A 57,671-nucleotide genomic window follows, 5' to 3' on the forward strand; every position below is an offset into this window, starting at 1 on the left:
CGTCGTGGGCCGGGAAGACGAGACGGGTGCGTATCGCGTAGCCGGGGTCGTCGACGGCCAGGACGGGTGAGCGGGTGGTGGTGGAGTAGCGGACCTCGGCATCGGTTCCCAGCGCGGCTTCCAGGGCGGTGCCCAGGCGCAGCGGGGCGTACATCAGCTCCTCGAAGCCGAGCACGAGGATCCGGCGAGGGCGGGGGCCGGCGTGGTCGCCCAGCGTGGCCGCGATCCGGGCCGCCATGCCCGGGAGCGCCGCTTCCAGCGCCGTCCGGTGGGCGGGGGTGAAGCCGTGCCGTCCTCCGTCGGGCACGGCGGCCGGCCAGTCGAGGTCGACCCGGGTGACGGGGGCGGTGTCCGCACCTCCGGCGGCCCCTGCGGGGCCCTCCGCCCGCCCGGCCCGTGCTGCCGGATCCGCCTGTTCCGCCTCTGCCGCCTGGGCCGCGACCAGGGCCTGTGCCGCCTGTTCCGCTTCCTGGGCCGCGACCAGGGCCCGGCCGCGTTCCAGCACGCCGTCCGGCAGGGCGACCGTTCCGGTGTTGCGCGTCACGAGGTCGACGCGGGCGCCGATCTCGGCGGCGAAGCCGGTCAGCCGGTCGCGGTCGCCGGCCGATCGCATGTCGACCAGGGCGACGATGACGTACCGCTCGCGCGGGTGCAGGGCGTGCAGCGCGCGGATGGTGTTCAGGACCGTGTTGCCGGTGGAGAACTCGTCGTCGACCAGGACCAGCACGGAGGCGCCGGCCCCTCCCCCGCCGCTCGCCAGCAGGTCGCGGTCCTCCGGCAGCAGCAGGTGCGAGGTGGCGTGCGAGTGGGACTCCTCGAAGCCGCCCGCCGGCTCGACGCCCGCCACCGGCCGGCGGGTGGAGTGCAGGTACGAAGCGTCCCGCAGGCCGTCCGCGACGGCGTGGCCGAGGCCGGTGGCCGTCTCCGCGTACCCGAGGACGACCGCGCGGCGGGCCTCCTCGGCGCCGAGGAGCGCCCGTACCCGTTCACCCAGCTCGAACCCGGCCCCGTGGACGACGGACGGCCGCTGGGGCACGTGCTTGCCCAGCACGTTGGACACCAGCAGATGCGCCCGCTTGGGGTTGCGGCGCAGGGCCAGGCCCAGCAGTTCCCGGAGCTCTCCGTCGCCTTCGAGGGCGACTCCCAGCCGCTCCGCCACCCAGCTGCCCGACCACACCACGTCCACGGTCTCTTCTCTCGTCGCGCGCTCGCTCATCGACGCGCGCTCAGTTCGTCAGGCCGGCGGCCAACAGGTCCACGAAGCCGACGTCTTCCTTCGCCACCCCGAAGGCCTCGGCCCGCTGGAGTGTGCGCTCGGCCCAGGCCCGGTGGGGCTTCACTTCGTTCATCTTGTTCGTGTACGCCGAGCGCAGCACCCCGCCGCCCTCGCGCTCCGGGCTCAGGATGTCCTGGGCGTCGGTGTACTCCTCGTGGCTGACCACGGACAGTGCGTGGACCGGCGCCACGTGCGAGGGGTGGATACAGGTCTTGCCGAGCAGGCCGTTGGCACGGTCGAGCTCGATCTCCCGGAGCAGTCCGTCGAGGTCGTGCTCGATGAGGGCCGTGCGCAGTTCCTCGGCCCGGCCCTCCAGGAAGGGGCTGCGGCGCAGCTGGGGCTTGAACATGCGCTCCTGGCGGCGGAAGTACTCCCAGACCGGTCCGGTGATCGTGAAGCCGGTGCCGTCGGACCGGCCGAGCACGTTGACCACGTCGGCGATCACGGAGGCGACGATATGGACGTCGTACGCCGTCATGTCGGGCGCGCGGCGCAGTCCGTAGGCCGAGCAGAAGTCGGTGACGCCGAGCCGCAGGGCGAGCACCCGGTCCCGGTACTTCTCGACGCTGCGGGCGATGCCCTGGAGAATTTCGCCGCGGGTCTCCAGATGGAGCAACTCGGGGGATTCGAGGACCGGCATCGCGAAGAGCCGTCGTCCGCACTCCGACTCGGCCTCGCCGAGTGCCTCCAGGAACTGCCTGCCCCGCTCTTCGGTGAATTTGGGAAGTACGAAACCGGACAACATACGGACCGAGTCGCCGAGGCGCCGCACCAGGTCGGTGATCTGAGCCGGTTCCCGTACCCGGATGAAGAGCAGCGGTACATCGGCGGTCGCGGTCTCGCGCGGGTCCCGCGGGGCCGTCGCCGAAGCCGCGGCCTGGGTCCCCGCTGCCGCGTCGCCGGCGGCCAGCTCGGCGAACTGCCTGATCAGATTGGCTTCGGCGCCGGTGACCTCGGCATCGTCGATGGAGTCCTCCAGGCACAGCACCATGGAGACGACGCCGCGCGCGGCCTGCTTGAGCACGTCGTCGGCGAGGGACAGCCGGGTCGCCGGGGAGTAGAGCGTGGCTCCCAGGGCGACGGAGAGCATCCGTGCCGGGGAGTCCGCGGTGAACGTGCGGGGCTCCCTGAAGAACAGACCCTCGCGGGCAGTGGGCGATATGTGCCCGAAGTGACGCATGATTTTCCCCCGAACTGCCTGACCGGCCGAACAACGCATGGCCGGTAATAGTACGTACGGACGGGTGTCAACAGTTCCCCATGTACATGAATTTCCGGTTACCCACCCCTTGTCCGGCCCCCTGTCGCAGTATCTTCACGCCTTGTCCACACCTCCGCCGGGCACGGTCGTGCCGCCCCCCGCGTTGTCCGCACGGGCCCCCAGCAGGCAGGATGACCGTCATGACGCACACGATGCTGAAGGGCTCGAACGTCCCCGTCGATGCCGCGGCCGTCCGGGCCGTGCTGCGCTGGACCCCGGGCCCCGGGGTTCCCGACGTGGACGCCTCCGCCCTGCTCCTCGGTGCGTCCGGCCGGGTGCGGTCCGACGAGGACTTCGTCTTCTACAACCAGCCCCGGCACCCCTCCGGCCTGGTCCGGCGGCTGCCGAAGCGCAGTGTCCCGGAAGGGCTGACGGACACGGTCGAGGCGGACCTCGGCGCGCTCGACGCGTCGGTGGACCAGGTGGTCATCGCGGCCTCCTCCGACGGGGTCGCCTTCGAGCAGGCCCTGGACCTGCGGATACTCCTCTTCGACGCCGCGCTCGCCGAGGGCGAACCGCTGGCGGTGTTCGATGTCCGGCCGGAGACCGGGGAAGAGACGGCGATCATCTGCGGCGAGCTCTACCGCCGCGGCGAGGGGTGGAAGTTCCGCGCGGTCGGCCAGGGGTATCCCACCGGCCTGATCGGCCTGGCCACCGCCTTCGGCATCTCGGTGGACGAATCGGAGGCCGTGAACGGGGCGCAGGCCGTGAACGGGGCGCAGGACCCGGCCGCGCCGGTGGCAGCGGGGCCCCTCCCGGCCGCCGTGCCCCCGCCGCCGGCCGTCCCGCCCGGGCCCGGGCCGGACTCCCAGGCCACGGTCCAGCACCAGCAGCCCTCCTACGGCTATCCGCCGCCGGTCGCACACCCCGCCGCCGCCGTGGCCCACCAGCCGGCGTACGGCTATCCGCAGCCTGCCGCCGAGCCGCCCGCGTACGGCTATCCGCAGCCCGCGGCAGCCGCCGCGCACGCGCCCGACCCCCATTTCGTGCTGCCTCCACAAGGTCCGCAGTTCGTCCGGTCCTGAGCCGCGCCCCGGTCCGGTCCGGTCCCGCGCGTAGGCCCCGGTTCCCGCGTACTTCCTGATGCCCGCGTACGTCCCCGGTTCCCGCGTACGCCCTCGGGTCCGCGCGTACGTCCTCGGGGCCTCACGGCTGCCGGGGCTCAGGTCCGGGTCTTGTAGCCGCGCCCCCATTGCATGCCGTAGCCGTACAGCCGGTCCAGCTCCGACTGGAAGCCGTACACGAACTTCACTTCGCGCCGCACGATCAGCTCGTCCTTGATGTTCTCCACGGTGAACACCGCGCACGAGCGGGCCTCCGGTGCGCGCTCGTCCAGCTCGATCTCGATGCGCGGGCCGTTGCCCGGGTAGAGCGTGACCTTGGCGTGCGTCCGGTCGAACGCGGGCGTCCGGTCGTAGATGTAGACGAAGAACAGCAGCCGCTTGATCTGGTCGCGCTGGTCGAGGTTGACGTAGACCGTCTCCCCCGAGGGTGCGCCGAACCGGTCGTCGCCGCTGAGCCGGACGTAGGGCGGGCCGTTGAGGTCGCCGAGCAGGCTGCCCAGCGGCTGCACGACGCCCTTGGTGCCGTCCATCAGCTCGTACATGCAGCCGAGGTCCAGGTCGACGTTGACGACGCCCTGGGTGTGCGCCTGGACCACCTCGGGCTTGAAGAGCTGGAGGGGGCGCCGCAGCATGCCGCTCTGGCGCGACCGGCCCTCGATGTCCGAGGTCCGCATCCGCCAGGAGAGGTTGACCCGGAGGTTGCCCGACAGGGCGCCCTGTTTGCTGAGCGAGATCGTGGCGTTCCGTTTGGTCAGCACGATCGCGCTCGACGTCGAGTTGCCCGAGTCGAACTGCGCCGCGCGCCCCGGCCACAGGCCGTCGAAGAATCCCATACCAACCCCCACCTGTTCGCGCGCCCGGACATCGCTGCGGGGCGGCCACCGGGCCGGGTCCGGGAGATCCCGGAGAGCCGTCGCCGTGTGGGCCGCCCCGCAGAGAGCGTTCCTCAATCCTTACCGGGTCACACCCCGGAGGACACTTCGGACTTGCCTCCCGAGCCGCCGCCGCCACCGGATTCCGCGGCGAGGGCGCGGTTGCGCCTGACCGAGGACCAGAAGGAGAGGGCGATCAGGATCACGCCGACCGAGCCGGTGATGAACTCGTTGATCTCGTACTGAATGGTGATCAGCAGGATGATCGAGAGCGCGCCGATCGCGTAGTGCGCGCCGTGCTCCAGGTAGACGTAGTCGTCGAGCGTGCCCTCGCGCACCAGGTAGACGGTGAGCGAACGGACGTACATGGCGCCGATGCCGAGGCCGAGGGCCATCAGCACGATCTCGTTGGTGATCGCGAAGGCGCCGATGACGCCGTCGAAGGAGAACGAGGCGTCCAGGACTTCCAGGTAGAGGAAGAGGAAGAACGCGGCCTTCCCGGCGAGGGCGACCCCGGTGACGGGCTTGCCCTTCTCCTTGGCCTCTTCCTCGGCCTCGTGCTCGCGCTCCTCCTCCTCTTCCAGCTTGCCCTCGAAGAATCCGGAGAGCCCGCCGACGACGAGGTAGGTGATCAGACCGGCGATGCCGGAGAGCATGACCGTCGCCGCCTTGTCCACGTGCCCGCCACCGTGCTGGTGGGCCTGGGTCGCGAAGGTCATGGCGGTGATGAGCAGGATGATCAGCGCGACGCAGACCGACAGCATGTCGACCTTGCCGAGCTTGGCGAGCGGGCGCTCGATCCAGCGCAGCCAGTGGATGTCACGGTCCTCGTCGAAGATGAAGTCGAGGAAGATCATCAACAGGAACATGCCACCGAAGGCGGCGATCGACGGATGGGCGTCCGTGACCAGTTCCTTGTACCTGTCCGGGTCGTTGAAGGACAGGTCGATGGCCTCGATCGGCCCGAGCTGGGCGCTCACGGCCACGATCACGACGGGGAACACCAGCCGCATTCCGAAGACGGCGATGAGGATGCCGATGGTGAGGAAGATCTTCTGCCAGAAGGCATTCATCTTCTTCAGGATTCCGGCGTTGATCACCGCGTTGTCGAAGGACAGCGAAATCTCCAGGACGGACAGGATCGCGACGATGCCGAATGCCTGCCACCCCCCGTAGAAGATCGCTGCGACCAGGCCGAGCGCGGTGACCGCGAACGACCAGCCGAAGGTTTTCAGAACCACTGGCTACCTCATCGTGTTGGTAAAAGGTCTCCCCCGGTGCGTCGGGGCTCCCCGGCTCCGGGGCCTTTCGTCTGGAGCATGCCGGGCTCGCGGGGTCCGGCATGCTCCAGACGAAAGGCCCCGGGAGCGCGGGGTTATGAAACGTTGACGCCGAAGTCTAGAGCGATGCCGCGCAGGCCCGACGCGTACCCCTGGCCGACGGCACGGAATTTCCACTCGCCGTTGTACCGGTAGAGCTCGCCGAAGATCATCGCGGTCTCCGTCGAGGCATCCTCGCTCAGGTCGTAGCGGGCCAGTTCCTGGCCGTCGGCCTGGTTGACCACGCGGATGAAAGCGTTGCTGACCTGGCCGAACGCCTGACCCCGGTTGTCCGCGTCATGGATCGAGACCGGGAATATGATCTTGTCGCAGTGGGCGGGAACCTGGTCGAGACGGACGATGACGGACTCGTCGTCGCCGTCGCCCTCACCGGTGAGGTTGTCCCCGGTGTGCTCGACGGAGCCGTCGGGGCTCGTGAGGTTGTTGTAGAAGATGAACCACTCGTCACCGAGTACGCGGCCCGACTGGCACAGCAGTGCGCTGGCGTCCAGGTCGAAAGCGGCTCCTGTGGTGGAGCGTGCGTCCCAGCCGAGCCCGACCAGCACCTGGGTGAGGTTGGGTGCGACCTTGGAGAGGGAGACATTGCCTCCCTTGGCGAGCGTGACGCCCATGTGTGTCCTCCCCGAGTCGTGTAAAACGCTGCCGGGCGCTTTCGACGCCCGGGGCCGGGCGTCGAGAGCGCCCGGTCAGGGGCGTCCGGCGGATCGGGCCGGCCACCCCCGGGTCCCGTCGTCGAACTCCCGCCTGCCCTGCGGGCGACGACGGGAGTTCGACGACAGGACCTGGGCCCAGCGACGTCAGACGTTGACGCCGAAGTCCTGGGCGATGCCGCGCAGGCCGGAGGCGTACCCCTGGCCGATGGCGCGGAACTTCCACTCCGCGCCGTTGCGGTAGAGCTCGCCGAAGACCATGGCGGTCTCCGTCGAGGCGTCCTCGCTCAGGTCGTAGCGGGCGAGCTCGGTGTTGTCGGCCTGGTTGACCACGCGGATGTACGCGTTGCGGACCTGGCCGAAGCTCTGCTGGCGGCTCTCGGCCTCGTAGATCGAGACCGGGAAGACGATCTTGTCGACGTCGGCCGGCACACCGGCCAGGTTCACCTTGATGACCTCGTCGTCGCCCTCGCCCTCACCGGTGAGGTTGTCACCGGTGTGTTCGACGGAGCCGTCGGGGCTCTTCAGGTTGTTGAAGAAGACGAAATTGCCGTCGGCGGCGACCTTGCCCTCGGCGTTCGCCAGCAGCGCGCTGGCGTCGAGGTCGAAGTCACCACCGGTGGTGGTGCGGGCGTCCCAGCCCAGACCGACGATGACCGCGGTCAGGTTGGGCGCGGCCTTGGTCAGCGAGACGTTGCCGCCCTTGCTGAGGCTGACTCCCACGAGTCCTCCAGTAGTTTTCTCAGGGGCCGGCGGACGCCGTCTTCCCCGTCGTTCATTGGCATCGGATCAACGAGTGGATCCTAGTGACCGGTTCCCGGCCAAAACAGGCTTTTGACCGGGCGTCGCCAGGAGATCGTCTCAGAGCGCTTCGAGCGCCTTGACGTAGTCGTTCAGGTCGCGGGCGTCCGGGAGCCCGTTCACGACGCTCCAGCGGACGACGCCCGCCTTGTCGATGACGAAGGTGCCGCGCACCGCGCAGCCCTTGTCCTCGTCGAAGACGCCGTACGCCCGCGAGGTCTCCCCGTGCGGCCAGAAGTCGGACAGCAGCGGGTACTCCAGGCCCTCCTGCTCGGCGAAGACGCGCAGGGTGTGGATGGAGTCGTTGGAGACCGCGAGGAGCTGGGTGTCCTCGTTCTCGAAGCGGGGCAGCTCGTCGCGGAGCGCGCACAGCTCGCCGGTGCAGACGCCGGTGAAGGCGAACGGGTAGAACACCAGCACCACGTTCTTCTCGCCGCGGAACTCCGACAGCCGCACGGTCCGGCCGTGGTTGTCCTTGAGCTGGAAGTCCGGGGCCTGACTGCCGACCTCGATCGTCATGGAACACGTATCCCTTCGCCGCTTCTCCGCATCCCGGGCGGCCGGGTCCGTCCGGGTGACACCCACCCTACGCAGAGGCCCCGGGCCGGTCCCGGAGGGGCCGCGGACGCGCGAAGGCCCCCACGGGCACGGCGTGCGCCCGTGGGGGCCCCGGATGGTGCGGAACGTGGTTCAGCGCTTGGCCTTGGCCCCCTTGGGGGTGACCAGACGGCTGCCCGTCCAGTCCTTGCCCGCGCTGAGGCTCTTGGTCTGGGCGAGACCGGCTGTCTGGGCAGCCTCATTGATGTCGCTCGGTTCGACGTATCCGTCACGGCCGGTCTTCGGCGTCATCAGCCAGACCGTACCGCCGTCCTCGATCAGACCAATGGCATCCACCAGCGCGTCCGTAAGGTCGCCGTCCTCGTCACGGAACCAGAGCAGAACGACGTCTGCGACGTCGTCGTACTCCTCGTCGACGAGTTCCTGGCCGATAGTGGCCTCAATGCCCTCACGGAGCTCCAGCTCGACGTCTTCGTCGTAGCCGATCTCCTGGACCACTTGTCCGGGCTCGAACCCCAGGCGTGCTGCCGGGTTGGTTCGCTCCTCCGCGTGGTCCGCGGTCGCGCTCACGGGTTGCCTCCTGATCATGTCTTCGGAAAATGCTGCAGCCACGCGCGTGCGCGGGGCGTTGGCCGTAGTCCACACGGGCTCGGCGAATCGCGCAAGTACCCAGCGTGCGAGACCGCCTATACGGTGACGTTCCCTGCCACGTCGCCGCAAGTTCAGGCATGTCTCTCCGGCGGCTTCCCGGGGTCTCCTCCGGGTCACTCCATCCGTTTACGTCCTTCCTCAGCTTATGCGGTTTCGATCCGCCAATCGGAGTCGAACAGCCTTTGGGAACACTTGGACGCCTTGGGCGTAAGGTTGCGGTTTGCCCGTACCCAGCCGCGTACTGCCCACACTCGTGCCCCGTGGACGCGTTTCGGAACCTCAGGGTTACCCCACGGTAGAGATGACGTTCGGGCCCTCGCGGTAGCACGATGGAGTCGGCGCACCCAGAGTTGTCCCCGGGGGCGTGTTCCCCGGAACAGGCCCCGTAGAGCACCACCGAACAGCGAAGGAACAGTGTGGCTTCCGGATCCGATCGCAACCCGATCATCATTGGCGGCCTTCCGAGCCAGGTCCCGGATTTTGATCCTGAGGAGACCCGGGAATGGCTCGACTCCCTCGACGCCGCCGTCGACGAGCGCGGCCGTGAGCGGGCCCGCTATCTGATGCTCCGGCTCATCGAGCGCGCGCGGGAGAAGCGCGTCGCCGTGCCGGAGATGCGCAGCACGGACTACGTGAATACGATCGCCACGAAGGACGAGCCGTTCTTCCCCGGCGACGAGGAGATCGAACGCAAGATCCTCAACGCGACCCGCTGGAACGCGGCGGTGATGGTCTCTCGGGCCCAGCGTCCCGGGATCGGCGTCGGCGGCCACATCGCCACGTTCGCCTCCTCCGCCTCGCTGTACGACGTGGGCTTCAACCACTTCTTCCGGGGCAAGGACGAGGGTGACGGCGGCGACCAGATCTTCTTCCAGGGACACGCCTCCCCCGGGATCTACGCCCGCGCGTTCCTGCTGGACCGGCTGAGCGAGGCGCAGCTCGACGCGTTCCGCCAGGAGAAGTCGAAGGCCCCGAACGGGCTGTCCAGCTATCCGCACCCGCGGCTGATGCCGGACTTCTGGGAGTTCCCGACCGTCTCGATGGGCCTCGGCCCGCTCGGCGCGATCTACCAGGCGCGGATGAACCGCTACATGGAGGCGCGCGGCATCGCCGACACCTCCAAGTCGCACGTGTGGGCCTACCTGGGCGACGGCGAGATGGACGAGCCGGAGTCCCTGGGCCAGCTGTCCATCGCGGCCCGTGAGGGCCTGGACAACCTGACCTTCGTGGTCAACTGCAACCTCCAGCGGCTGGATGGCCCGGTACGCGGCAACGGGAAGATCATCCAGGAGCTGGAGTCGCAGTTCCGGGGCGCCGGCTGGAACGTCATCAAACTGGTCTGGGACCGTTCCTGGGACCCGCTGTTGGCGCAGGACCGCACGGGCATCCTGGTCAACAGGCTGAACACCACGCCGGACGGCCAGTTCCAGACGTACGCCACCGAGACCGGTGAGTACATCCGCGAGCACTTCTTCGGCGACGACCCGCGGCTGCGGGACATGGTCAAGGACATGACCGACCAGCAGATCCTGCACCTGGGCCGCGGCGGCCACGACCACCGCAAGGTCTACGCGGCCTACGCGGCGGCCAAGGCGCACAAGGGCCAGCCGACGGTGATCCTGGCGCAGACGGTCAAGGGCTGGACGCTGGGGCCGAACTTCGAGGGCCGCAACGCGACCCACCAGATGAAGAAGCTCACGGTCGAGGACCTCAAGCGCTTCCGGGACCGGCTGCACATCCCGATCACGGACAAGCAGCTGGACGAGGGCTACCCGCCCTACTACCACCCGGGTCGCGACTCGGAGGAGATCCAGTACATGCACGACCGCCGCCAGGGTCTGGGCGGTTACGTCCCGACCCGTGTGGTGCGTGCGAAGCCTCTTCCGCAGCCCGAGGACAAGACGTACGCGGCTGCGAAGAAGGGTTCGGGTACGCAGTCGATCGCCACCACCATGGCGTTTGTCCGCGTCCTGAAGGACCTCATGCGGGACAAGGAGATCGGCAAGCGTTTCGTGCTGATCGCCCCCGATGAGTACCGCACCTTCGGCATGGACGCTTTCTTCCCGAGTGCGAAGATCTACAACCCGCTCGGCCAGCAGTACGAGGCGGTCGACCGCGATCTGCTGCTCGCCTACAAGGAGTCCCCGACGGGGCAGATGCTGCACGACGGCATCTCCGAGGCGGGCTGCACGGCCTCGCTGATCGCGGCCGGCTCGGCGTACGCCACGCACGGCGAGCCGCTGATCCCGGTGTACGTCTTCTACTCGATGTTCGGGTTCCAGCGCACCGGCGACCAGTTCTGGCAGATGGCCGACCAGCTCGCGCGCGGCTTCGTGCTCGGCGCGACCGCCGGCCGCACGACGCTGACCGGTGAGGGCCTCCAGCACGCGGACGGCCACTCGCAGCTGCTCGCCTCGACGAACCCGGGCTGTGTCGCGTACGACCCGGCGTACGGGTTCGAGATCGCGCACATCATGAAGGACGGGCTGCGCCGGATGTACGGCGAGGCGAACGAGGACGTCTTCTACTACCTCACCGTCTACAACGAGCCGATCCAGCACCCGGCCGAGCCGAGGGACGTGGACGTCGAGGGCATCCTCAAGGGCATCCACCGCTTCAGCACCGGTGAGAAGGGCGAGATCCCGGCCCAGATCATGGCGTCCGGTGTGGCGGTCCCCTGGGCTCTGGAGGCGCAGAAGATCCTCGCGGACGAGTGGAACGTCAGGGCGGACGTCTGGTCGGCGACCTCCTGGAACGAGCTGCGCCGCGAGGCGGTGGACGTCGAGCGCTACAACCTCCTGCACCCGGAGGAGGAGCAGCGCGTCCCGTACGTGACGAGGAAGCTCGAAGCGGCCCAGGGCCCGTTCGTGGCGGTCTCGGACTGGATGCGTTCGGTTCCGGACCAGATCGCGCGCTGGGTGCCGGGCGCCTACCAGTCGCTGGGCGCGGACGGCTTCGGCTTCGCGGACACCCGGGGTGCGGCCCGCCGGTTCTTCCACATCGACGCGCAGTCGATCGTGCTGGCGGTCCTCACCGAGCTGGCCAAGGAGGGCAGGATCGACCGGTCGGCCCTGAAGACGGCGGTGGACCGCTACGAGCTCCTGGACGTGGCCGCGGCCGATCCGGGCGCGGCGGGCGGCGACGCGTAGCGGCGGTCGCGGTACGGAAGGTCCTCAGGGGCGGTGGCGCGGGAGCGTCGCCGCCCCTGAGGCGTGCCGGGGCTCAGTTCTCCCAGATCTTGAAGGCTCGTACCTGGTACGGGGAACGGGGCGTCCAGGTGCCGCCGCCGGGGTACGTCTCGAACTCCCCCGTCTCGGCGCACTCGGCGGACTGGTAGGTCGTGACGGGCCGCCCGGTGCGGTTGGCGAGGGACTGGGCGTCGCCGCCCTTCGGCAGCGGGACGCAGCTCTCGATGTCCACGCCGGAGAGCTCGAAGGTGTGGCGGGCCCCGGTGAAGTCGGGCTTCTTCCAGAGGCAGAGCCTGCCCGCCTCACAGGCCCCGAGGGCGATGCCCGGGGACCGCTCGGGGGCCGCCGCCGCCCGGTCGTGGGCCAGGGCCTGGGGAAGGAGTGCGGTGACGGCCAGGGCGGCCGCCGCGAGGACGGTCGTACGCATGATGGATCAACCCCCGTGGTTGGTCGGTGTTCGCTTCCGCCGCTCACTCTGCGTCACCGGACGGCGTGAGCGGAAGGGCGGCCGGGGGGCGCCACCCTGATAGGCGAGAGCCCCGCCGAAAGGATTCGGCGGGGCTCCGGCCTGCGCTGTGTTGACGATCCGCGCCGCTTCGGGCGTCAGATGTGACCGACTCCGGCCCCCGCCTCGGCGTTCTCGCCGCGCTTGGTGAGGGTGGCGACGAAGGCGGCGATCACGGCGACGATGCCCGCGACCGTGAAGGCCAGGCCCATGCCGGACATGAACGTGTCGTGGATGACCCCGCCGATGGTGTCGATGACGTCCGGCGTCATGCCGGGAGCCTTGGCGAGCTCCTCGGCCGGGACGATGCCGAACTCGGCGGCCTCCTCCAGCTTCGGGTCGGCGGCGCCGGGCAGGCCCGCGCCCGCCCAGTTGTCCGCGAACTCGGAGCTGACCTTGGAGGACATGACGGCGCCGAGGACGGCGGTGCCGAGCGCGCCGCCGACCTGCATGGCGGCCTGCTGGAGTCCGCCGGCCACGCCGGACAGCTCCATAGGCGCGTTGCCGACGATGACCTCGGTGGCGCCGACCATGACCGGGGCGAGCCCGCAGCCGAGGAGGGCGAACCAGAGGGACATCGCGAAGGTGCCGGTGGAGTCGCTGAGCGTGGTCATGCCGAACATCGCGGTGGCCGTGCAGACCATGCCGCCGACCAGCGGGACGCGCGGGCCGAACTTGGTGATCAGCAGGCCGGCGACCGGCGAGGAGACGATCATCATGGCGGTCAGCGGCAGCAGGTGCAGACCGCTGTCGACCGGGCTGAGGCCGTGGACGCCCTGGAGGAAGAACGTCACGAAGAAGAGGCCGCCCATGAAGGCGAAGGCCATCAGCATCATGAGCACGACACCGGCCGTCAACGGGACGGAGCGGAACATCCCCAGCGGGACGAGCGGTTCCTTGACCTTGGTCTCCCAGAGGCCGAAGGCGACGAAGAGCAGGATCGCGAGGCCGAGCCACGCCCAGGTGCGGCCGTCGCCCCAGCCCCAGGACTCACCGGCCTTGATGATGCCCCAGATGAGGGAGAACATCGCGCCGGAGAGCAGCACGATGCCGAGGATGTCGAAGGAGCGCGGCGCGTTGGCGGCGCGGTGGTCCTTGAGGATCACCAGGCCGAAGATGAGCGCGATGATGCCGACCGGCACGTTGATGAAGAAGACCGACTGCCAGCTGACGTGCTCGACGAGCAGACCGCCGACGATCGGGCCGCCCGCGGTGGACGCGCCGATGACCATGCCCCAGATGCCGATCGCCATGTTCAGCTTCTCGGCGGGGAAGGTGGCGCGCAGCAGGCCGAGTGCGGCCGGCATCAGCAGGGCGCCGAAGAGCCCCTGGAGCACGCGGAAGAGAACGACCAGGACGATCTCCTGGGAGAAACCGATCGCCGCGGAGGAGATCGCGAATCCCGCGATACCGATCAGGAAGGTCTGACGGTGGCCGAAGCGGTCGCCCAGCTTGCCCGCGGTGATCAGGGCGACGGCGAGCGCCAGGAGATAGCCGTTGGTGATCCACTGGACGTCGGCGAGCGAGGCTCCGAGGTCCTTCTGGATCGCGGGGTTCGCGATGGCGACGATGGTGCCGTCGAGGGCGACCATCATCACGCCGAGGGCGACGGCGAAGAGGGTCAGCCAGGGGTGGCCGCGAAGCCCCTTGACCGGGGCGGGTACTGCGTTGTCTTCCGGCTCCCGCGGCGCCTTCTCGACGGTGGTCTGACTAGTCATACGGCGAGACTAGTGACAGCTACTGACAGTTGACAAACCAATTCACAAGACAGTAACTGTCACGTAGCTCACACGTAGCTCACAGGTATGCTGAGCTGGACAAACACGGGAAAAGAGGAACCGGTACGTGACCGACGGGCAGACAGTCGAGCCCCGAGCCGGACTGCGTGAACGCAAGAAGCAGCGCACTCGGGGCGCCCTGGTACGCGCCTCCCTCGAACTGTTCACCACCCAGGGGTACGAACGCACCACCGTCGACGAGATCGTCGACGCCGTGGAGGTCTCCCAGCGCACCTTCTTCCGCTACTTCGCGAGCAAGGAGGACGCCACCTTCGCCGTGCAGGAGATGGTCGAGTCCCGCTTCATCGAGGAGCTGCGCCGCCGCCCCGCGGACGAAGCCCCCTTCGAGGCCATGCGCCGGGCGGTGCTGTGCGCGTGGAACAGCATCGGCGAGGCGATCGAGGAGGTGGTCACCGTCGATCTCCATATGCGGACCTACCAGATGATCGAGTCGACCCCCACTCTGCTCGCCGCCCACATGCGGCGCGGGGTCGCCCTGGAGAACCAGATCGCCCTGCTGATCGCGGAGCGCGAGGGGCTCGACGTGGAACGGGACCCCCGGCCGCGGGTGGCCGTCGCCGCGTTCTCCGGGGTGATGCGGGTGACCGGTCAGCTGTGGGGGCGGGGGCTCGACCCGAGCGTGGAGGCGCTGCGCGACCTGACCGAGGAGTATCTCGACCAGCTCGTCCCGGCCCTCGCCCGGAACTGGCGTCGGAAGTAGCGCGGCCACGGGGCGGTAGTGACCCTGGGTGAGAAATCCGTGATGAATCCTTCGCGGACGGGTGATGTGCCTCACCTGGATCACGGTGGTCGGCACGCGTCTCCTAGGGTGTGGCGCAGTGACTTCCTTCGACACCTCACCCACGTTGACCGCATGGCGCGCTCTGCTCGCCGTGGCGGTGGTGTTCGTGATGCTGGCGACGACGGGCTGGAGCGCCGTCCGTGATCAGCACTCCAGCGGGGCGCGCGAGCTCGCGCTCGCCTCCTGGGCGAAGGATCGGATAGCCGGCCGCTCGCTGCCGGACGTGGACGCTCCCGCCTACCGGCTGGCCCACTTCTTCGCCACCCTCACCTCGGGACAGCAGATCGCGCTCGCCGACGAGCACCCGTCGGTGGTGGGGAATCTGAACGGCGCTCCGGTCACCCTGCGCTACCACGCCAACCGGTTGGCCCTCAGACAGGCCGTGGCCGTGGAGAGGACGCGGGCGCACGACGAGAAGCTCTCGCCGGACGGGCGCGGTGAGGCGGTGGCCCGTCTCGGCCGGTTCCGGTCGATGCTCGCGGGTCAACGCCAGATCCTGGCCTTCGATCCCTCCGGGAAGGGCCGTGCCGCCGAGGTGTTCGGGAATCTCGACCGGGCCGCCCGGGTCTCCGTCGTCGTTCCGGGCGTCGACACCCATCTGCTGACCCTGGAGCGCAGCACTCGCGCGTACCGGGCCCCCGTCGGCATGGCCAAGTCGCTGTACAAGGCGGAGCGCTCGGCCTCCCCGGGCACGCGCACGGCCGTCATCGCGTGGGCCGACTACACCGCCCCGGCCGGCCTCGGCATGGACGCGGCGCTGGGCGGGCTCGCGGCGAACGGCGCGGTCCGGCTGAACGCGATGGTCGGCGCGCTGCCCGGCGCCTCGGAGGTCTCGCTGTTCTGCCACAGCTACGGCTCCGTGGTGTGCGGGGTGGCCGCGCACCGGGCCCACGACCGGGTGGCAGACATCGCGGTCGCGGGCAGCCCCGGCATGCGGGCCGCCAACGCCGGGCAGCTGGGGACCGGCGCCCGGATCTGGGCGACGCGGGACGGGGACGACTGGATCGGGGACGTACCCCATCTGGAGTTCGGCGGGATCGGTCACGGGGCCGATCCGGTGGACCCGGCCTTCGGTGCGCGGATCGTCTCGGCGGCCGGCGCCGCCGGGCACAGCGGTTACTTCGAACCGGGTACAGAGAGCCTGGACAACTTCGCCGCGATCGGTGTCGGAGCGTACGGATCGGTCAGCTGTGCGAGTGCCGACGGCGCCTGCCACAGCGGTATTTCCGGTGAGCGGGACGGCTGACGCGCGTAGAGGTCGGTGTCGGGCGGATTAATCGCGACTTGCTACGAGGGGGGACGTGCGGGACTGTGCCGCATACGATGAGGCACATGGGTGATGTGCTGGCCGGAATTCATGCCACCTGGGAGTTCGACACCGACTCCGTGCTCATCCGCTTCGAACGGGGCATCCGCACACCGAAGCTCTTCCAGAGCCTGCGGGAACGCCGCATCCCGTATGCGGCCTTGTCGTCGGTGTCGCTGACCCCCGGCAAGCGGGGCACGGTGGTTCTGCGTGCCGTGCCGAGAGCGGGTGCCGATCCTCTGGTGGAGGCTGCCTCCGGGCAGCTCAAGGAGGGGTGCGACCCCTATCGCCTGGTGCTTCCGGCGGAGCGGGAGGTGCTCGCCGAGTACTACGCGGACGAGCTGCGGGCCCTGCTGGACCCGGCGTCGGGCGAGAGCGCCGACCGGTTCCTGGTGGCGGCCCCCGAGGCCCCGATGCACTTCAAGGCGTACGACGGCCGGGCCAGCTTCGACGGCGAGCGGATCTCCTTCCGGTGGTCCTGGACCGGGGCCTCCAGCGCCAAGTGGAAGGCCGGCGACCAGAGCTTCCGGGTGAGCGAACTGGCCGGAATCGTGTGGCGCTCGCCGGAGGCGCTGGACGGGTATCTGCGTCTGGTGCCCCGCGCGGCGGCCCCGGTCGACCATCGCACCGGCGGCAGCCTGGGCGATCTGCACGGTCCCGGCGGCTGCGGCCCGGACGGCGGCCCGCCCGCGGGCGGGCCCGCCGAGCCTCCGGCCGCCACCGCGGACCAGGATCCGGCGGCCGTGCTGTTCGGCCTGGGCTACGGGCCGGTGCACGAGTCGCTGCCCTTCGCCGCCGCCGTCCTGGAATCCGTACGCCGGACCCAGCCCGCGCCCGCCGCCTCCGCCCCGGTCCTGGTGAACGCCGGGCGGCGCGATCCGGCGGACATCGCCGAGCGGATACATCACCTCGGCGAGCTGCATCAGGCCGGACTGGTGACGGACGCCGAGTACAGCGCGAAGAAGGCCCAGCTGCTCGCCGAGCTGTGAGGCTGTGAGAGCCGTGGCCTCGTGCCTCACGGGCTCGTGTCTCACGGGCTCGTGTCTCACGGGCTCGTGTCTCACGGACTCGTGTCTCACGGGCTCGTGTCTCACGGGCTTGTGTCTCACGGGCTCGTGCCCCCGCCGGGGCTGTCACCCCGTACCGGGGTATGAGGCGGACCCGCCGCGGATCGCGACCCCGGTATGACGCCCCCGGGCCCCCGCGTGCCTAGGCTGACCGGGCCATGTCCACTTCCCCCGCCGGGCCCCCGCCGCCCGCCGACGGCCTGCTGAGCGCCGCCCGCCGCAATCTGCGCGAGCTCGCCCACGGGCTGTCCCACGCGTCCCATCCGTCCACCCCGCTGCTGGCGGAAGCCCCGAAGCGGTGGCAGCGGCTGCTGCCGTACGTCGTGGTGCTCGCCCTGACCGCGACCTTCATCCCGGTCACCATCAACGTCCTGACCTCGCAGTACGGCGTGCCGGGCGCACTGGCCGGGGCGCTCGGGGTGGCCCAGTCCGCCCCCCTGCTGATGCTGGCCCACCGGCCTCTCCAGGCGTGGTGGATCATCTTCCCCGCCGACATCGTGGGCGCCCTGGTGCTGCTGGCGCACTCCGACGAGCGGCATGCCATCTGGCCGTGGATCCCGCCGGTGCTGGTCGCGTACCTCTTCCTGCTGCTGGCCCTCGGTCTGCGCGAGACACGGCGGACCGTGGTCGGTGTCTGGCTGGCGACGGGCGCGGCCGGGTTCGTGCTGCATCTGGTCGCGCCGGCGGACCGCAACACCGGCAGCGCCCTGCTGCTGCCGATCCTCGGCGCGGTGGTCCTCGTGATCGGCGGTGCCGTACGGGAGCGGAGCGAGGCGACGCGGCGGCTGGCCGAGCAGGAGACGATCAGCGAGGAGGAGCGGGCCCAGCGCACGCTGCTGGAGGAGCGGACACGGATCGCCCGTGAGCTGCACGACGTGGTCGCGCACCACATGTCGGTGATCACCGTGCAGGCCGACTCCGCGCCGTACCGGATCTCCGGGCTCTCGGAGCCGGCGCAGGAGGAGTTCGCCTCGATCGCGGCGGCCGCGCGGGAGTCCCTCGGTGAGATGCGGCGGCTGCTGTCGGTGCTGCGCAGCGACGGCACCGAGGGCGACCGGGCGCCGCAGCCGGGTCTGGACCGGCTCCAGCAGCTGGTGGAGGCGACGGTTCGGGCCGGGCTGCCGGCAGAGCTGACGCTGGCCGCGGAGCTGGGCGAGGTGCCGCCGGCGGTGGATCTGTCGGCGTACCGGATCGTGCAGGAGGCGCTGGCCAACGTGGTGCGGCACGCGCCGGGGGCCCGCACCCGGGTCCTCGTCACGCCGAACAACGGTCACCTCCTTGTGCTGGTCGTCAACGGGCCCGCCGCCACGCGCGCTTCGCCGCTGGAGACGAGCGGGACCGGGCACGGGCTGGTGGGGATGCGGGAGCGCGTACGGTTGACCGGCGGCACGCTGGACACCGGGCCGCTGCCCGACGGCGGGTTCCGGGTGGCCGCCCGGATGCCGCTGCCTCCGGCCGTGCCGCCGTCCGCCCCACCCCCTTCGGAGGATCTGTGACCATCCGCGTGATCATCGTCGACGACCAGGCCATGGTGCGGGCCGGATTCGCGGCGCTGCTGGCGGCGCAGAGCGACATCGACGTGGTGGGCGAGGCGGCGGACGGCCGCCAGGGCGTCGACGTCAGCCGCAACCAGCACCCCGACGTCGTCCTGATGGACGTGCGGATGCCGGAGATGGACGGACTGGCCGCCGCGCGCGAGCTGTTGAACCCGCCGGTGGGGGTGGTGCACCGGCCGAAGGTCCTGATGCTCACCACGTTCGACGTGGACGACTACGTGTACGAGGCGCTGCGCGCGGGCGCGTCCGGGTTCCTGCTGAAGGACGCGCCGCCCGCCGATCTAATCGCGGCGGTACGGGTGGTGGCGGCCGGGGACGCGCTGCTCGCGCCCTCGGTGACCCGCCGCCTGATCGCGGACTTCGCGGCGCAGCGGCCCTCCGGCGCGACGCGCAACGGCCAGGCGCTCCGGCTGAACGGGCTGACCCCGCGCGAGAGCGAGGTCCTGGAGCTCATCGCCCGGGGGCTGTCGAACCAGGAGATCGCGGCGCGTCTGGTGCTGGCCGAGCAGACCGTCAAGACGCACATCGGGCGGGTGCTGGCCAAGCTGGACCTGCGGGACCGGGCGCAGGCGGTGATCTTCGCGTACGAGTCGGGGCTGGTGACGCCGGGGGACGGGGGGCGCCAGTAGGGCTTGGAGGCGGTACGGGAGACCGGTCGGGGGCGAGCGGCGGCCCGCCCTGTGCTGCCCCACCGTCCGCATCCCCGCACCGTTCGTACTCCCCCCGCTGCCCGCATCACTGCCCCTTCGGTCCGTCCGGTCATGCCCGGGCGCTGCCCTCGTTCCTCTTCAGGACGTGCGGTCGGCCTCCTACACATGAGGAGAACCCTCACCCGAGGAGGAACCTCCTCTGAGGAGGACCCTCCTCCGCCCCGGAAGGACCCCAACATGCGCGCGCAGGAACCCGGCAGAACACCTGACACGGGCAGGCCGCGGCGTCCCGCGCCTCCCGCCGTGTCGGCCGCCGCGCGCCCGGCGGCCGACGGGGCCACCCTCGCGCCGAGTTCGGCCCGCGCTCTCCAGCGGAGCATCGGCAACGCGGCGGTGACCCGCATGCTCCAGCGGGAGACGCACCGGCACGAGCCGGGCTGCGGCCACGAGGAGCCCGCCGAGCCGGTCCAGCGTTCCACCGCCGTCCACGACGTGCTCCGATCCCGGGGACGCTCACTGTCGGAGCCGGTCAGGTCGGACATGGAGAGCCGGCTGGGCGCACCCGAAGGTACCTTCCGTTCGGTGTCCGTCCACGACTCCCCGCGCGACATCGAAGTGTCCCGGTCCATCGGCGCGACCGCGTTCACCTCCGGGGACCACGTCGTCGGAGACGTCTCCGAGCCGCAGACCCTGGCGCACGAACTGCACCACGTCCGCCAGCAGCGGGAGGGCCAGGTGCCCGGTACCGAGACGGGGGACGGTCTGAAGGTCTCCCACCCGAACGATCACGCCGAGCGGGAGGCGGAGGCGGTCTCGGCGAAGGCGATGGCGGCTCCGGTCCAACGGGATGCGGACCCGTCCCCCGGCGGGACGCGGGGCGGCGCCCCCGCCGACGGGGCCGTGGAGATCCAGCGGAAGGTCGGTTTCGAATTCGAGACCAACATGCTGGTGCGGGCCGACGACCGGCCGGTGATCTCCAAGGACGAGAAGATCTTCGAAGCAGCTTCCGGGGACTGGTACATAACCCCGGACGCCAGTGCGCTCGAGTTCGTAACGGTGCCCTTCGAGGAGGAGGGCACGGCCCCGGAGCTGGAGCGCATGGCCAAGGCGGTCGGCGAGATGGCCGCCGCGTTCAGCACGCTCCACACCTCGACGAAGCTGGCGAGCCTCATGGGTGGCAACACCGAACTCGGCGAGGTGCTGTCGGAGGAAGGCACGGTCCACCAGCACCGGGGGAACGACGTGTACGTGCCGGGTGCGGACCGCCTGTACCCGCCGCTGGCGAAACCACAGGCGACCGGGGGCGTCAGCCTGGAGAAGATGCTTGCCCTGTTCCAGGCGCTGGTCGGCCAGGAACTGCCGCTCGCCTCCCCGTCGAACCCCGAGGACGTGCACATCCTCGGGGAGGATCCGGAAAAGCGGACCGACACGACCGCGCTCGGCGGTGCCAACCCGAAACGGGACGCGGCGATTCTGGGGGACGCCCAACGTTTCACCGACGCGTACTGCGCAAACCTCGACCCGGCCGGAACACGGGAGCTCCGGGGGTTGCTGGCCACGGTGTACACGTATCTGCTGGCCGGGGCGCAGCAGTCCGGACGGCAGGACCAGGCGAAGTACTTCCTGCCGCTGATGAGCCGGATGAGCTTCTCCGCGATGTACGCGGCGCTGCCCGACAACGCGCAGTCCGCTTTCGATCCCGCTCGCGTTCTCGAAGTGGCCTCTCTCGCGGCAGGCGACCCCGTCTACAAGCAGGGCTTCGCCGACCACGGTGCGGGCGACAGCGAGAAGTCCTTCGGCCCGCAGCGCGGAAAGTGGCTGAACAGCATCGTCTCGGGCGGCCCGGATCTGATGTCCGCGGGCGGTGGTAGCACGGTGACGGAGGGGATGATGGCCAGTTCCCCGGCAATGGGCCAGCACGACCGCCTCGATCCCGGACACGCGGACGGCGCGGCCGGGCTGGTGCAGGTCGAACTCCGCCGCCTGCCCGGCCAGGTCCCCCCGGAGGAGTGGCTGCCCGTCGCGGCCGCACTCTTCGAGATGTTCAGGAAGGTCCAGGAGGCAGAGGCCTGATCCCGCACCGCTGACGGCCGGCCCCACAGACAGCGAGCTTCACCGACGGCCGCTACTCCCCCTACCTCGGTATCACTTCCCACCTGGCTCCCCGGTGTGACGACTATTCAGTTGCCCTCTCCTTACCTTCCGTCCCGTCGCGCCGAACGGTGTGACGGGACGGAAGAGGGAGGGCGCGATGCGCCGATACGCGAGAACCCTGGTCGCGTTCGCCATGGCGACGACCGTGGTGACGGGTACCGCGGGCTGGGTTTCGGGGGATGCGCAGCAGGCGCTGACCGGGCCGCCGCCGGGGAGTGCGCAGTGGCGGGCGGACCGGGTGTCGGGGGCGGGGCTGCCCGATCCGGAGCGTGACACGCCTGCCGAAGTCGCCGCGTTCTTCGCTGGGTTGAGCGCCGACGAGCGGCAACTCCTCCTCGTACGTCATCCGTCGGTCGTCGGGAATCTCGACGGAGCGCCCCTCGAACTGCGCTACCGCGCCAACTCCCTCGCGCTGGCCGCCGAGGACGACCCCCGCTACCGCTCGCTCGCCGCCCCCGGCCGTCAGATCCTCGCGTTCGACCCGCGTGGACGCGGCCAGGTCGCCGAGGTCTTCGGGGACCTGCGTACGGCGCACCGGGTCTCGGTGGTGGTGCCGGGGTCCGACAACGACGCCGGGACCTTCGACCGGAAGGTCGCGAGCCACGGGGCCCCGGCCGGCATGGCCAGGACCCTGCACACCGCGGCCGGTCCGGGGACCGCCGTCATCGCCTGGGTCGGGTACACCACCCCGGTGGGCGTCGGCATCGACGCGGCCACCGGCGGCCTCGCGGAGGCGGGGGCCGGGCGGCTGACCCGGTTCACGGAGGGGCTGACGGCGGACGGGCTGCCCGCGCCGGCCGTGTTCTGCCACAGCTACGGCTCGGTGGTCTGCGGCCTGGCCGCGCACCGCCTCCCCGCCACCGACCTGGTGGTCCTCGGCTCCCCCGGGATGCGTGCCGACGACGTGGGCGGGTTGCGGACGGACGCCCGGGTCTGGGCGGCGAAGGATCCGACCGACTGGATCGACGATGTGCCGAACGTGCGCTTCGCGGGCCTCGGTCACGGGGCGGACCCGACCGATCCGGCGTTCGGCGCCCGCCGTGTGCCGGCGGACGAGGCCCGGGGGCATGCCGGCTACTTCGAGCCCGGGACGGATTCGCTGCGGGCCTTCGTCGCCATCGCGCGCGGCGACGCGGCGGAAGCGGCCCCGGACGCGGAGGGACCGGACCCGGCGGATGCCGCCCCGGTGCTGGAGGCCGCCCCGGCCCTGGAAGGAGTGGCCCGATGAACGCCCTGCTGGAGAACGGCCGGCGGCTCGCCGCCCGTATCGACGCGTCCACCCCCGCCCACCGTGACCGGGCGATCGACGGCCTGCGGGCGCTGGCGCTCCTCGCCGTACCGCTCGGTCACTGGATGCTCGGCGGGTTCCGGCTGGACGCCGAAGGCCTGCACAACGCGAGCCCGCTCTCGACGTTCGCCGGTCTCGCACCCGCGAGCTGGGTGCTCCAGATGCTGGGCATCTTCTTCCTCGTCGGGGGGTACGCCTCGGTGCTCTCCTTCCGCCGCCGGACCTCGACGACGGCCGCCTGGCTGGGCGGCCGGCTGGCCCGCCTCGGCCGGCCGGTGCTCGGGGTGACCGCCGTGTGGGCGGTACTGCTGGCGGTGCTGTCCGCGCTGGGCGTGCCGGGCGACACCCTGCGTACGGGGTCGACGCTGGTGATCCAGCCGCTCTGGTTCGTCGGGGTCTACACCGTCGTCACGGCCCTCACGCCGGTCTGCGTCACGCTGGCGCGGAAGCTCGGCGGGTGGGCGGCGCTGCCGCTGCTGGCGTCCGTCGCGGTGGTGGACTTCCTGCGCTACGGGCCCTTCGCCGAGGCGATGCCGTCCTGGCTGAGCGTGCTCAACATCCTGCCCGGCTGGCTCTTCGCCTATCAGCTGGGCGTGTCCTGGGGCGAGGGCCGGATCGGGAGGCGCGGGGCCCGGCTGCTGCTGATCGGCGGCGGGGCGCTGTTCGCCGTGCTGCTGCTCGCCTTCCACTACCCGGCGTCGATGGTCGGGGTGCCGGGCGAGGCGCGGACGAACTCGCATCCGCCGTCGCTGCTGGTGGTGGCGCTGGCGGCGACGCAGAGCGGGGCGGCGATCCTGCTGCGCGACCGGCTCGGGCGGCTGTTGCGGCGGCCGCTGCTCTGGGCGCCGGTCGTGGTGATCAACCTGTCCGCGATGACGATCCTGTGCTGGCACCAGACCGCGATGCTGGCCGCCGCCGTACCGGCCTCGCTCGCCGGGGCGGGGACAGCGGTGGCGGGGCTGACGACCGCGCCGGACACGGTGGGCTGGATCCTCGCCCGGACCGCGTGGCTGCCGGTGTTCGCGGGGCTGCTGGTGCTGATCGCCCGGTACGCGCGCCGCTTCGAGGCCCCGTGGCAGACGGGCACCCGCGCCGCGAACGCCCGCCGTGCGCTGGCGGGGCTGCTCGCGGCGGGGTTCGCGGTGTTCGCGCTGGGGCTGGCGTGAAGGGCCTTCCGGGGGCGCGGACCATGGCGTCGCCCGGCCGTCATGAACTTCATGAACGTCGTCATGAACTTCATGAACTTCATGAACCAGGCGATCACCTCATACGCCTCCGGGCTGCTCCTCCCGGGCCTCCGACGTCAGGCTCATGTCCGGGTACCGGTCCCCCGCCACCCGGCCCGCGATCGGCTCCAGCAGGTCCAGCTCCCCGGCCGTCAGCGTCAGCCCGGTCGCGGCCACGTTCTCCAGCAGGCGGCTCCGCTTACGGGTCCCGGGGATCGGGACCACGGTCAGCCCGTGCACCCGGGCTCGCTGCTGGACCCAGGCGAGGGCCACCTGCGCGGCGCTGGCCCCGTGCGCGGCGGCGATCCGGTGGACGGGCTCCAGGAGGGCCGCGTTGGCACGGGCGTTGTCGCCGGTGAAGCGCGGCTGCTGCTTACGGAAATCGCCCTCGCCCAGGTCCTTGCCCGCGTCGGTGAAGGAGCCGGTGAGGAAGCCCCGGCCGAGCGGTGAGTACGGGACGAGCGTGACGCCCAGCTCGGCCGCCGCGCCTACGGCGCTCTTCTCGACGTCCCGGCTGAAGAGGGACCACTCCGACTGAAGGGCGGCGATCGGGTGCACGGAGTACGCCTCGCGCAGCTCGGGGCCGGTCACCTCGCTCAGCCCGAGCTGCCTGACCTTGCCCTGCTGGATCAGTTCCGCCATCGCACCGACCGATTCGGCGAACGGGACGGCCGGGTCGTGGCGGTGCATGTAGTAGAGGTCGATGACGTCCGTGTTCAGCCGCCGGAGGCTCGCTTCGACGGCGGTGCGGATGTACGCGGGGTCGTTGCTCACGCCCCGGTACCCGGGGTCGTCGGAACGCACCAGCGCGAACTTGGTGGCGAGCGTGATCTCGTCCCGGTGGGCCCCGACGAACGGCGCCAGGAACTCCTCGTTGGCCCCGCGCCCGTAGACGTCGGCGGTGTCGAAGAGCGTGACGCCGGCTTCCAGGGCCGCGTCCAGGGTGTCCCGGGCGGAGAGCTCGTCGGTCTCGCCGTAGAACTCGCTCATGCCCATGCAGCCGAGGCCCTGGACGCCGACCCGCGGTCCGCCGTCGCCGCCCAGCTCGACGGTGGCGAGCGTGTTCCTGTCGTTGTCGGTCATCAGGCGCTGTGCCTTTCCGGCGCCCTGCGGGCGCCCGCGTAGAACTCGATCTTGTGGTCGAGCACGGCGAGGGTGTCGTGGAGCTCCGCGATCCGCGTGATCACGTCGCGGCGGGTCGCCTCCAGTAGTTCCTGTCGTGCCTCGAAGGTGGACTCGCCCTCGCGCAGCAACTCCGCGTACCGCACCATGTCGGCGACGGGCATCCCGGTCAGCCGCAGCTTGCCGACGAACGCCAGCCAGTCGAGGTCGCGGTTGCTGAAGCGGCGCTGGCCGGTGTGCGAGCGGTCGACGTGGGGCATGAGCCCGATGCGCTCGTACCAGCGCAGGGTGTGCGCGGTGAGTCCGGTGAAGGCGACGACCTCACTGATCGTGTAGCTGTCCTGGCCCGCGGGGCGCGGGTGAGGCTTCGGGGCGGCCGCGCAGGCGTCCACCGCCGGTGAGGGCGGCGGATGTGCGATTGTCGCGGGAGTGCTCCGGGAGGTTCCGTCGATCACCGTCATGCCCTCCACGCTAAATCCTTGGAGTGCACTCGAAGCAAGGGGGAACCGCGCGAAGCGGACGGATCGGCGGGGCTTCGGGGCCGGGCGCTCCCACAGATGGACGTCAAGCGCATCGAAGATGAAGGATTGTTCATCTTCGCTTCATGTTCGTACCGTCCGGGACAGTCAGGGTGAATACATGGCTTTCTCACCTCGTCTGGCGGCCCTGGCAGCCGTCGTCGCCGTACCCCTCGGCATAGCGGCCACCAGCTACGCCATGACCGACACCTCGGAAGCGCCGAAGGTGCCTTCCACCGTCCAACTGGAGGAGAGCCCGCGCGGCACCCCGCCGCCGAGCGGTGTCACGTCACCGACCGGCGCCCCGACGCCGAGCGGCTCCTCCACTCCGTCCCGTACACCGGACAGCTCCGTCGTCCCGGGCCCCTCCGCGGCCGACGACGACGATGACGACGACTTCGGTGATGACGGTTAGCCTTCCGAGGATTTCCGCCCGGGTACGGATCCTGCTGTGGTTGCTGGTGGTGATGGCGGTCGCGCTGGGCGCGGTCGCCGTCACCGTGCGTTCGATCCTCCAACGGGACGTGGACCACCGCATCAGCAAGCTGCTCACCCAGGAGACCGGCGAGTTCGCGAACTTCGTTCCGCAGGGGGTGGACCCGGACACCGGCGGCCGGTTCGACACCGTGGACAGGCTGCTCCGCATCTATCTGCAACGGCAGTACGCCGACCCCGACGAGGAACTGCTGGGCCTGACCGGCCGGCCCGGCGACCGGCCCCACGCCATCCGGCAGCGCCGCGAACTGCCGCAGGACATCGCGCTGTGGAAGGACGACGCCTCGCTCACCCGGATCCACGCCTCCAAGGACTCCTTCGGGACGCTGGACCGTCCGCAGGGCGAGGTGCGCTGGGCCAAGGTCGCCATCGGACCTGCCGCGGGCGAGCAGCCCGGGGCGTTCGTCGTCGCCTTCCACCCGGAGCGCGAACGGGCCGTCGCCGACAAGACGTTCTGGATGCTGCTCGCCCTGTCCGGTGTGGCGCTGCTGATGACGACCGGGGTCGGCTGGGCCGTCGCCGGTCGCATCCTCGCGCCCGTCCGGCTCGTGCGGACGACGGCGGCGGAGCTGACCGAGCAGGACCTCACCCGGCGCATCCCCGTGGAGGGCCGGGACGACATCGCGGCCCTCGCCGAGACGTTCAACGCGATGCTCGACCGTCTGGAGCGGGCCTTCGCCGCGCAGCGGGTCTTCGTCGACGACGCCGGGCACGAGCTGCGCACCCCCATCACCATCGTCCGGGGCCACCTGGAGCTGATGGGCGACGACCCGGCGGACCGGGAGGAGACGGTGCGGCTGGTCACGGACGAGCTGGACCGGATGAGCCGCATCGTCGAGGACCTGCTCCTGCTCGCGGGGGCCGAGCGCCCCGACTTCGTGCGCCCCGAACCCGTCCAGCTCGCGGAGCTGACCGCCGACGTGTACGTGAAGGTGCGGACCCTCGGCGACCGGGAGTGGCAGCTCGACGGCGTCGCGGACCTCGAAGTGCGCCTGGACGAGCAGCGGATGACCCAGGCGATGGTGCAGCTCGCGCAGAACGCCGTCCAGCACACCGTGCCCGGCCAGCGCATCCGGATCGGCTCGCGGGCCGAGGAGGACCGCGTCGAGCTGTACGTCGCCGACCACGGGCCCGGGATCCCGCCGGAGGACGCCGAGGTGATCTTCGAACGGTTCCGCCGGGGGACGTCCCGGCGCGGGACCCGCACGAGCGGCGCGGGGCTCGGCCTCGCCATCGTCAAGGCCATCGCGGAGGGCCACCACGGCCGCGTCGAACTACGCCGGACCGAAGGCGGCGGAGCCACCTTCGTACTCACGCTGGAGACCGCCACATGAACCGGATCCTGATCGCCGAGGACGAGGAGCGCATCGCCTCGTTCGTCCAGAAGGGGCTGCGCGCCAACGGCTTCACCACGGTCGTGGCCGAGGACGGGGACGTGGCGCTGAGCCACGCGCTGTCCGGCGGGTTCGACCTGATGGTGCTCGACATCGGCCTGCCCGGCCGGGACGGCTTCACCGTGCTGCGGGAGATGCGCGAGGCCCGCGTCACGCTGCCGGTCATCGTGCTCACCGCCCGCGACTCCGTGCGGGACACGGTGGCCGGGCTGGAGGGCGGGGCCGACGACTGGATGACGAAGCCGTTCCGCTTCGAGGAGCTGCTCGCCCGGGTACGGCTGCGGCAGCGCACCGCCGCCCGCGCGCCCGAGGTCACCATGTTGCGCAGCGGCAGTCTCGCCCTGGACCTGCGGACGCGCCGGGCCCGCGCGGGCGAGCGGACGGTGGACCTGACGGCGCGCGAGTTCGTGCTGCTGGAGATGTTCCTGCGCCATCCCGGCCAGGTGCTGTCGCGCGAGCAGATCCTGTCCCATGTGTGGGGGTACGACTTCGACCCCGGCTCCAACATCGTGGACGTGTACGTTCGCGCGCTGCGCCGGAAGCTGGGCGCGGAGCGGCTGGAGACGATCCGGGGCATGGGCTACCGCCTGCCCTGAGCCCCGGTCCCGGCCACCCGGCCACCCGGCCACCCGGCCACCCGGCCCCGCCCCGCGTGCCCGGGGCGGGGCCGTTCGCTGCCCGGGCCGCCTCGGGCTGTGGGGCCGCCCCGGGATGCGGGCCCGCCTCGGGACGCGGGCTCACCTCGGGATGCGGGTGGGGGTGCGAGCCGCTCGACGAACTTGATGAAAAGGCCTTCACCAGGCACTCATCAGGCGCTCACCGCGCCTTCGGAGGCTGTACAGCGTGCCTCTACCACTCCGGCAGACCGTCGGCCTCTGTGCCGTCCTCGGACTCTGCGCTCTCCTCGCCGTCCCCGGCGCCGCCCCCGGCCTCAGCGTCGACGGGCGGCTCTCCCTCGCCGTCTTCGCCCTGGCCACCGCCGCCTGGATCGCCACTCCGGTGGATGACGCCTACATCGCGCTCGGTGCGGGCCTGGCGCTGACGGTCACGGGGGTGATCAGCAGCGAGGCCCTGTTCGCCACCCTGGGCGACGAGACGGTGTGGCTGCTGATCTGCGCCTTCGTCCTGGCGGCGGCCGTGACCCGGACCGGTCTGGCCGGCCGGGCCGCCGTCTTCCTGGTCGGCGGGGCCAGGACCGTACGCCAGTTGGTGCACCTGACCACGGCCGGACTGGTCGTGACCGCGTTCGCCGTACCGGCCACATCGGGGCGTGCCGCCCTCGCGCTCCCGGTGTTCCTGGCGCTGGCCTCCGCCCTGCGCGAGCGCGGCCGTCTGGTGGTGATGCTGGCGCTGCTCTTCCCCACGGTCATCCTGCTGTCGGCCGTCGCGACCCTGATCGGCGCGGGCGCGCACCTGATCACCGTCGGCGTGCTGTGGGAGCAGACCGGGGAGCAGCTGAGCTTCGTGCAGTGGCTCGTCCTCGGGCTGCCGCTGGCCGTCGTCTCCTCCCATCTCGCCGCCGAACTGGTGCTGTTGACGACGACCCGGCGCTCCGACCGCAAGGGTCCGGTCACCATCACGGCGGCGCAGATCCAGGAGCACTCCGAGACGGCCGTCGAGGGGCCGTTCAGCCCGGCGGAGTCCCGGTGTCTGCTCCTGCTGGCGACGGTCGTCCTGCTCTGGTGCAGCGAGCCCCTGCACGGGGTGTCGCCCGCCGTGGTCGCGCTCATCGGCGCGCTGGTGGCGACCTCTCCGGCGCTGGGGACGGTGCGCTTCAAGGACGGACTGCGGACGGTCCCCTGGCCGCTGCTGCTGTTCATGGCCGCCACCATGGCGATGGGCGTCGCCCTCTCCGACTCGGGGGCGGCCGACTGGCTGGTGGGCTGGATACCCCTGGGGACGTCCACGCCCCCGTGGGTGTTCCTGGCCGGAGTGGTCGTCGTCAGCACGGCCGCCCATCTGGCGCTCCAGTCGCGTTCCGCCCGGTCCTCCGTGCTGGTCCCGCTGGTGGTCGCGGCGGCGGTCGGGGCCGGGGTCAACCCGGTCACGGCGGCGCTGGCCTCCACGGCCGCCGCCGGCTTCTGCCACACCCTGCCCTCCTCGGCCAAGCCCGTCGCGCTCTTCGCGGACGTGCCCGGCACCCCGACCTACACCCCGCGCGACCTGCTGCGGCTGTCCGCGTTCCTCGCCCCGCTCAGCGCTGCCCTCGTCCTCACCTTCGCCCTCGCCGTCTGGCCGTTGCTCGGCGTGCCCGTCCTTCTGGAGACCCAGCCATGACCCGCCCGACCCACCGCACCCACCCCGCCCACCGCATCGCCATCGCCCCCAGCGGCTTCAAGGAGTCCCTCTCGGCCGCCCGGGTCGCCGAGGCCATCGCCGTCGGCGTACGGCGCGTGATCCCCGACGCCGACCTCGACCTCATCCCGCTGGTGGACGGCGGCGAAGGCACGGCGGAGGCGCTGGCCCTGGCGGGCGGCGGCCGGCTGGTCCCGGTCACCGCGACCGGCCCCGTGGGCGAGCCGGTCGCCTCGCACTTCGCGCTCCTGGGCGGGCCGGGACCGCTGACCGCCGTCGTGGAGATGGCCGCCGTCGCGGGCCTCGCCCTGGTGCCGCCGGGCCTGCGCCACCCGGGTGCGACCACCACGTACGGCGTCGGCGAGCTCATCCGGGCTGCCCTGGACGCGGGGGCCCGGCGCATCCTCGTCGGCTGCGGCGACTCCGGTACGTCGGACGGGGGCGCGGGCGCGCTCCAGGCGCTCGGGGCCCGGCTGACCGACCGGCACGGCCGTGAACTGCGCCGGGGCGGTGGGGCGTTGCACGAGCTGGAGCACATCGACCCGTCCGGCCTCGACCCGAGGCTGGCCCGCACGGAGCTGCTCGTGGCCTGCAACCCGTACAACGTGCTGTGCGGGAAGCGCGGGGTGGCCCGGGTGTTCGGGCCGCAGAAGGGGGCGACCCCGGCGGAGGTGGAGCTGCTCTCGGCCGGCCTGGAGCGGCTGGCCGACGTCCTCACCCGGGATCTGGCCCCGGCCTTCGCCCCGACGACCGGTGCCGTGATCGACCTGCGCACGGCTCCCGGCACGGGTGCGTCCGGTGGTCTCGGGGCCGGCCTCGCCGCCGTGGGCGCGCGGCTGCTCCCCCGCTACGACGTGCTGCTCGACGGTCTCGACCTCGACGCGCGCCTCGCCCGCGCGGACTTCGTGATCACGGCGGAGGGGGCGCTCGACCACCAGACCGTACGGGGGAAGATCCCGGCGGAGGTCGCCCGGCGGGCCCAGGCGGCCGGGGTGCCGGTCCTGGTGCTGGCCGGGACGATCGGGCCGGGCGCGCAGGACGTCCGGGCGGTGGGCGTGGACGCGTACAGCTCGATCCTGCCCGCCCCGATGACGCTGGTGGAGGCGATCGGCAGGAGCGGCGAGTTCCTGGCCGACGCCACGGAGCGCGCGATGCGGATCATGGCGCTCGGCACCCGGCTCGCACCGCTGGCCGCCGCCTGACGGCGCACGCCTTACGTCCCGGGCCCCCGGCTCCCCGGGGCCCGGGACTCAGCGGGGCACGGGGCCCGGGGCTCCCTCGGGTGCGCGGCGGTTAGGCTCGGAGCCATGGAGAGCCTGCGCATCATCGACACCTGGCCGGTCACGACGGCGGCAGCCGCCGTCGTACGGTCGGACGGCACGGTCCTCGGCACGCACGGGCCGGCCGACCACCGCTTCCCCCTCGCCTCGGTCACCAAGCCGCTCGCGGCCTACGCGGCGCTGGTGGCGTACGAGGAGGGGGCGGTCGAGCTGGACGAGCCGGCCGGACCCGAGGGCTCCACGGTGCGCCACCTCCTCGCCCACACCAGCGGCCTGGCCTTCGACGAGCACCGGGTGACGGCCCCGCCCGGCAACCGCCGCCTGTACTCCAACGCGGGCTTCGAGGTGCTGGGCGACCACATCGCCAAGGCGTCCGGCATCCCGTTCGCGGAGTACCTGCGCCAGGCGGTCCTTGAGCCGCTGGACATGACGTCCACGACCCTGGACGGCTCCCCCGCCCGCGACGGCGTCTCCACGGTGGCCGACCTCGTCCGCTTCGCCGCCGAGGTGCAGGCCCCGCGCCTGCTCGACCCGCGTACGGTCCTGGAGGCCCAGAGCGTCGTGCACCCGGGCCTCAAGGGCGTGCTGCCGGGCTACGGCCACCAGAGCCCGAACGACTGGGGCCTCGGCTTCGAGATCCGCGACGCCAAGTCCCCGCACTGGACGGGGAACACGTCCTCCCCCGCCACCTTCGGGCACTTCGGCCAGTCGGGCACGTTCCTGTGGATCGACCCGGTGGCGGGCGCGGCCTGCGTCGCGCTGACCGACCGGGCCTTCGGACCGTGGGCGGCGGAGGCGTGGACGCCGTTCACGGACGCGGTTCTGGCCGAGCTGTCCTGAACCGGCTGCCGCCCTTCTCCGGCGGCGTCAGGCACTCGAACCAGACGGTCTTCCCGCTGCCGTCCCACCGCTTGATGATGCCCCACTCATCGGTGACGGCGTTGACGAGGACGAGCCCCCGGCCCCCGTCGTCCAACGGATCGCCCGTGATGGCGAGGGGCACGGCGGGGCTGCTGTCGGACACCTCGACGCGGATGCCCTCGCCGCGCGGCAGCCGGAAGATGAAGGTCTTGCCGCGCCGGTCGGGCACGTGCTGCACGACGTTAGCGATCAGCTCGGTGAGCGCCAGTTCGGCGGCGTCGGCGAGGAAGGGCAGCTCCCAGGCCTTGAGGTAGAGCCGCAGGACGCGGCGGAGATGCCGGGCGGAGTGCGCGCCGAGGGCGAAGTCGGCGCGGTAGACGGGCTCCCCGGGATCCCTCCGGGGGATAACTACGTGATTCATGTCACCAGGCTGCGATGTGATGGCTACGCTCGGCTACGTACCGAAACGAACGCCGCGAGGCGTTGCACCCGGAGGTCCATCCGTGGCCAACATCCAGACGCTCGATCCCGACGCTTCCCCGCTCGCGTATTACGGCGGGGAGTTGCGCCGCCAGCGCGAGGCCCAGGGCCTGACGCAGCCGCAGTTGGGCACCATCATCTTCTGCACGGGCTCGCTGGTCGGCCAGATCGAGACGACGAAGAAGATCCCCACCCGTGACTTCTCGGAGCGCGTGGACGCGGCGCTGGGGACGGACGGGACGTTCTCGCGGCTGGTGGGGCTGGTGCTGCGGAGCCAGTTGCCGACGTGGTTCCAGCCGTACGCGGACATGGAGGCGAAGGCCGCGTACATCTCGACGTACCAGGCCCAGGTGGTCTACGGGTTGTTGCAGACGGAGGAGTACGCGCGGGCGGTCCTGGCCACCGGCATGCCGGACGACCTGGAGGGTCTGCTCGCCGCCCGGATGGAGCGGCAGCGGATCCTGGAGCGGGAGAAGCCACCGTTGGCGTGGGCGATCCTGGACGAGGCGGTGCTGTACCGGCCGATCGGCGGCCACGAGGTGATGCGGGCCCAACTCCAGAAGCTGTTGGACTACGCGACGCACCGTTGGATGCGGATCCAGGTGCTGCCGTTCGAGGCCGGTGAACACGCGAGCTTGGATGGCTCGTTCACGGGCATGCGTTTCGACGATGACCCGGACATCATCTATACCGAAGACCTCATCTCCGGCCATATGACGGCCAATCCTGAGACGGTCAGGGAGGGCTCGCTCCGATACGCTCACCTCCAGGCCGCCGCCCTCTCCGTGGAGGAATCGGCGGCGCGGATCAGCCGCGTGATGGAGGAACGTTATGCAGACCAGCACTGACCTGAAGAGCGCGGAATGGCGTAAGTCCAGCTACAGCGGAAGCACCGGCGGCGAGTGCGTCGAGTGCACCGTGACCGGCGGTGCGGCCTGGCGGACCTCCTCCTACAGCGGCAACACCGGCGGCTGCTGCGTCGAGACCGCCGTCGGCTCCCCCTGCGGGTCCGTCCCCGTCCGCGACAGCAAGAACCCCACCGGCCCCGCCATCGTCCTCGGGGCCCCAGCCTGGCAGGCGTTCGTGGACGGGCTGCGCTGACACGACCTTCACCGGGAGCAGGGCGGTACGGGCAACTGGCCCCCGTACCGCCCTGCTCGGCGTCGCACCCGCGCCAAATTCGGTTGCCCGCGCTTCGGCTCTCGGCATAGCTTCTCGCTGGCTCCGGGTGGCCCAGACCAAGCCTCGGGGTGTCGAGCCACCTCAACGGGACATCCAGGAACGCGCCTCCCGGCCGCCGCTGGCGGTCGCGGGGATGCTCGATCCGTGCGTCACGGTGCTGTCGCTCGCCCACAGCGCGCCGGACCGGCTGTGCCACACCACCAGCGCCATGCAGACCAACTTGACTTCCTCCCCCTCCTGAAGGAGGGGGATTCCTACGGCTCGCGCCGTAAGGGTTTCTGCTTCATCGCCGACTGCCGTCCCGGAGAACTCCGTTGAGGTCTTACACCAGCTCCACAGACAGACGCCGTCAGCCCGACGGCCAGAATGTTCTTCGCTGCGTTCACGTCCCGGTCATGGGTCGTCCCGCAGTCGCACGTCCAGGTGCGGACGTTGAGCGGCATCTTGTCCCGCAAGGTGCCGCAGACGGAGCACAGCTTCGAGGAGGGGAACCAGCGGTCGATCGCGATCACTTCGCGGCCGTACCACTGGGCCTTGTACTCCAGCATGCTCCGGAACTCCGACCACGCGGCATCGGAGATGGCGCGGGCCAGGCTGCCGTTCTTCACCATGTTCCGAACGGCGAGGTCCTCGATCACGATCGTTTGGTTCTCACGAACGAGCCGAGTGGTGAGCTTGTGCAGGTGGTCACGCCTGCGGTCGGTGATGCGTGCGTAGACCTTGGCGGCCTTTCGGCGTGCCTTGGCCCGGTTGGCGCCGTCGCCCTCGGCCTTGCGGGCAAGCTGCCGCTGGGCCCTGGCGAGACGGGCACGGTCGTGTCGCTCGTGCCGGGGGTTGGAGACCTTCTCCCCGGTCGACAGCGTCAGCAGGTAATCGAGGCCGACGTCGATGCCGACGGCCGCGCCGGTGGCGGGGAGCGGCTGGACGGAGGGGTCCTCGACCAGCAGGGACACGTACCAGCGTCCGGCCGCGTCCTGGGACACCGTCGCCGTGGACGGCGAAGCGCCCTCGGGCAGCGGACGGGACCACACGACGTCCAGCGGCTCTGCCATCTTCGCCAGGGTCAGCTTGCCGTCCCGGAACCGGAACGCGCTGGTGGTGTACTCCGCCGACTTCCGCGACTTCTTCCGCGACTTGAAACGCGGGTACTTGGACCGCTTGCCGAAGAAGTTCGTGAATGCCGCCTGGAGATGGCGCAGGGCCTGTTGGAGCGGGACGGAAGAGACGTCGTTGAGGTAGGCGAGTTCCTCGGTCTTCTTCCAGGCCGTCAGCATCGCCGACGTCTGGTTGTAGTTCACCCGTTCCTGCCGCGTCCACGCTTCCGTGCGGGCGGCCAGGGCGAGGTTGTAGACCTTCCGCACGCAGCCGAACGTGCGGGACAGCTCCGCTGCCTGCGCGTCAGTCGGATAGAAGCGGTACTTGAACGCCCGCTTCACGTGGATGGCCTTCACAGTTCACACGTTACCGCATCAGCTTGTGACCGAGCGCGGGCAGTTGAGAGTGGACGCCGGGCTGGCCGCCGGGACGAGCCGGCTCGGCGGTTACGCCATCACCTTCTCGCTCCTGCTCGTACCGACGCTGCTGGTCGCCGTCCTGGCCGTCCGCGCACGCAAGGTCGTTCCCTGACCTCTTACCGCGGGTGACCGGAGCGGCGGAGTGGGCCGAGGCGGACGCCGCCGATTTCAGCGCCCTGCCCGACGAATGCGGCAAGGGGACGCCCCCGGTCATGGGCGGCCGAGGCCTGGACGCCGTTCACGGACGCGGTTCTGGCCGAGCTGTCCTGACCCGCCCGCTGCGGCGGCGGTGCACCATCACCTTCCGGACGAAGGAGCGACGCCCCCGTTCCCGTGGTGCGTAAGGCTGCACCTCAGCAACGGGGGCGTCGCTCCGCCGGGGCGGATCCTCAGACGATCCAGCGATCGCCGAAGCCGCAGTTGGCGATTTCGAGCCGGGCGTCGTTTCCGGCGGAGGCACCGCCGGTCGGACGCAGGCACAGGTCCTTGCTGACGGCGTTGCGGATCCAGTTCGTCCCGTCGCCGCGGGGGTCGAGCCACCAGAGCTGGTTGTCGCCCGACGCGTTGCAGTGGAACTGGCCGATCTTCGTCCCCGCCGAACGGGCGTTGTAATAGCCCAGGTCCAGGCAGAGACCGTCCTTGCTGTTGCGGATCAGGAAGAGGGGCGCGTTCTGGGGCCCGCCGTCCTTGTCCACGACGTCGAGGCTCCACAGCTGGTTGTCGCCCGTGGTGCCGTTGCACGGGTACTGGTTGACGGCGTTGTTGATCTTGCCCTTTCCGTAACCGCCGATGTCGACGCACTGGCCGGTCGCCGCGTTCTTGATCACGGTGTTCTGAACCCCGGAGCGTCCGTTGGCCCACTGGCGGAGCTGTTCGGCCGGCGTCAGCACCTTGGCCTTGACCTTGGGCTTCTTCTCGGCCTTGGACTTCTCCGGGGAGGGGGTCGGCGAAGGCGTGACCGGCTGCTGGTGGATCACGGGCCCGGCCGGCTTCTTCTCCTTCTTCGCCTCCTTCTCCTCCTTCTCCTCCTTCTTGCTCGGCGTGGCGGAGGGGGTCGGCAACTGGCTGGTGTAGGTCTCCGGAACCGGAGGGTGTTCGCTGTCCAGCACCGTGCCTGCCGCGTTCTCGGTGCGGGTGCGCTCGGGCTCGCGGTCGTCCTGTCCTGCCAGGAGGAAGGGCACCGCGATCAGGAGCGCGCCGACGATGCCGGCCGCCGCGAGCATCGGCTTCTTGGGCCGGCTGCCGGGCGGTTCATCACCCTCCTGCGAGCTCGCGCCACCGCCGCCACCGGTCCCGGTGGCGGTCGCCGCGGTGCCCGAAGTCGGGCCGTCGGTGCTGACGGTCGCCAGCTCCGCGGTCGGAACGGACGCCGCCGACGACGCGGAAGCGGCGCCGGACAGTGCCGCGGCCGGGGCGGCGGCGGGTTCGGCGGTGCTCTCCGCTTCCTCCCGGGGCGCGGTGGTGTGCCCCTCGGTCGCCTCGCCGGTGTTCGCGGCGTCCGGGCCCGTGGAGGCGTTCGTGGTCGCGGGGCTCCCGGACGCCGGGTTCTCCGCTCGGGTAGCGGCTCCGGCGGCGGGCTCGGCCGTACCGCCGGGCTCGGCGGCCGGCTCGGCCGTACCGCCGGGCCGCTCGCCGCCGCCCGGCGCCAGCGCGCTGCCGGGGTCCCCGGGCGTTCCGGGCATGGTCACCGCTCGGCGGACCGATACCGATGAGCCGCTTCTCCGGCCGTTCCCCGTGCCACCCTCGCCGGTGGACGTGTCCGACCGCGTGGATATGCGGGGGGTTGGATCATGCTCTCGTGCCACGTAAGGTCCTCGCTCTTGTCGGGGTTCGTTGTCGCGTCACGGTCCGGCCCCCACGGCGCCCGCGCAGCGCTCCGGCCAGTGGCCGGTGCCCCTGGGCGTCGCTTCGGGTCCGGACGCGACGGTCTCCAGCCGGGCGAGCACGGCCCGATCCCCCTCGGGATCGGGCGCGACCGCCTCGGCAGGTCCGGTCAGTTCACGCAGATGGATCTGTACGCCGGGCTGCGCGCGGCGTACGGCCAGCACCCGGAAGAGCGTCCCGGGGGCGAACACGACCTCCTCCGGCCCGCGCTGCTCGGAGAACTGCCGCACGCGGCGGCCGGCCACCGACCAGATGACATAGCTGTCACCCGGCGGCGGTACGGCGCCGGGGTCCAGCCGCACGGTGCTCAGCAGAGCCGCGTCGCGCAGCAGCGTCCCGGGACGCGGCGGGTCGGGATGGCCCGCGCCCCCGGACACGGTGGTGCCGCGCAGCACCGCGCCCCGGTGGGACGGCATCCGGTTCAGCGCCGAGGCCACGCAGGCGCCGTACGGCAGCAGGTCCAGCTCACGGTCGCGCAGGCTCCAGGTCAACGCGCCGTGACTCAAGGGTCCCTCGGGAATGCGCAGGTACATCCGCAGCGCGATGAGATCGGCGCGGGCCGCCTCCTGTTCCTTCCCGCGCAGCGCGGGCATCCGGGCGAGCGCCCGTGCGACGGCCGCGCCGTGCCGGTCCCACATCTCGCCCGCGAGCGCGCGGAAGGCGGCCCGCTCGGCCTCGGAGCTGCGGTGACCGGGACCCAGCAGGATCGGGGGAAGCGGGGCCTGGGTGGCCTCCGCGCCCTCGCCCCCGTTCCCCTCTCCGTCCTCGGCCTCGGAAACGTGGCCGGTGTCGGCCGTGTCGGGGGCCTCGGGATGGGGAACGCCTCGGGATTCCGGTGCGTCCGGTACGGGGGGTACGTCCGGAAGCCGGGCGGCACCGGAATCCGACGAGGCGGTCGAGGTGACCGGCGCCGTCGCGGGCGCGGGGTCGGAGGATTCGGCCACTACCCGGTGCGCCGGTCCGGGCGGGGCAGACACGGGCTCCGGAGCGCGTACGTCCGTGCCGACGGGGCGGGGAGCGGCCGGGGGAACCTCGGTGGAGTCCGGTCCGGTGGACCGTTCCGAGGTGGAGGCGGCTGCCGGATCGTCCGGAGCTTCGGACGGTTCCGGGCTTTCGGGCACCGCAGGTGCGGGGTTTTTTCGCTCAGCACCGGACCGGCCCTGCCCGCCTTCCGGTTCGGAGCCGTCGGCCGCCACCGTGCCTTCGGGCGTGGCGGCGTTCCCGGTCGGCGCGTCGGTGGCGTCAGCCGCGTCGGCGCGTTCGTCCGGACCGGAGGTCTCGGCCGCTCCCCCGCGGTCGTCGCTTCCGGTCTCGGCCGCCGCTCCCGCGCGGCCGGCTTCTTCGGGGCCGGGGGTCCGTACGGGGTCTTCGTCCCGACCGGCGACGGGGGCATCCGCCTCCGGGGCGTTCGCCTCCGGGGCGTTCACCTCCGGGGCGTTCACCTCCGGCTCTCGCGCTTCCGGGAGCCCGGCCGGGCCGGTGTTCCGCTCCGGGGCCGGGGCCGGGGGCGTCAGAGCGGCGTCGGTGCCGCGCGCCGGTCCGGCGGTCGTTCCCGACGTGCGGGCGCGTCCGGCGAACCCCATCGGAACGCGGTCGTCCGACCAGTCGAACGTGTCCGTCCGTCGCTCCCGCTCCCCTCGCGCCGCGCTCCTGCCGGACGCGCCGGACGTGCCCGGCGTGCCCGAGGCGCCCGCCGTGCCCGAGGTACTCGGCGTCGCGGACGTACCAGGTGCACCGGACGTATCCGACAGCGCGGGCGTGCGGGGCGCGGAGGGCGTATCAGGTGTCGAGCGCGCACCGGACGCGCCGGGGCTGCCCGGCGTACCCGACGGCGCGGAGGCGGCCGGCGTACCGGGTGTGCCCGCCCCGGTCGCGGCGCTCGACTGCGCCCCCGTGCCCGTCTCCGCACCGGAGGCCATCGACTCCCTGAGCTGCCGTGCACGGTCTGTGCGCGCCGCTCTGCCCCCGGTCTTCGCCGACGGGGCCGGGGTGGATCCGGAGGTCCGTCCCGGCTGGTGCGGCACCGTGGGCTGTCCGGATTGGGTCGGCGGGCCTTGACCGGCGCGATCCGCCGGTCCGGACGACGCCGGGCGCTCGGTGCCTTGGACGTGAGGCGTCGGTGACAACGATGCCGGTCCGGCTGCGGCTCCGGACGGAGCGACGGCGCCGGCCCCGGCGGGACGGCCCGGGGTCGTCGGCCTGGCCCGGACCGGGGGCGGGGCGGCGTGGCGCAGGGTACGCAGTCCGTACTGGGCCGCCAGCCGTCGCAGTTCGCGTCCGCCGTCGCGGGCCACACCGTGCACGTGGAGGATCGTGCGGCCGCGCAGGTCCGGCGCCAGGGATTCCAGCACGTTCGACAGAACCGGCCCCAGCGAGGCGTCGAGGAGTTCGCCCGGCATGCCCAGCTCGATCACCGGGCCACCCGGGTCCACCCGGCGGGCCGTGGGGGACAGCGCCGGGCCGCCGCGCGGCCCCACCCACATGCCGGCCCGGGTCACCGTGAGCTGCCAGTCATCGGTCAGACCGACCACGCCCTCCTCCGGACGCGCCGGTCCCGGCAGCGGAGGGCTCCAGCGCAGCAGCCGGGGCGGCCGTGCACGGCCCTCCGCGTCCGGCGGGGCGCACCGGACCGCGTCCACGAACGGGATCCACGCCGGGGCGCCGTCCGGTGTCGCCAGGACCGACCGCACGGAGTAGGTGCCCAACAGACCGGCGGCCGCGACGAGCGGCAGACCGGTCATGACCTCCACCTCGATGTCCAGCCGGTCGGAGACCGACTGGGCCAGCGGCAGCAGATCGCGCCGCCCGCCGGGCACGAGCCGCACGTCGACCTGGACGTCGTCCGGCAGGGCTTCGAGCACCTCGGCGACCTCCTCGGCAGAGATGTCCTCACCGAAGGGCACGCCGACCACCACGGTCAGGCGCCGGGGGTCGACCGGTATGGCGTGGTAGAGGTCGCCGGGCCGGGCCGGCGCGGCCCCGGACGGACGGACCAGCACCCCGGCGGGTATCTGCTCGACGACGCATCCTCCCGTCAGGGCCGGCGGAAGGCCGTTCAGCGCGGACTGCCAGGACGGCTGCGGGCTGCGCGGGCCCAGCGGTTCCGGCCGTTTCCCCGGCGCGAACCGCCACCAGACGCCCGCCGAAGACCGCAGTCCGGCGCCTGCGTCGGACGGGATGAAGAGAGAGCCGCCCGGCACGACGAGCGGCGGCCCGTCCGGCGCCTCGACCTCCATCCGCCAGGCGTCGGCGATGCGGCGCGCGGTGGCGGGCCGGCCCTCGGCCTCGTGCCCCGCGCCGGGCATGACCAGCCGTACGCTGTCGACCCCCGACTCGCCCAGCGTGTCGAGCAGTTCGCTCAGCTTCGGCCAGAAGGCGGCGGAGCCCGCCCCCTCGGCGCCCGCGATGACGGTCACGGTGTCCTCGTCCGTGCGCATGGTGCGGGCAAGGTCGGCGACGTCGGCCGGGGCGAGGGTGTCGTCGGAGAAGGTCCGCAGCAGCAGCATGCCGTCGTGGTCCTCGACCAGAAACCCCTCCTCGGCTCCGCCGTCCGGTTCGGTGGGGGTGGTCGGCGCGGCAGCGGCGCGGTCGCGCCCGGCACCGGTGGATGGTCCGGCGCCGCGTCGGCGTGCGAAGACTCCTCTGCCCTTCATGCCCGAGCCCGCGTTCCGGCCGAGGGCGCGGCCGCTTCCGTCCGTCCGGGCGCGTCGGTGGCGAGCCGGTCGGCGTCGGTCACGTGGACCGCCCGGATGCGCGGCGCGCTCGGCCCCTCCGGGCCGTCCGCGCCCACCGGCCGGACCTCGCCGCGCTCCTGGGCGGCGATCTCCTCGGCCAACGCCTCGGTCTCCATGATCATGCCGGCCGGTCCGGTCGGATTGACGTAGAGGGAGTGCCCCTCGGACAGCCCCGCGACCACGTCGGCGACCGGGACCAGCCGGGCGGCGAGCGATCCAAGGGCGCGGAGGTGGGCCGGGCTGGTGAAAACGGGGACCACGGGGTCACCCTGGGCCGACCGGAGGGCCGTCGGCTCACCGTCGGAGCCGATGAGCACGGCGACCTTCGACGCGGCCAGGGTACGCAGGACCTCTCCGGCCGCCCCGTAACCGGTCACGGCGCGCTGAACGGCGGAGTCCACCGGGTCGGTGGCCCTGGGCCAGCCGAGCGCCGCCGGGGAGGGGCGGTAGTCCTCGTTGTCCTCCCACGCCACGATCGTCCCCGCGGCATCGGTACCCCACCGACCGGGAACCGACCAGTCCGGCGGCGCGCCCTGCCCCGACCACTCGGCGTCGGGGACGCTCAGCCATCGGCCGGGCAGCTTCCGGGCCGCCTCGACCACCTCCGGGGGCGGCTCGGGCAGCGGACCGGACGGGGCCACCGGCCCGTCCGAGGCGAGGGCCGGGTCCGCCGGCCCACCGGCGGTCGGACCCGCTGGGGCCGCCGCGGGTCCCGGCACCGGTATCGCCGGGTCGTCTTCGGCTGCGGGGAGGGGCTCGGGCCCCGGCGCGGAAGGGACGGAGCTGTCGACGTACTCACTCACCGGCGGGGACTCCAAGAACAGAAGACGCGAGCCATTGTTGCGAACTCACCCTCATCAGTTGACAGTCCGACAGTGCGGACCGCTGGGCCGGACCCCTGGACGTGGAGCAGCGGGCCGGCGAGCGGGCGGCAAGCGGAATCACCGGCCACGCGAGGATTCCACTCACGGATGAACCGTACCTGCACAAAGCGGAGTCAGAGGAGTCGGATCTCTGCCGTCCTGCCCTCCCCGCCGCCCGGTCCTGCCCTCCCTGCCGCCCTGCCCTGCCCTGCCACCGCCGACGCGGCCGGCCGGGGCCCGCGGGCTCAGCCCTCTCCCCGGAAGAACTCAGGCCGCTCCTCGGCGGATCCGGGGGGCCAGGGGGTGGCCCCGGAGCCGTCGCCCGCCGTCGGCGCGGGGGGCCAGGCGTCGGCCTCCTCCAGGCGGGCGAACTCCTCCAGTTCGGCCTGGGCCGCCAGCAGGACGCTCGGCGTGACGAGTTGGCCCACCGGAGCGGACGAGCTGAGGACCAGCACTTCCTTTCCCTCGGGCAGCCGGTCCAGGAGATCGGGAACCAGCATCGTCTCGTGCGGCGGCAGCCTGTTCTGGTCCAGTTCCGGGGAGTACGGGAAAACGGGAACGGCCTGGGTGCCGTCCTGCGCGTCGGTGACCGCCAGGCCACCCTCCTCGTCGAGGCACACGGCAACTTCGGCGTCGGCGACCATCAGGGCGAACAGGTCCTCCGAGGCGTACCCGGTGGCGACCAACTGCACGGCTGCGTCCACAGGGCTGACCGGCGGGGCCCAGCCGCGCGCGTCGGGCGAAGGGCGGTACTCGGCGTTCTCCTCCCACTCCACGATGTCGCCGTCGGCGTCGCTTCGCCAGCGCCCCGGAATCGCCCAGGGAGGCGTGGGCTCGTCCTCGTCACCGGTCCAGTGCCGGTCGATCACGGACAGCCAGTGGCCGGGGGCCGCCTTCGCGGCCTCGACGTAGTCCTCGGGCGGCTCCCGGAACCCCGGTTGCCCCCGCAGCACGGCGGACGGACCGCCCTGGACGCCGGGAGGGCGCGGCACCGGGGCGGCGAGCCCGTCGACCGTCTCCGCATCGGCGGGGTGGTCGGGCTCGCGGTCCGGTGCACCGGAAGGGCTCGTCATCGGGGCAACTCCATCGGTTCGCTACGTGCGGTGTGCGGGGGGAGGAGCGGTCAGCTCTCGGAGCGGAGGGAGGGTTCGTGGACGGTCTCTTCGGCGGAGTCCGTGAGAGGGGCGGTGACCGGGGGCTCCGGTCCGTCCGCCCCGGTGGCCGAAGTCTCCGGTCCGCCGGCCTCGGCCGCCGTCGAGGAGCGCGACGGTTCTTCCGGCGTCACGCCGGCGGACTCGTCGACCGCCCGGCGCAGGGCATCGGTCTCGACGGTCATGCCGACCGGCCCGGAGGGGTTGACGTAGAGCAGGTGACCGTCCGGCAGACGTTCCATCACCTCGGTGACCGGGGCGAGTTCGTAGCCGAAGCGGCCGACCGCGTGCAGATGGGTGGGTGAGGTGAAGACGGGTACGACCGCGGTCCCGTCGGGCGAGAGGGCCGACAGCGGTACGCCGCCGGGCCCGAGCAGGACGGCGACCTCCGCCGTGGCCAGCGCCCTGGGGACCGCCTCCCCCGGACCGTAACCGGTGGCGGAGAGCTGGACCGCCTCGTCCACGGGATCGGTGGGGGCGGGCCAGCCGAGCGCCTGGGGCGATGGCTGGTACGCCTCGTTGGGCTGCCACTCCTCGATGTCTCCGTCCAGACCGGACCGCCACTGGCCCACCACGGCCCATTCCGGCGGATCACCCTCGCCCGCCCATGCCGGGTCGACCATGCCGAGCCAGTGATCGGGGGCGAGCCGGGCGGCCTCCCTGATCTCCTCGGGGACCGGCGGCGCGGCGTCGTCGCCGGTCGCGGTCGGTCCTGCGGCAGTGCTGTCGTTCATCAGTTCCTCGCTGCGATCAGGCACGGACGTCGTTCAGTATGCGGCGGATCCGGTCGGCCAGGCTGCCGGAGGGTGCCTGGTTCCGGGCCCGGAACCAGGCGTCGACCAGCCGCTCCAGCCGCTCGGGCGTCAGCGGGGCGGACCCTGACACGGTGTCGGGGGCGAGCGCTGACAGGAGGCGCAGGGCGTCCTCCAGGACGATGTGGTGCTCCTGGGCCCACGCGGCCACCGCGGGGTCGGTGGGATCAGCCGGCCCGGACAGCTCTTCGTCTCCGAAGGGGTGCAGGGCGTGTTCGTCGGGGAACAGTCCGTCGACGGCCACGTGCTGCCTCAGTTCCGCCTCCGTCAAGGGCGCGATCTTCCAGTAACGGCCCCAGTTGTCGACGTAGTCGAGGTCGGCCGGCTCCGGGGCGCCGGCGCGCCGCAGCCGGTCGAGGACCAGTTGGCTGCCCCGCATGATCTCGTCCAGGCCGTGGTGCTCCGCCTGCAGCATCTCCGCGATGAGGGCGAGCCGGACCAGACCGAGGTCGATGTCCAGGCCCCATTCCTGGCGCATCTTCACCGCCTGCGAGAGCAGTCGATGGGCCGAACCGGAGGTGGCGGCCCGGACGAGGGCGCCCTTTTCCTCCGCTTCGGCCTGCGGGGCACTGTCCATGGCGATGTCGTACCGGTGCATACCCGGAATCCACGGAATACCGTCGTCCGGCATCAGAGCGCGCTCGGCCTCGCTCAGAGGCGGCGAGAGGTCCTCGGCGCGTGCCCGCGTGCGCAGCTCACGCCCGGCCCGGTCCATCCGTTCCTGTTCCCCGGGGGTTCTGGCCGGGTGTCCCGACAGCTCCTGGTGGGCGGTGATCGTCCGTGACGGAGGCCGGGCGGACCGGTACTCCGCGGAGATCACGTCAGGGTTGGGGTCAGGGCTGCCGAGCAGTTCGGAGATGACTCCGCCCTGGCCGTCCGGCGCCTGGGAGCCGATCCAGAGCATGCCCATGCGTTCCCGCGCGTTGCCCGACTCCACGACGGCGAGGAGCTGGTCCCAGCCGGTGCCGACCGCGCCGTCGACGGTGGGGTCGTTCGAACCCAGCTCCTTCCAACGGCCCGCCGCGACAGCCCGGTCCCACAGCTCACGGGTCATCACCACGAGCTGGGCGTTGGCCGCTTCGTGGCCGCCGAGGTACCGGCCGAGGCGCTGTTCGAAACGCACGGCCTCGGTCATGTAGCGGATGCGGGCCATGGCCCACTCCGGCGCCGGCCGGTCCGCGGCCCGGCGCAGCACGGACGCCGGAGCGAAGGACAGGGCGTCCACCAACCGGCTCAGCCGCGCCTCCTCGTCGGGGGCGGTGTCGCCGGGTCCGGCCGGAAGCCCGGCCAGACGGCGGTCCCCGTCGAGGACCAGCAGGGCGAGCGGTACGCCGTCGGTGCGCACACCGTGGAACGTCACCTCGTCGTCAGGGCCCGCCACGGCCACCGTCACACCGAGGTGGCGCGCCGTCGCCGCTACGAGGGGGCCCATCGGCAGTGCGATGTCGCCCGGTCCGTAGGAGGGGTCGGCGAGCAGCACCCGCAGGCGCTGCACGTCGCTCAGCGACACCCGCGAGGCGGGGAGGCGGTCGCCGAGAAGCATGGCCTCCGTACGCAGGGAGACGCCGAGGGACGCGCCGGCCCTGTCGAGGAGGTCCAGCCGCAGGTCCCGGCCGCCGTCCAGCGGCGCGAGTTCCGCCTCGGACACGTCCTCGTCGGTGACGGCGGCGGCCAGCCAGGCGCGGAAGTCCTCCACCGTGTCGACGCCCGCTTGCCGGAGTCCCTCGTCGGCCACGTGGCGGACGGCGAACAGCAAGGCGTCCACGGTCCGGTCGCCCTCGCCCGGAGGCTCGTGCAGGGCGAAGACGGTGCCGTCGAGTTCGGCTGCGTACGGTCCCGTACGGCGGTAGCCGTCGCGGGGCACGGGCGCGTCGCCCTGCGGCGTTTCCGACTCGTCGATCTCACTGGTCCCGGCTTCGTCGTCGGTGAGTTCGACGATCCGGGGCGAGGTGCCGTCCTCGGCGTTGGAGTCCTCGTCGGAGTCCGCGTCCGCGTACCCGTCGGCGTCCGACAGGTCGGAGTCGGAGCGGCCGAGGTCGAACACGTCGTCCACCGTGTCCTCGAACGCGGCCGGGGCGTAGAGCACCGGGTCGGTCTGCGACACCTCGGGGAGGCTGTCGGGGAGCGGGTTCGCCTCCTCGGCCACCTCGTGCAGCATCGGGGGTCGCCGGTAGGACTCGACGAGTCGCCGGCCGACGACGTCGAAGCGCATGCCCGGCGGGTACAGCGCTTCCCCTTCCGACAGGTGCTTGAGGAAGGGGGCGCCGTCGCGGGCCGTGGAGTTCGCGACCTCGATCAGCCTGCGGTGCGACCGGGCGGGCACGGCCTTGTCGCTCAGCGCGAACTCGACGGCTTCCTCGATCTTCAGCGAGGCACTGCGGAAGAACGCCACCTCGATGGCGCCGTCGCCGTACAGGGGGCCGTTCAGGGCGGGCCGCTCGATGGGTCCGGGCGCGCCCCGCTCGCCCCACCAGATGGTCCGGCCGACGGGCGGCAGGATCTCCAGGGCCTCGATGACCATGTCGATGTGCAGCCTCAGCTCGTCGTGGAGCCGGTCGGCCATCATGTCCGCGCGGCGGCGCAGCACGGCCAGGTCGGGACCGGGGGTGTCGAGGTCGGCCAGCTCGGCGAGTTCGGCGTACAGATCCGCGAACTCGGGACGGCTGACCAGGGTGAGCGGCGGCATGTCCAGCTCCTCCTCGCGCGCCGACTCCAGCAGGTACTGCCAACTGTGGAAGCGCACCAGGTGACGGCTGACGCCCCGGCCCAGCCGCTCCCCGTTGAGCAGCGCCTTCATCAGCCGGTAGTCGTAGGAGCTGTAGAGGTACAGGGCCGTGATGTGGGCGGGGGTGAGCTGCCCGAGCGCGGCGACGCCGCGGTCGCCGTGCCGCTCCAGCCATGCGGCCATGACCTGGAGCCTGGGCGTGGGACGGGACGGCAGCGCTCCGGCGAGCGCGGCGTCGGCCATCGTGACGAGGGCGTCCGGCACGTCCATCGTTCCGGTGAGCTCGAACGGGAAGGACATGCGGTCCTGGTAGAGCACCTGGTGCGGCGGGACCAGGGCGGCGATCGTCCTTCCGTCGTCCTCGCGCGGGAGCAGGCCACTCTCCGTGAAGGCGCCCACGGTCCAGGTGTGCAGCGCGGCCCCGTCACGAGTGGCGGCTCCGCGCTCGTCGGCGGTGCCCATGCCGATCAGGTGGGAGGCGCGCAGCACCTCGTGCAGCGAGTGAAGGTCGTACGGGATCGCCCAGGCGGCCACGGCGGCCCGGAAGGGGGGCAGCAGCTCGGACGACAGGCCGAGCGCCGCGAACACCCTCAGCAGGTGCAGCGCGGGACCGCGCTCGCCGCCGACACGGCGGAAGCCCCGGCTGTCGTGCACGGCACGGTAGGCGCTGTCCACGTCGGACCGCCCGCCGCCCTCGGTGAGTGCCTCGTGGACCGTGGCCGGCAGCCCCGGTCCGGCGTAGGCCGCGTGCGCGAACGCCCGCATCAGCCCGTCCAGCGCCTCCGGGCCGCCAGGCTCGTCGAGCAGCAGCTCCAGCTCGGCGGCCGGGGCATCGGGCGTCTCTTCCGGGGCGAAGAACGCGCGTGCCGCCCGCTCCTTTCCGTTACGGAGGGCGAGTCGGCCGTACAGACCGCGCACCGCGAGCCCGGCGGCAGCGGCGAGCCGGGGAGCCTCGCTCAGCGCCTCGGCGAGCGAGTCCTCCCAGTCGACGCTCGCCTGTCGCCAAGCGCGCTCCTGGTAGAACCCCGTGAACCGTGGTGTGCCCGGCGCCCCGGCGGGGCTCCAGGACGACACCGACCACGGTGTGCCCCGGGCCGCGTCGAGGTCGTCGAGCTGCTCGGGGGCGGCGTCCCGCACCCGGCCCTGGACGTTGAGCTGCCCGGGTGCGGGGTAGCGGTACGCGGTGCGTCCGGCCGCGGACGTACCCGGCGTCGGGACGCGGGGGCCCGTCCAGTCCGCCGGATAGGCCGTGACCCACTCCGTGGGCTGCCCGTCGGCGTCCTCCAGCAGGTGCGGCAACCCGTCGGAAACTGCCGCCCGCCCGGTGGGGAGGTGGACCGGCAGTCCCGCCCCGTTCGCGATGCGTATCGCCCGTGCCCGGGCCTCCGCCCGGTTCCGGGGCCCGTCGCCGGGGCCGCAGGCGAGCACCGTCACACTGCTGGAGCCGCGTGTGCGGGCCGACCGCAGCAGCCGCCCGGCGTAGGAACCGTCGTCCCTCCGTGGGCCGCCGTCCTCGGTGACGAGCCCGAGCCCGTCGCCGCCGCCGTGCGAGGCGAAGAAGAACGTCCCCCCTGTCGTCCCACCGCCGGGCAGCGCCCGGTGGGTGGGGACGGGCCTGCCCTCGCCGTCGCGTTCCCACGACACGAAGCCCGTCGCAGCGGCCAGTCGGCCGTACTCCTCCCGTCGTTCCGCCCAGTCCACGTCGTCGAACGACGCCACGCCGATCGTGCTGCCGTCCTGCCCGCGTACCGTCCGCAGCACCGGTGCGCGGTGGGACGACGCGTCCTCGGCGCCGGCCGGGGGCGCGATGCCGAACAGTTCGTCGGGCGTACCGGGCCGGGTGGGCGGGCCGGCCGTGCCGGGTGTCGTGGCGCGCGTGGGCGCCTCGGTGACGTCGACACTCTCGTACGGCCGCGTACGCGAGTCGCCGGGGACGATCGTCCGGGTGGTGACGTCGAAGGAGGCGCCCGGCGGGTACAGGACCTCGGTCTCCAGCGGCAGCACCACGAACGGGCTGACCTCCCGCGCGGTCGAGTCCGATACATGGACCAGTCCGTGGTGCGTGTCGCCGGGGGCTCCCTTGCTCCGGTGCATGAAGCCGAGCGCTTCGTCCCGCGCCAGCGCGGTGCTGCGGAAGAAGGGCACGGTGATGCGGTTCCGCCCGTACACCGGCCCGTCGGACGGTGGCGTGCCCAGCGCCCCCGGCATTCCGCGGTCGCCCCACCAGACGTCTCCGTGCAGCGGGGGCAGGATCTCCAGCGCCTCGACCACCATGTCGACGTGCGACGGAAGCTCCGCGAACACCGCGTCGGCCATCGCGTCCAGTCGGCGCCTCAGGGCGGCCACCTCGGCGGTCTGCGCCTGGAGGTCGTCCACGTCCCACATCGCGTCGAACAGGGCGGCGAACCCCTTCTGCCGACGCAGCGTCATCGGGAGGAGGTCGGCGGCTCCGACCTCCGCCATCTTGCTGGTCATCGTCCAGGCGTTGAGACGTACGAGGCGACGCCCCATGCCCGCGCCGAACCGCTCGCCGTTGAGGAACGCCTTCATCAGGCGGTAGTCGGCGCCGCTGTACAGGTGGATCGCCGTCAGGTGGGCGGGCGACAGCCGCCGCAGCGCGTCCCGGCCCGCTTCGCCGTAGCGGTCGAGCCAGGCGAGGAGCGCCCGGTTCCGGGCGGTGTCCGGGCGCAGGGTACCGGCGAGCGCGGCGTCGACCAGGTGCGCGAGGTCATCGGGGAGGTTCAGCCCACTGCGTGTGATGTCCCGGCCGAACGTCGTCCGCTCGGCGTACAGCGCGAGGTGCGGCGCGACGGACTGCCCTGCGGGCGGGGCAGCCCGCCCTTCCCGGTCCGGGCCGCCGGCCGTGAGCGAGTCGGCCGCCCAGGTGTGGAGTCCGGCGCCGTCGCGCAGCGCGATGTCGCGCTCCGCGGCGGTTCCCCGGGCGACCCGGTGGGAGGCGCGCAGGATCTCGTGGAGCGACTGGAGGTCGGCCGGGATCGCCCAGGCGATGAGCGCGTCGCGCAGGACGAGGAGGCTGTCCGGTGTCGCACCGAGCGCGGCGTAGGTGCGCAGAAGCCGCAGTGCGGGGCCGTCCTCGCCGCCCACGCGGCGCATGCCGCGGCTGTTGTGCACCTCGCGGTAGGGGTTCCCCGGCGTGTAGCGCCCCTGCCGGCCGGGCGGGCGGGCCAGGGTCTCGGCCGTCTCGCGGGGCAGGCCGTGGCCAGCGTGGGCCGCATACGTGAAGGCGGTCATGAGGGCGGCGAGGGTGAGCGGTCCGGGCGGGGCGGTCAGCAGCCGCTCCAGCGCCGCGGCCGGGTCGCCCGGGGGCGCGTCCGGGGCGAAGAAGGCCCGCAGGGCAGCGTGCTCGCCGTGGCGGGCGGTGAGTTCGCGCGCCATACGGGACACCGCGTCGCGTGCTTGCGAGGTGAGCCCGGCGGCGCGGCCCGTGTGCTCGGCGAAGGCGAGCTCGAAGGCCGTGCTGCGGCGCTGCCACTCCCGGTCGCGGTACAGGGCGACGAACCGGGCGGTGCCGGGCGATCCGGCGGGACGCCAGGACCGTACGGCCCCGGCCGGGCCGGCGGCGGCCGCGGGCGCCGTTTCGGTGGCTGCGGCCGCCGCCCCGGTGGGGCCGGGCCCCGAGGAGGTGTCCTGGCCGGTCGTGGACACCGGGGTGGCGTTGATGCGGACGGCGGACGGATACGCGATGCCCGGCCGGCCGCTCTCCCCGTCGGGTGCCGGTGCGCGGCGGGGCGTGCCGGCCGTGAAGTGGAAGGTACCGGTGCCGGCGTCCTGCCGGGACGAGTGCACCGGCCACGCGGAGGGCCCGGGGCCGGCCTTGACGGCCGTGCCGTGCGTCTTCGTGGCAGCCCCGGGAAGCGGCCGCGGCTTCCAGCTGGTCCTGATCCACTGCCCCAGCTTCTTCTCCCGCAGGGCGGTGATGCGCAGCGGGGCGAACGGGTCGTCCTCGACGAGGTCCAGCGGTCCGGAGTAGCCGAAGGCGCTGCGGCCGGTGCGGTCGGTGAACGGCTGTGTCCGCCGCGCGCTGCCGTCCGTGAAGCTGCCCATCGGGAAGACGACGGGGACGTCGACGCCCGCGTCCGTCACCAGCGGCGCCAGATCGAGCAGCGCCCAGAGTTCCTCGTCGGGAACGGGCAGCGGGGCGTGGCCGGGCAGGTGGATGACGATGCCGCCGTCGTCCGCCCGGGTCCCGGTCCAGATCACCAGGGACGCCCCGGAAGGCTCCGTGGACCTCCACCGGGCCGGGTGGGGAAGGGTGAGGACGTCGTTGCCGGCCTTGACCCGCGCGTACCACTGGTCGCTCTCCACGCCGTTCGGGGCCGGGCGGCCGCTCCAGTTGTAGCCGGTCGGCTCCGTCCCGTCGGTGAGGATCTGCCGGAGGGCTCCGAGTTCGCGGAGGTGGTGGGCGGCGAGCTGGTGCGGGTCGGTGATGTCGATCTGCCGGGCGTGGGCCCGTACCGCCAGGAACGTCAGGTCCGCCGTCGTCCCGTCGCTCCACACGTCCGTGTCCGCGAGGTGGAGGGCGCGGCGGCCCAGGCTCTCCTGCTGCGCCGGGTCCATGCGGAACAGGACCAGGTCGACGGCGGCCACCATCGCCCAGAAGGCGCGGGTGATGTCCTTGGGCCGCAGCGTGACGGGGTCGGGGAGGCCCACCGCGTCGCGGACGAGTTCCGCGCCCTGGCTGCCGGAGAGTTCGTCGAGGGCGTACGTCAGGGGGGTGTCCGGCAGCATCCCGGAGAGCGTGCTGTCCGGCCGTCGGCCGATCAACTGCCGGGCCGCGTCCAAAACGTCCCGGTGGGCGTCGCGGCCCGGGGCGTCACCGCCGACGCGCCGGGCGAGGAACGTCCACAGCTCCATCCGGAACGGAGTGAGGCGCCGCAGTCCGGCGTCGTTGGCGCGCAGGGTCTCCAGCGCGGCGATGCCCTTCAGCGCCCGCTCGTACCGGCCGCCCGGCTCCCAGCGGTCGTCCTCCACGTCGTGGTCGAGGACGAGGCGGAGCGCGCGGACCAGCCGCAGCACGGTCGTCCGGATCTCCGGCGGCACGGTGTCCGGGTCGCCGTGCAGGTCCGCGATCACGGCCAGGCGGTCCAGTTCGGCGTCGGTCGGCTCGGGCCGGACGCGCACCACGCGGCCGACCACGCCGCCGGGGGTGTCCTCCAGGACGTAGGAGTCGTCGTCCAGCGCCGCGACCAGGGTCGGCCCCTCGACCTCCCGCCGAGCCGCGTTGGCCGTGTGCTGGATGAGGGACACCTCGTCCAGCGGGTCCTCCACGGGCCGTACCGGGCGGCCCTCCTGCTGCGGGTCGCGGTGGTTGCCCGCCGATGCCGCGTAGCAGACCTGGAGGCCGATCCGCCGGCCGGGCGACAGCTCGCGGACCTCACGCAGTCCGCCGATGTACCGCCCGCCGTCGGCCGCGGCCAGGGTCACCGTCGAGCCGTCGCGCAGGACGATGGCCAGCGCGCCGGGGAAACCGTGCCCGTAGTAGGTGTAGACCGCGGGGTCCGGGGTGTACGACTCGGTGCTGACGAGCTGGTCGCCCAGGGTGGTGGCCGCGTAGTGGATCCGCTGCCGCCGGCGGAAGAGCCCCCGCAGCAGCCTCTCGCGCTGGTCCAGGTCGTCGGCGACCGACACCCTGCCGTACCGCTCGCGGCGGTCGAAGACCAGGGGCAGGGTCGCCACGTCGCTGTCGCGGAAGGGCCTGCCCTCGATCGAGGTCCACTGCCGGTTCTCGAAGGACGCCGGCACCGCGGGCGGGTCGAAGGGCACCCAGTCGCCGTGCCAGCCGGCGGGGTCGTGGACCGTCATCGTCGGGATGCGGGCCCGGAGGGCGGAGTCGTGGCGGAGCCGTCCGTCGCCGCTGGGGGCCCACACCCGCCGGCCCAGCCGGACGGCGACCGCGCGCACCGGTTCCAGGTACTGCGCACCGGCGTACGGGATCGCCAGGACCACCGGCACGTGGGGCGGCAGCGCGGCCAGTTCCGGGTCCCCGGCCAGCTTCTCCGCGAACGCCTCCGGGGTCAGCCCTTGGGCGTCGAGGGCGCGGTCACCGACCAGGTACGCCTCGCCGCCCCAGGGGGCGGGCTCGTCCGGCTCCTGGGCGCTCTGCCCGTCCGTGGCCTCCCGAACCCGGTCGGTCCGCACCCGGTCGGTCCAGGCACCCGTCAGATCGCGTCCGAGCACCCCCCCGGCGTCGTCCCGCAGCACGGTGGCCGGGTCCTGGAAGGGGTCCGTTCCCAGGTCGGCCGGGGACGGCGGGCCGAAGAAGGCCGACCGGTCCTGGCCGAGGGTGGCCGCGGCGGTGAACTGGCGGGCGGCGGCGGTCCAGTGGCCCGGGGCGGTGGACGCCGGGTCCGCCAGGACGACGATGTCGAGCGGGGCGTCGGGGCTCGGGGCGGTGAGCGCCATCGGAGCGCTGTAGCCGTAGGCGGGGCGTCCGGTGCGCTGGGAGAACCGCTGGACCAGCTCCGGGCTCAGCGCCCCCGGCCCGGTGGTGAGGAACAGCACCGGACTGCCGAGGGAGACCGTCTGAAGCTCGGGCGCCAGGCCCAGCAGGGCCAGGAACTCGCTCTCCGGTACGGGGACGGGGGCGCGGCCGGGCAGGTGGAGGACGGGGGTGCCGGACGCGTCGACCTCGATGACGTTGAGCACGGGCATGGGCTTGCCGGGGCCGGTCCACTCGGGCGTGAACCGGTGGGAGGCCGTCCCGTCGGGCCGGTGCAGAGTGCCCCAGTCGATCCCGGCGGGGGCGTTGGTGCCGGACCAGTTGACGCCCTGGATGTTGGGTCCCTGCCGGAGCAGGGCGGCCGGGCCGAAGGCACCACTCTCCGCCAGGTGGAACGCGGCGAGCAGGTCGTGGTCGGTGGCGTCCATGCCCTGGGCGATCGCCTTGGCCGACACCGCCCACACGGCTTCCTGCTGGTTGCGGCCCCAGGGAGTGGGCGCGTCGAGGTGGAGGACCTTGCGGCCCATGGCCTCGCGGGCGGCGGCGGTCATCGGGCGGAAGAGCTGGGCGGCCCGTGCCGAGGCCCACAGGGTGGACGCCACGTGGCGCGGGGTGAAGGCCACCCGGGGCGGCAGCGACTGCACGTGGCGGATCATCTGCTCGCCCGCGTCCGCCAGTTGCTTCAGGGTGATCCGGAGCGCGGGTGAGGGCACGGCGTCGGTGAGCCGTGCGTCGGGGTCGGCCGCGATGCGGGCGGCGGCGTGGTCGAGGAGGTCCTGGTATCCGGCCCGGTCCGGGGCACGGCCGGTGTGCTCGCGGACGAAGAAGTCGAGCAGGTCCCTGCGGAACGGGGTGAAGATGTTGAGCGCGGGGTCGTTGGAGCGCAGGCGTTCCAGGGCGCCGATACCGCGCAGCGCACGCTCGTAACGCCCGCCGGGGGTGGCACGGTCGTTCTCGACGGCGTCGCCGAACACCGCCCGCAGGGCGCGCACCAGCCGGAGCGTCGCCTCCCGGGTCGCGGGCGGCACATCGCCCGTGGCCCGGTGCAGTTCGGCGACGCGTGCCAGTCGGTCCAGCTCGTCGTCGAGCGGCTCGGGGCGGCGCGGCACGCGGCGGCCCTGTTCGCCGCCGGCCGAGCCCATGATGAAGCGCCGGGTGTCGTCCATCCCGGTCATCCGCGTGGAGCCGTCGGTGTCGCGGCGGGTCAGGTTGGCGACGAGCTGGTCGAGCGGGACGTCGCCCAGCGGGTCGTCGACATGCGGGACGGGGGCGAACGACGGCTGCGGCCGGGCGGGGTCTCCGTCCGAGGAGCTCCAGCAGACCTCCAGGTGCACACGGTGGCCCGGCGGCAGCTCGCGAACCTCGCGCAGGCCCGCGATGTACGCGGCCGCGTCGTGCTTGCCCAGCCAGACGGTCCGGCCGCCGCGGAGCGGGAGCTGCATCCGGCCGGGTTCGCCGTGGCCGGCGTAGACATACACGGCCGCGTCCATGGAGACCGGTGCGGAGGCCGTCTCCTGGGCGCGGGTGCCGGCGGGAGTCCAATGGACGAGCCGTCGCATCCTGCGCAGGGCGCGGAAGTTGCGCTCGCGCCGCCGAAGCGCGTCCTGCCGGTGGACGGCGATCCGGCCGAACCGCTGGTGATCCTCGTCGGCCAGCGGGCGGGTGACGACGTCGCTGTCGCGGAACAGGGTGCCGTCCAGCGCCGTCCACGTCCGGTCCTCGTGCGGTCCGGTGGCCGGCGACGGGTCGACCGACACCCATGCCCCGACCGGCGCCTCGGGGTCGGGGTCCATCGTCACCAGGACATGCGCGTCCCCGGTGCCGTCGGGGACGGTCCGGCCCACGCCGCTCGGCCCCCACACGGTGCGGCCCAGCCGGTCGGCCACCACCCGGAGCGTCTGCTGGTAGCGGTCCCCGGTGTACGGCACGGCGAGGACGACGGGCACGTCCTTCGGCAGCTTCGCCAGCTCCGGGTCGGCGGCGAGCGCGTCGGCGACCGCCTCCGGGCCCAGGACCCGGCCGTCCTTCGCCCGCACCCGGCCGTCCTCGCCGTCGGCGGTGACGACGTACGCGGTGTCCGGCCAGGGAGCGGGGCCGGTCGCGACGACCTTCGGAGCGGTACCCGGCAGGCTCTCGATGGTCCGCAGCCTCCCCGGGAGAACACGGCTGACGTTCTTCGCGGTCCAGTCGCGGCCCTGCGCGGCCCCGGACGGTCCGGTCAGCAGGGTGTCCAGCGCGAGCAGCGGATCGTTCGGCCCGGTGAACGCGCCGGTCGCCGGTGGCGGTGCGGCGGTGGCGGGCGCGGTGGCGGGCGCGGTGCCCACGGGGGCGAAGAAGTCCGGGCCCGCGGTGGCCGGGTCCCAGGCGCGCACGCTGTGGTGCTGAGGGGTGATCGCCATCCCCGACAGCTCCAGGTCCACCCCCACCGATCCGGCGGCGGAGAGCAACAGGAACTGCAGCGCCACCGGCAGCGGCGGTTCGGCCTGCCCGTTCGCGGTGAAGTACGCGCTGATCGCCGTACGCAGATCGCTCCAGTTGAGCGGGGTGTGGACGCCGTTGGCCGCGCGGGTCTGCTCCAGGGCCCAGAAACCGCGCAGCAGCGCCTCGAACGCGGTCACGTCGTTCTCGAGCAGGGGGCCGTAGACCAGCCGGACCGCCCGGACCCACCGGCTTGTGTCCGGCGCCCGGCCCCGGTCGCCGGTGATCCGCTCGGCCCACCGGCCGAGTTCGGCGGTCGACAGCTCCGGGCGGAACCCGGCCCACCAGTCGCCCTCGGCCAGCTGCCAGCGCGGCCCGGCCATCTGGTCGGCGGGCACGAGGAACGGCTCCGCGCCGCTGCCGGGGGCCCAGACCCAGCGGTCCAGGCCGTTGGCCAGTTGCTGGCCGGCCACCGGGGTCCCCAGCGGGTCGGCGGGCGGCGGGCCCGCCAGGTCGGCCCCCGTCACCACGACCGGCCGTTCCGGGGCGAGCGCGGTGAGGTCCCCGTCCACGGCGTACAGGAAGTCCACGATCCGCGCGTAAGCGAACGTAGCCTCGGTGCCGTCGGCCAGTGCGAGGTGCGCGCCTCCGGGGCCGCCGCGCAGCCCGAGCAGGTAGGCGTCCTCGAACGGCATGGCCTGGAGCGGGCTTTCGAGCGGCACCGGGCCCGGCCGCAGGTAGGTGAAGCCGGCCACCCGGGGCAGCAGGCCGTAGTGCTGCCGCAGTCCGTCCTGCCAGGCGGCCAGCGGCAGGGAGGACGTGCCCACCGGGATGCCCTGTGCGTCGCGGTGCCGGATCACCAGCACGCGGTCCAGAAGGACGCGGGCTCCGCCGATCGCGACCACTTCCGCGTACCACCGCATGACCGGCGGGGTCTGCGCCGGATCGGCGAGGACGGCCAGAGCGCCGCGTGCGGCGTCGAAGATGCCCCGGGCCTTCGCCCGACCGCCCGGGGGGATGTCCGGCAGCAGCTCGTACGCCTCCGTCAGCGCGGCCCGCAGCGCCCGGTGGGCGGGGTGGCCGTCGTGCAGGGGCCTGCCCAGGGCGTACTCGCCCAGGGCCAGGGAGATGGTCCGGCTGTCCCACTCCGTCAGCGGTCTGCGGGTGGGGCCGCCCACCTGCGGGATGCCGGCCCGCGCCGCGACCACCAGGAAGCCGGCGACGCCCCGCACCACGGGGTTGTCCACGATCCGCCGGACGGACTCGCGCAGCACGTCCTCGGGGAGCGGCGCCCGGGACCTCAGCGCGCGCTCGTAGGCGGCGCGGCCGAGGGCGGACAGTTCGGTGACGGCGCGCTGGATCTCCTCGGGCGTCATGAACTGGCCGGTGTAGCCGAAGTGCCGCAGCTCCGCGAGGACCAGCGGGACGGCGAGCCGGCCGTCGTCGGTGTCCAGGGTCGGGTAGTCGCCGTCGTCCATGCCGACGGCGTAGCGCTGGCTGATGGGCTCGCCCTGGGACGTCCGGCCGGTGAGGACGGCGGTCCAGTGCTCGCGGGGCGTTGGCACCTCCGTGCCGGCGGTGTCGAAGAAGGCGGGGTCGGCGGGCAGGTGCGGCGTCAGCCGCTGCCGGAAGAAGTCCAGCAGTCGGCCCAGTTGCCGGGCGGCGTCGGCGGAGAGCTGGTCGTGGTGCTCGTTCAGGAACGCCCGGGTGCGGGGGCGCAGCGCCCGCAGGATCCGGTCCAGGGCGTTGCGCGAGGCGGCGGGCAGGAGGTTCTTGATCAGCTCCGGGTCGGCGCCCGGCGGGCGGGCGTTGTCGAAGACGTCGCCGATCGGTGCGGCCACGACGTTCTGGAAGCCCAGCCATCCGTAGCCCCACACCTCGTCGACCTCCGGGATCGCCGCGAGGAACGGTGCGATGTGGCTCTCCACGGCGGGCGTGCCGAGGACGTGGTTCGCGTACGTCGTGGTGACGGACTGGCCGAAGCTGCGCGCGCCGACGATCGCGGTCTCGAACTTCGGGACGGTCAGCCGCTGGTGGGCGATGTCCTGGAGCTCCCTGAGGCCGACGGTGGGGTAGCCGAGGGTGAGCTGTCCGTAGGCCGTCCAGTCGAAGCCCTCGGGGGCGGGGTTGACCTTGGCCGTCAGGCCCGTCTCGGTGAACGTCCAGCCGCCGAGCGGGCCCAGCATCTCGGTGAGGGGGACGGCGACCTGGCGCTGGTCCGGCAGCCTTCCGGCGGCACGCGCCCGCTGGAGCTGGGCCATGCCCTCTTCCTGGGACTGCCGGCGCTCCCCGGGGAGGACGGCCATGGGGTCGAGGACGAACTCGCCGATGGCGAAGTTCCTGCGGACCGGGCGCGGCTGCCCCGGTGGCACCTGCGGTTCGTTGACGTGGAGGAGGCCGTCGGCCGTCATCCAGAAGCCGCGGCTGTCGGTGACGAGCGTGATGCCGGGGCCGTGGGCCAGGACGAGCGTCGAGGTGAGGCGGCCGGGC

The 57,671-nt window shown here is 72.5% G+C and carries 40 protein-coding genes (2 of these 40 only partly in view); 20 read left to right on the top strand and 20 right to left on the bottom strand.

Going from position 1 to position 57,671, the window contains the following annotated elements; genetic code table 11:
• Both ACH4KB_RS06905 and ACH4KB_RS06910 read right to left on the bottom strand, forming a co-directional pair.
• Window positions 1–1,216 carry the beginning of a phosphoribosyltransferase gene (locus ACH4KB_RS06905; RefSeq protein WP_398064343.1) on the bottom strand. The gene continues 1,376 nt to the left of window position 1, outside the view, so only the first 1,216 of its 2,592 coding nucleotides appear in the window; its start codon is at window positions 1,214–1,216; the stop codon falls past the left edge of the window.
• Between the two features lie 10 nt (window positions 1,217–1,226).
• The gene (locus tag ACH4KB_RS06910) at window positions 1,227–2,456 is read right to left on the bottom strand and encodes an HpcH/HpaI aldolase/citrate lyase family protein (RefSeq protein WP_398064345.1); all 1,230 of its coding nucleotides are present in this window, start codon (window positions 2,454–2,456) and stop codon (window positions 1,227–1,229) included.
• Window positions 2,457–2,677: 221 nt separating this feature from the next.
• On the opposite strand from ACH4KB_RS06910, the gene ACH4KB_RS06915 reads away from it, so the two are divergent.
• A complete protein-coding gene (locus ACH4KB_RS06915; protein WP_398064347.1) occupies window positions 2,678–3,562 on the top strand; it encodes a TerD family protein in 885 nt (294 codons plus the stop codon).
• Window positions 3,563–3,699: 137 nt separating this feature from the next.
• On the opposite strand, the gene ACH4KB_RS06920 is transcribed toward ACH4KB_RS06915, so the two are convergent.
• The 6 genes from ACH4KB_RS06920 to ACH4KB_RS06945 form a co-directional block, all read right to left on the bottom strand.
• Entirely contained in the window at window positions 3,700–4,434 is a 735-nt protein-coding gene (locus ACH4KB_RS06920; protein ID WP_398064349.1) for a Tellurium resistance, read from the bottom strand.
• A gap of 128 nt (window positions 4,435–4,562) precedes the next feature.
• Window positions 4,563–5,714: a DUF475 domain-containing protein gene (locus tag ACH4KB_RS06925; protein ID WP_398064351.1), complete on the bottom strand. Its 1,152-nt coding sequence runs from the start codon at window positions 5,712–5,714 to the stop codon at window positions 4,563–4,565.
• Window positions 5,715–5,848: 134 nt separating this feature from the next.
• Window positions 5,849–6,424 (bottom strand): TerD family protein, encoded by a 576-nt coding sequence (locus tag ACH4KB_RS06930; protein ID WP_398064352.1) that lies wholly within the window; start codon window positions 6,422–6,424, stop codon window positions 5,849–5,851.
• 186 nt (window positions 6,425–6,610) lie between these two features.
• On the bottom strand, window positions 6,611–7,186 hold the full coding sequence (locus ACH4KB_RS06935) for a TerD family protein (protein ID WP_003969402.1): 576 nt from the start codon (window positions 7,184–7,186) through the stop codon (window positions 6,611–6,613).
• Window positions 7,187–7,324: 138 nt separating this feature from the next.
• Window positions 7,325–7,783 (bottom strand): peroxiredoxin, encoded by a 459-nt coding sequence (locus ACH4KB_RS06940; RefSeq protein ID WP_398064353.1) that lies wholly within the window; start codon window positions 7,781–7,783, stop codon window positions 7,325–7,327.
• Window positions 7,784–7,954: 171 nt separating this feature from the next.
• Window positions 7,955–8,392: a DUF3052 domain-containing protein gene (locus ACH4KB_RS06945; protein WP_398064355.1), complete on the bottom strand. Its 438-nt coding sequence runs from the start codon at window positions 8,390–8,392 to the stop codon at window positions 7,955–7,957.
• Window positions 8,393–8,889: 497 nt separating this feature from the next.
• Between ACH4KB_RS06945 and aceE the strand changes: the two genes are divergently transcribed.
• Window positions 8,890–11,622 (top strand): pyruvate dehydrogenase (acetyl-transferring), homodimeric type, encoded by a 2,733-nt coding sequence (gene aceE, locus ACH4KB_RS06950; protein ID WP_398064357.1) that lies wholly within the window; start codon window positions 8,890–8,892, stop codon window positions 11,620–11,622.
• A gap of 73 nt (window positions 11,623–11,695) precedes the next feature.
• Here aceE and ACH4KB_RS06955 read toward each other — a convergent pair whose 3' ends face one another.
• Window positions 11,696–12,088, bottom strand: coding sequence for a peptidase inhibitor family I36 protein (locus ACH4KB_RS06955; protein ID WP_398064359.1), 393 nt, complete (start codon window positions 12,086–12,088; stop codon window positions 11,696–11,698).
• Between the two features lie 176 nt (window positions 12,089–12,264).
• Complete coding sequence (locus ACH4KB_RS06960; RefSeq protein ID WP_398064682.1) at window positions 12,265–13,761, bottom strand: MFS transporter; 1,497 nt, start codon at window positions 13,759–13,761, stop codon at window positions 12,265–12,267.
• A 250-nt stretch (window positions 13,762–14,011) separates the two neighbouring features.
• Between ACH4KB_RS06960 and ACH4KB_RS06965 the strand changes: the two genes are divergently transcribed.
• The 8 genes from ACH4KB_RS06965 (at window position 14,012) to ACH4KB_RS07000 (ending at window position 23,933) form a co-directional block, all read left to right on the top strand.
• A complete protein-coding gene (locus tag ACH4KB_RS06965; protein WP_398064361.1) occupies window positions 14,012–14,665 on the top strand; it encodes a TetR family transcriptional regulator in 654 nt (217 codons plus the stop codon).
• 118 nt (window positions 14,666–14,783) lie between these two features.
• On the top strand, window positions 14,784–15,992 hold the full coding sequence (locus tag ACH4KB_RS06970) for an alpha/beta hydrolase (protein WP_398064362.1): 1,209 nt from the start codon (window positions 14,784–14,786) through the stop codon (window positions 15,990–15,992).
• An 86-nt stretch (window positions 15,993–16,078) separates the two neighbouring features.
• The gene (locus ACH4KB_RS06975; protein WP_398064364.1) at window positions 16,079–17,041 is read left to right on the top strand and encodes a DUF4429 domain-containing protein; all 963 of its coding nucleotides are present in this window, start codon (window positions 16,079–16,081) and stop codon (window positions 17,039–17,041) included.
• 236 nt (window positions 17,042–17,277) lie between these two features.
• The gene (locus ACH4KB_RS06980; RefSeq protein WP_398064366.1) at window positions 17,278–18,615 is read left to right on the top strand and encodes a sensor histidine kinase; all 1,338 of its coding nucleotides are present in this window, start codon (window positions 17,278–17,280) and stop codon (window positions 18,613–18,615) included.
• Window positions 18,612–19,304: a response regulator gene (locus tag ACH4KB_RS06985; protein WP_398064368.1), complete on the top strand. Its 693-nt coding sequence runs from the start codon at window positions 18,612–18,614 to the stop codon at window positions 19,302–19,304. The genes ACH4KB_RS06980 and ACH4KB_RS06985 overlap by 4 nt, the downstream gene beginning before the upstream one ends.
• 258 nt (window positions 19,305–19,562) lie before the next feature.
• Complete coding sequence (locus tag ACH4KB_RS06990) at window positions 19,563–21,398, top strand: DUF4157 domain-containing protein (RefSeq protein ID WP_398064370.1); 1,836 nt, start codon at window positions 19,563–19,565, stop codon at window positions 21,396–21,398.
• A 178-nt stretch (window positions 21,399–21,576) separates the two neighbouring features.
• Entirely contained in the window at window positions 21,577–22,707 is a 1,131-nt protein-coding gene (locus tag ACH4KB_RS06995; RefSeq protein ID WP_398064372.1) for an alpha/beta hydrolase, read from the top strand.
• Window positions 22,704–23,933 carry an acyltransferase gene (locus ACH4KB_RS07000; protein ID WP_398064374.1) on the top strand — a complete coding sequence of 410 codons (1,230 nt, stop codon included), beginning with the start codon at window positions 22,704–22,706 and terminating at the stop codon, window positions 23,931–23,933. Before ACH4KB_RS06995 ends, ACH4KB_RS07000 begins: the two co-directional genes overlap by 4 nt.
• Before the next feature lie 99 nt (window positions 23,934–24,032).
• Here ACH4KB_RS07000 and ACH4KB_RS07005 read toward each other — a convergent pair whose 3' ends face one another.
• A complete protein-coding gene (locus ACH4KB_RS07005) occupies window positions 24,033–25,076 on the bottom strand; it encodes an aldo/keto reductase (RefSeq protein WP_398064376.1) in 1,044 nt (347 codons plus the stop codon).
• Window positions 25,076–25,576 (bottom strand): MerR family transcriptional regulator, encoded by a 501-nt coding sequence (locus ACH4KB_RS07010; RefSeq protein WP_398064378.1) that lies wholly within the window; start codon window positions 25,574–25,576, stop codon window positions 25,076–25,078. Before ACH4KB_RS07010 ends, ACH4KB_RS07005 begins: the two co-directional genes overlap by 1 nt.
• Window positions 25,577–25,754: 178 nt before the next feature.
• On the opposite strand from ACH4KB_RS07010, the gene ACH4KB_RS07015 reads away from it, so the two are divergent.
• From ACH4KB_RS07015 to ACH4KB_RS07040, 6 genes are all read left to right on the top strand, one after another.
• The gene (locus ACH4KB_RS07015) at window positions 25,755–26,048 is read left to right on the top strand and encodes a small hydrophilic protein (protein ID WP_398064380.1); all 294 of its coding nucleotides are present in this window, start codon (window positions 25,755–25,757) and stop codon (window positions 26,046–26,048) included.
• Window positions 26,038–27,462: an ATP-binding protein gene (locus ACH4KB_RS07020; protein ID WP_398064382.1), complete on the top strand. Its 1,425-nt coding sequence runs from the start codon at window positions 26,038–26,040 to the stop codon at window positions 27,460–27,462. Before ACH4KB_RS07015 ends, ACH4KB_RS07020 begins: the two co-directional genes overlap by 11 nt.
• On the top strand, window positions 27,459–28,118 hold the full coding sequence (locus tag ACH4KB_RS07025; RefSeq protein ID WP_398064384.1) for a response regulator transcription factor: 660 nt from the start codon (window positions 27,459–27,461) through the stop codon (window positions 28,116–28,118). Before ACH4KB_RS07020 ends, ACH4KB_RS07025 begins: the two co-directional genes overlap by 4 nt.
• Before the next feature lie 247 nt (window positions 28,119–28,365).
• On the top strand, window positions 28,366–29,799 hold the full coding sequence (locus ACH4KB_RS07030) for an SLC13 family permease (RefSeq protein WP_398064386.1): 1,434 nt from the start codon (window positions 28,366–28,368) through the stop codon (window positions 29,797–29,799).
• The gene (locus ACH4KB_RS07035; protein WP_398064388.1) at window positions 29,796–31,019 is read left to right on the top strand and encodes a glycerate kinase; all 1,224 of its coding nucleotides are present in this window, start codon (window positions 29,796–29,798) and stop codon (window positions 31,017–31,019) included. The genes ACH4KB_RS07030 and ACH4KB_RS07035 overlap by 4 nt, the downstream gene beginning before the upstream one ends.
• 105 nt (window positions 31,020–31,124) lie before the next feature.
• On the top strand, window positions 31,125–31,937 hold the full coding sequence (locus tag ACH4KB_RS07040) for a serine hydrolase domain-containing protein (protein WP_398064390.1): 813 nt from the start codon (window positions 31,125–31,127) through the stop codon (window positions 31,935–31,937).
• Here the strand turns inward: ACH4KB_RS07040 and ACH4KB_RS07045 are convergent.
• Window positions 31,906–32,379, bottom strand: a complete 474-nt coding sequence (locus tag ACH4KB_RS07045) for an ATP-binding protein (protein WP_398064392.1) — start codon at window positions 32,377–32,379, stop codon at window positions 31,906–31,908. The genes ACH4KB_RS07040 and ACH4KB_RS07045 overlap by 32 nt on opposite strands.
• 82 nt (window positions 32,380–32,461) lie before the next feature.
• Between ACH4KB_RS07045 and ACH4KB_RS07050 the strand changes: the two genes are divergently transcribed.
• From ACH4KB_RS07050 to ACH4KB_RS07060, 3 genes are all read left to right on the top strand, one after another.
• Window positions 32,462–33,286, top strand: coding sequence for a helix-turn-helix transcriptional regulator (locus tag ACH4KB_RS07050; protein ID WP_398064394.1), 825 nt, complete (start codon window positions 32,462–32,464; stop codon window positions 33,284–33,286).
• On the top strand, window positions 33,270–33,539 hold the full coding sequence (locus ACH4KB_RS07055; RefSeq protein WP_398064396.1) for a DUF397 domain-containing protein: 270 nt from the start codon (window positions 33,270–33,272) through the stop codon (window positions 33,537–33,539). The genes ACH4KB_RS07050 and ACH4KB_RS07055 overlap by 17 nt, the downstream gene beginning before the upstream one ends.
• A gap of 127 nt (window positions 33,540–33,666) precedes the next feature.
• Window positions 33,667–33,861 (top strand): hypothetical protein, encoded by a 195-nt coding sequence (locus tag ACH4KB_RS07060; RefSeq protein WP_398064691.1) that lies wholly within the window; start codon window positions 33,667–33,669, stop codon window positions 33,859–33,861.
• 13 nt (window positions 33,862–33,874) lie between these two features.
• Here ACH4KB_RS07060 and ACH4KB_RS07065 read toward each other — a convergent pair whose 3' ends face one another.
• A complete protein-coding gene (locus ACH4KB_RS07065) occupies window positions 33,875–35,071 on the bottom strand; it encodes an RNA-guided endonuclease InsQ/TnpB family protein (protein WP_398064398.1) in 1,197 nt (398 codons plus the stop codon).
• Window positions 35,072–35,096: 25 nt separating this feature from the next.
• Here ACH4KB_RS07065 and ACH4KB_RS07070 point away from each other — a divergent pair, with 25 nt between their 5' ends.
• On the top strand, window positions 35,097–35,246 hold the full coding sequence (locus ACH4KB_RS07070; RefSeq protein WP_398064400.1) for a hypothetical protein: 150 nt from the start codon (window positions 35,097–35,099) through the stop codon (window positions 35,244–35,246).
• A 277-nt stretch (window positions 35,247–35,523) separates the two neighbouring features.
• Here the strand turns inward: ACH4KB_RS07070 and ACH4KB_RS07075 are convergent, their stop codons facing one another.
• The 6 genes from ACH4KB_RS07075 to ACH4KB_RS07100 all read right to left on the bottom strand — a co-directional run.
• Complete coding sequence (locus tag ACH4KB_RS07075) at window positions 35,524–36,816, bottom strand: RICIN domain-containing protein (RefSeq protein WP_398064401.1); 1,293 nt, start codon at window positions 36,814–36,816, stop codon at window positions 35,524–35,526.
• Window positions 36,817–36,975: 159 nt separating this feature from the next.
• Window positions 36,976–40,671 carry a hypothetical protein gene (locus ACH4KB_RS07080; RefSeq protein WP_398064403.1) on the bottom strand — a complete coding sequence of 1,232 codons (3,696 nt, stop codon included), beginning with the start codon at window positions 40,669–40,671 and terminating at the stop codon, window positions 36,976–36,978.
• Entirely contained in the window at window positions 40,668–41,555 is an 888-nt protein-coding gene (locus tag ACH4KB_RS07085; protein WP_398064405.1) for a type VII secretion system-associated protein, read from the bottom strand. The genes ACH4KB_RS07080 and ACH4KB_RS07085 overlap by 4 nt, the downstream gene beginning before the upstream one ends.
• A 305-nt stretch (window positions 41,556–41,860) precedes the next feature.
• Window positions 41,861–42,688: a type VII secretion system-associated protein gene (locus ACH4KB_RS07090; protein WP_398064407.1), complete on the bottom strand. Its 828-nt coding sequence runs from the start codon at window positions 42,686–42,688 to the stop codon at window positions 41,861–41,863.
• Between the two features lie 50 nt (window positions 42,689–42,738).
• A complete protein-coding gene (locus ACH4KB_RS07095) occupies window positions 42,739–43,500 on the bottom strand; it encodes a type VII secretion system-associated protein (protein ID WP_398064409.1) in 762 nt (253 codons plus the stop codon).
• 16 nt (window positions 43,501–43,516) lie between these two features.
• Window positions 43,517–57,671 carry the 3' end of a lonely Cys domain-containing protein gene (locus tag ACH4KB_RS07100; protein ID WP_398064411.1) on the bottom strand. The gene runs 23,708 nt beyond the window's last position, so only the last 14,155 of its 37,863 coding nucleotides appear in the window; the start codon falls outside the window, past its right edge — the gene reads right to left on this strand; its stop codon occupies window positions 43,517–43,519.

The organism is Streptomyces sp. NPDC017520, from assembly GCF_044329855.1.
Classification (GTDB): Bacteria; Actinomycetota; Actinomycetes; order Streptomycetales; family Streptomycetaceae; genus Streptomyces.

Excerpts from the sequence above, each read along its gene's own strand:
- ACH4KB_RS06990 (WP_398064370.1), top strand. The coding sequence starts at position 19,563 with ATGCGCGCGCAGGAACCCGGCAGAACACCTGACACGGGCAGGCCGCGG.
- ACH4KB_RS07045 (WP_398064392.1), bottom strand. The coding sequence starts at position 32,379 with ATGAATCACGTAGTTATCCCCCGGAGGGATCCCGGGGAGCCCGTCTAC.
- ACH4KB_RS07055 (WP_398064396.1), top strand. The coding sequence starts at position 33,270 with ATGCAGACCAGCACTGACCTGAAGAGCGCGGAATGGCGTAAGTCCAGC.
- ACH4KB_RS07010 (WP_398064378.1), bottom strand. The coding sequence starts at position 25,576 with ATGACGGTGATCGACGGAACCTCCCGGAGCACTCCCGCGACAATCGCA.
- ACH4KB_RS07035 (WP_398064388.1), top strand. The coding sequence starts at position 29,796 with ATGACCCGCCCGACCCACCGCACCCACCCCGCCCACCGCATCGCCATC.
- ACH4KB_RS07005 (WP_398064376.1), bottom strand. The coding sequence starts at position 25,076 with ATGACCGACAACGACAGGAACACGCTCGCCACCGTCGAGCTGGGCGGC.
- ACH4KB_RS06955 (WP_398064359.1), bottom strand. The coding sequence starts at position 12,088 with ATGCGTACGACCGTCCTCGCGGCGGCCGCCCTGGCCGTCACCGCACTC.
- ACH4KB_RS07000 (WP_398064374.1), top strand. The coding sequence starts at position 22,704 with ATGAACGCCCTGCTGGAGAACGGCCGGCGGCTCGCCGCCCGTATCGAC.
- ACH4KB_RS06960 (WP_398064682.1), bottom strand. The coding sequence starts at position 13,761 with ATGATGGTCGCCCTCGACGGCACCATCGTCGCCATCGCGAACCCCGCG.
- ACH4KB_RS06975 (WP_398064364.1), top strand. The coding sequence starts at position 16,079 with ATGGGTGATGTGCTGGCCGGAATTCATGCCACCTGGGAGTTCGACACC.
- ACH4KB_RS06980 (WP_398064366.1), top strand. The coding sequence starts at position 17,278 with ATGTCCACTTCCCCCGCCGGGCCCCCGCCGCCCGCCGACGGCCTGCTG.
- ACH4KB_RS06910 (WP_398064345.1), bottom strand. The coding sequence starts at position 2,456 with ATGCGTCACTTCGGGCACATATCGCCCACTGCCCGCGAGGGTCTGTTC.
- ACH4KB_RS06940 (WP_398064353.1), bottom strand. The coding sequence starts at position 7,783 with ATGACGATCGAGGTCGGCAGTCAGGCCCCGGACTTCCAGCTCAAGGAC.
- ACH4KB_RS06930 (WP_398064352.1), bottom strand. The coding sequence starts at position 6,424 with ATGGGCGTCACGCTCGCCAAGGGAGGCAATGTCTCCCTCTCCAAGGTC.
- ACH4KB_RS06915 (WP_398064347.1), top strand. The coding sequence starts at position 2,678 with ATGACGCACACGATGCTGAAGGGCTCGAACGTCCCCGTCGATGCCGCG.
- ACH4KB_RS07090 (WP_398064407.1), bottom strand. The coding sequence starts at position 42,688 with ATGACGAGCCCTTCCGGTGCACCGGACCGCGAGCCCGACCACCCCGCC.
- ACH4KB_RS07015 (WP_398064380.1), top strand. The coding sequence starts at position 25,755 with ATGGCTTTCTCACCTCGTCTGGCGGCCCTGGCAGCCGTCGTCGCCGTA.
- ACH4KB_RS06995 (WP_398064372.1), top strand. The coding sequence starts at position 21,577 with ATGCGCCGATACGCGAGAACCCTGGTCGCGTTCGCCATGGCGACGACC.
- ACH4KB_RS07025 (WP_398064384.1), top strand. The coding sequence starts at position 27,459 with ATGAACCGGATCCTGATCGCCGAGGACGAGGAGCGCATCGCCTCGTTC.
- ACH4KB_RS07095 (WP_398064409.1), bottom strand. The coding sequence starts at position 43,500 with ATGAACGACAGCACTGCCGCAGGACCGACCGCGACCGGCGACGACGCC.
- ACH4KB_RS07040 (WP_398064390.1), top strand. The coding sequence starts at position 31,125 with ATGGAGAGCCTGCGCATCATCGACACCTGGCCGGTCACGACGGCGGCA.
- ACH4KB_RS06920 (WP_398064349.1), bottom strand. The coding sequence starts at position 4,434 with ATGGGATTCTTCGACGGCCTGTGGCCGGGGCGCGCGGCGCAGTTCGAC.
- ACH4KB_RS07075 (WP_398064401.1), bottom strand. The coding sequence starts at position 36,816 with ATGCCCGGAACGCCCGGGGACCCCGGCAGCGCGCTGGCGCCGGGCGGC.
- ACH4KB_RS07080 (WP_398064403.1), bottom strand. The coding sequence starts at position 40,671 with ATGAAGGGCAGAGGAGTCTTCGCACGCCGACGCGGCGCCGGACCATCC.
- ACH4KB_RS07020 (WP_398064382.1), top strand. The coding sequence starts at position 26,038 with ATGACGGTTAGCCTTCCGAGGATTTCCGCCCGGGTACGGATCCTGCTG.